Annotated in this window: 53 protein-coding genes and 1 pseudogene (1 of these 54 running past the window's edge); 46 read left to right on the top strand and 8 right to left on the bottom strand. The window is 70.7% G+C overall.

The genetic code is table 11. From position 1 onward, the window contains the following. Window positions 1-649, bottom strand: the start of a protein-coding gene (locus AB0C62_RS19715) for an elongation factor G-like protein EF-G2 (protein ID WP_362974789.1). 1,547 nt of this gene lie to the left of the window's left edge; 649 of the gene's 2,196 nt are visible here — the first part of the coding sequence; it begins with the start codon at window positions 647-649; the stop codon falls past the left edge of the window. Window positions 650-868: 219 nt separating this feature from the next. On the opposite strand from AB0C62_RS19715, the gene pgsA reads away from it, so the two are divergent. From pgsA to AB0C62_RS19640, 15 genes are all read left to right on the top strand, one after another. Continuing rightward, window positions 869-1,591 carry a phosphatidylinositol phosphate synthase gene (gene pgsA, locus AB0C62_RS19710; RefSeq protein ID WP_266619859.1) on the top strand — a complete coding sequence of 241 codons (723 nt, stop codon included), beginning with the start codon at window positions 869-871 and terminating at the stop codon, window positions 1,589-1,591. After that, on the top strand, window positions 1,588-2,607 hold the full coding sequence (locus AB0C62_RS19705) for a phosphatidylinositol mannoside acyltransferase (RefSeq protein WP_362974787.1): 1,020 nt from the start codon (window positions 1,588-1,590) through the stop codon (window positions 2,605-2,607). Before pgsA ends, AB0C62_RS19705 begins: the two co-directional genes overlap by 4 nt. Then, window positions 2,604-3,764 (top strand): glycosyltransferase family 4 protein, encoded by a 1,161-nt coding sequence (locus AB0C62_RS19700; RefSeq protein ID WP_362974785.1) that lies wholly within the window; start codon window positions 2,604-2,606, stop codon window positions 3,762-3,764. The genes AB0C62_RS19705 and AB0C62_RS19700 overlap by 4 nt, the downstream gene beginning before the upstream one ends. Window positions 3,765-4,536: 772 nt before the next feature. Beyond that, window positions 4,537-5,091 (top strand): hypothetical protein, encoded by a 555-nt coding sequence (locus AB0C62_RS19695; protein WP_266612137.1) that lies wholly within the window; start codon window positions 4,537-4,539, stop codon window positions 5,089-5,091. A 153-nt stretch (window positions 5,092-5,244) separates the two neighbouring features. Further along, complete coding sequence (gene pdxS / locus AB0C62_RS19690) at window positions 5,245-6,165, top strand: pyridoxal 5'-phosphate synthase lyase subunit PdxS (RefSeq protein ID WP_362974783.1); 921 nt, start codon at window positions 5,245-5,247, stop codon at window positions 6,163-6,165. Between the two features lie 6 nt (window positions 6,166-6,171). Continuing rightward, window positions 6,172-6,777 carry a pyridoxal 5'-phosphate synthase glutaminase subunit PdxT gene (gene pdxT, locus AB0C62_RS19685; RefSeq protein ID WP_362974781.1) on the top strand — a complete coding sequence of 202 codons (606 nt, stop codon included), beginning with the start codon at window positions 6,172-6,174 and terminating at the stop codon, window positions 6,775-6,777. 75 nt (window positions 6,778-6,852) lie between these two features. Then, a complete protein-coding gene (locus AB0C62_RS19680; protein ID WP_362974779.1) occupies window positions 6,853-7,605 on the top strand; it encodes a YebC/PmpR family DNA-binding transcriptional regulator in 753 nt (250 codons plus the stop codon). Window positions 7,606-7,712: 107 nt separating this feature from the next. Continuing rightward, a complete protein-coding gene (ruvC, locus tag AB0C62_RS19675) occupies window positions 7,713-8,309 on the top strand; it encodes a crossover junction endodeoxyribonuclease RuvC (RefSeq protein ID WP_081223370.1) in 597 nt (198 codons plus the stop codon). After that, on the top strand, window positions 8,306-8,917 hold the full coding sequence (gene ruvA / locus AB0C62_RS19670; protein ID WP_362974777.1) for a Holliday junction branch migration protein RuvA: 612 nt from the start codon (window positions 8,306-8,308) through the stop codon (window positions 8,915-8,917). Before ruvC ends, ruvA begins: the two co-directional genes overlap by 4 nt. Before the next feature lie 97 nt (window positions 8,918-9,014). After that, complete coding sequence (gene ruvB / locus AB0C62_RS19665; protein WP_266612132.1) at window positions 9,015-10,085, top strand: Holliday junction branch migration DNA helicase RuvB; 1,071 nt, start codon at window positions 9,015-9,017, stop codon at window positions 10,083-10,085. A gap of 164 nt (window positions 10,086-10,249) precedes the next feature. Then, a complete protein-coding gene (yajC, locus tag AB0C62_RS19660; protein ID WP_362974775.1) occupies window positions 10,250-10,771 on the top strand; it encodes a preprotein translocase subunit YajC in 522 nt (173 codons plus the stop codon). A gap of 141 nt (window positions 10,772-10,912) precedes the next feature. After that, on the top strand, window positions 10,913-12,673 hold the full coding sequence (secD, locus tag AB0C62_RS19655; RefSeq protein WP_362974773.1) for a protein translocase subunit SecD: 1,761 nt from the start codon (window positions 10,913-10,915) through the stop codon (window positions 12,671-12,673). 1 nt (window position 12,674) lies between these two features. After that, window positions 12,675-13,793 carry a protein translocase subunit SecF gene (secF, locus tag AB0C62_RS19650; protein WP_362974771.1) on the top strand — a complete coding sequence of 373 codons (1,119 nt, stop codon included), beginning with the start codon at window positions 12,675-12,677 and terminating at the stop codon, window positions 13,791-13,793. Next, window positions 13,790-14,329 carry an adenine phosphoribosyltransferase gene (locus AB0C62_RS19645; RefSeq protein WP_362974769.1) on the top strand — a complete coding sequence of 180 codons (540 nt, stop codon included), beginning with the start codon at window positions 13,790-13,792 and terminating at the stop codon, window positions 14,327-14,329. The genes secF and AB0C62_RS19645 overlap by 4 nt, the downstream gene beginning before the upstream one ends. Before the next feature lie 271 nt (window positions 14,330-14,600). Then, window positions 14,601-17,123 carry a RelA/SpoT family protein gene (locus tag AB0C62_RS19640; protein ID WP_362974934.1) on the top strand — a complete coding sequence of 841 codons (2,523 nt, stop codon included), beginning with the start codon at window positions 14,601-14,603 and terminating at the stop codon, window positions 17,121-17,123. A 99-nt stretch (window positions 17,124-17,222) separates the two neighbouring features. On the opposite strand, the gene AB0C62_RS19635 is transcribed toward AB0C62_RS19640, so the two are convergent. Continuing rightward, window positions 17,223-18,452, bottom strand: coding sequence for a DUF349 domain-containing protein (locus AB0C62_RS19635; RefSeq protein ID WP_362974767.1), 1,230 nt, complete (start codon window positions 18,450-18,452; stop codon window positions 17,223-17,225). Window positions 18,453-18,588: 136 nt separating this feature from the next. Further along, window positions 18,589-19,407, bottom strand: a complete 819-nt coding sequence (locus AB0C62_RS19630) for a peptidylprolyl isomerase (protein ID WP_362974765.1) — start codon at window positions 19,405-19,407, stop codon at window positions 18,589-18,591. Window positions 19,408-19,586: 179 nt separating this feature from the next. Between AB0C62_RS19630 and AB0C62_RS19625 the strand changes: the two genes are divergently transcribed. Together AB0C62_RS19625 and hisS are read left to right on the top strand one after the other, a co-directional pair. Further along, window positions 19,587-20,309, top strand: coding sequence for an MBL fold metallo-hydrolase (locus AB0C62_RS19625; protein WP_362974763.1), 723 nt, complete (start codon window positions 19,587-19,589; stop codon window positions 20,307-20,309). A gap of 10 nt (window positions 20,310-20,319) precedes the next feature. Then, the gene (gene hisS, locus AB0C62_RS19620; protein WP_362974761.1) at window positions 20,320-21,582 is read left to right on the top strand and encodes a histidine--tRNA ligase; all 1,263 of its coding nucleotides are present in this window, start codon (window positions 20,320-20,322) and stop codon (window positions 21,580-21,582) included. Between the two features lie 47 nt (window positions 21,583-21,629). Here the strand turns inward: hisS and AB0C62_RS19615 are convergent. From AB0C62_RS19615 to AB0C62_RS19605, 3 genes and pseudogenes are all read right to left on the bottom strand, one after another. Continuing rightward, window positions 21,630-21,767 (bottom strand): annotated as a pseudogene (locus tag AB0C62_RS19615) (DNA-binding response regulator); the annotation flags it as partial. A gap of 233 nt (window positions 21,768-22,000) precedes the next feature. Beyond that, window positions 22,001-22,846: an ABC transporter permease gene (locus tag AB0C62_RS19610; RefSeq protein ID WP_362974759.1), complete on the bottom strand. Its 846-nt coding sequence runs from the start codon at window positions 22,844-22,846 to the stop codon at window positions 22,001-22,003. Next, the gene (locus AB0C62_RS19605; RefSeq protein WP_362974757.1) at window positions 22,843-23,709 is read right to left on the bottom strand and encodes an ABC transporter ATP-binding protein; all 867 of its coding nucleotides are present in this window, start codon (window positions 23,707-23,709) and stop codon (window positions 22,843-22,845) included. The genes AB0C62_RS19610 and AB0C62_RS19605 overlap by 4 nt, the downstream gene beginning before the upstream one ends. Window positions 23,710-23,849: 140 nt before the next feature. Between AB0C62_RS19605 and AB0C62_RS19600 the strand changes: the two genes are divergently transcribed. The 3 genes from AB0C62_RS19600 to rpsD all read left to right on the top strand — a co-directional run bounded on the left by AB0C62_RS19600 (window position 23,850) and on the right by rpsD (window position 26,840). Then, window positions 23,850-24,485 (top strand): vitamin K epoxide reductase family protein, encoded by a 636-nt coding sequence (locus AB0C62_RS19600; RefSeq protein WP_362974755.1) that lies wholly within the window; start codon window positions 23,850-23,852, stop codon window positions 24,483-24,485. Between the two features lie 44 nt (window positions 24,486-24,529). Beyond that, the gene (locus AB0C62_RS19595) at window positions 24,530-25,885 is read left to right on the top strand and encodes a replication-associated recombination protein A (protein ID WP_362974753.1); all 1,356 of its coding nucleotides are present in this window, start codon (window positions 24,530-24,532) and stop codon (window positions 25,883-25,885) included. Window positions 25,886-26,225: 340 nt separating this feature from the next. Next, window positions 26,226-26,840: a 30S ribosomal protein S4 gene (rpsD, locus tag AB0C62_RS19590; protein WP_164369968.1), complete on the top strand. Its 615-nt coding sequence runs from the start codon at window positions 26,226-26,228 to the stop codon at window positions 26,838-26,840. Window positions 26,841-26,879: 39 nt separating this feature from the next. Here the strand turns inward: rpsD and AB0C62_RS19585 are convergent, their stop codons facing one another. Beyond that, window positions 26,880-29,048 carry a regulator gene (locus tag AB0C62_RS19585; protein WP_362974751.1) on the bottom strand — a complete coding sequence of 723 codons (2,169 nt, stop codon included), beginning with the start codon at window positions 29,046-29,048 and terminating at the stop codon, window positions 26,880-26,882. 157 nt (window positions 29,049-29,205) lie between these two features. On the opposite strand from AB0C62_RS19585, the gene AB0C62_RS19580 reads away from it, so the two are divergent. From AB0C62_RS19580 to nusB, 13 genes are all read left to right on the top strand, one after another. Next, complete coding sequence (locus AB0C62_RS19580; protein WP_355866102.1) at window positions 29,206-29,640, top strand: DUF948 domain-containing protein; 435 nt, start codon at window positions 29,206-29,208, stop codon at window positions 29,638-29,640. A gap of 7 nt (window positions 29,641-29,647) precedes the next feature. Beyond that, on the top strand, window positions 29,648-30,004 hold the full coding sequence (locus AB0C62_RS19575; protein ID WP_362974749.1) for a DUF6167 family protein: 357 nt from the start codon (window positions 29,648-29,650) through the stop codon (window positions 30,002-30,004). Beyond that, window positions 30,004-32,676 (top strand): alanine--tRNA ligase, encoded by a 2,673-nt coding sequence (alaS, locus tag AB0C62_RS19570; protein WP_362974747.1) that lies wholly within the window; start codon window positions 30,004-30,006, stop codon window positions 32,674-32,676. Before AB0C62_RS19575 ends, alaS begins: the two co-directional genes overlap by 1 nt. A 12-nt stretch (window positions 32,677-32,688) precedes the next feature. Continuing rightward, a complete protein-coding gene (gene ruvX / locus AB0C62_RS19565; RefSeq protein WP_164369973.1) occupies window positions 32,689-33,153 on the top strand; it encodes a Holliday junction resolvase RuvX in 465 nt (154 codons plus the stop codon). Between the two features lie 124 nt (window positions 33,154-33,277). Further along, a complete protein-coding gene (mltG, locus tag AB0C62_RS19560; RefSeq protein ID WP_362974745.1) occupies window positions 33,278-35,065 on the top strand; it encodes an endolytic transglycosylase MltG in 1,788 nt (595 codons plus the stop codon). Continuing rightward, entirely contained in the window at window positions 35,046-35,885 is an 840-nt protein-coding gene (locus tag AB0C62_RS19555; RefSeq protein ID WP_362974743.1) for a shikimate dehydrogenase, read from the top strand. Before mltG ends, AB0C62_RS19555 begins: the two co-directional genes overlap by 20 nt. A gap of 233 nt (window positions 35,886-36,118) precedes the next feature. Then, entirely contained in the window at window positions 36,119-37,303 is a 1,185-nt protein-coding gene (gene aroC / locus AB0C62_RS19550; protein WP_164369976.1) for a chorismate synthase, read from the top strand. Window positions 37,304-37,332: 29 nt separating this feature from the next. Beyond that, complete coding sequence (locus AB0C62_RS19545) at window positions 37,333-37,815, top strand: shikimate kinase (protein WP_362974932.1); 483 nt, start codon at window positions 37,333-37,335, stop codon at window positions 37,813-37,815. Further along, on the top strand, window positions 37,812-38,903 hold the full coding sequence (gene aroB, locus AB0C62_RS19540) for a 3-dehydroquinate synthase (protein WP_362974741.1): 1,092 nt from the start codon (window positions 37,812-37,814) through the stop codon (window positions 38,901-38,903). Before AB0C62_RS19545 ends, aroB begins: the two co-directional genes overlap by 4 nt. 186 nt (window positions 38,904-39,089) lie before the next feature. After that, window positions 39,090-40,016 carry a Pro-rich N-terminal domain-containing protein gene (locus AB0C62_RS19535; RefSeq protein WP_362974739.1) on the top strand — a complete coding sequence of 309 codons (927 nt, stop codon included), beginning with the start codon at window positions 39,090-39,092 and terminating at the stop codon, window positions 40,014-40,016. Between the two features lie 123 nt (window positions 40,017-40,139). After that, entirely contained in the window at window positions 40,140-41,249 is a 1,110-nt protein-coding gene (locus AB0C62_RS19530) for an aminopeptidase P family protein (RefSeq protein ID WP_362974737.1), read from the top strand. Between the two features lie 60 nt (window positions 41,250-41,309). After that, window positions 41,310-41,876, top strand: coding sequence for an elongation factor P (gene efp / locus AB0C62_RS19525; protein ID WP_081223344.1), 567 nt, complete (start codon window positions 41,310-41,312; stop codon window positions 41,874-41,876). A 2-nt stretch (window positions 41,877-41,878) separates the two neighbouring features. Continuing rightward, the gene (gene nusB / locus AB0C62_RS19520; protein ID WP_362974735.1) at window positions 41,879-42,313 is read left to right on the top strand and encodes a transcription antitermination factor NusB; all 435 of its coding nucleotides are present in this window, start codon (window positions 41,879-41,881) and stop codon (window positions 42,311-42,313) included. A 236-nt stretch (window positions 42,314-42,549) separates the two neighbouring features. Here nusB and bldD read toward each other — a convergent pair whose 3' ends face one another. Next, complete coding sequence (bldD, locus tag AB0C62_RS19515) at window positions 42,550-43,050, bottom strand: transcriptional regulator BldD (RefSeq protein ID WP_037621142.1); 501 nt, start codon at window positions 43,048-43,050, stop codon at window positions 42,550-42,552. A gap of 255 nt (window positions 43,051-43,305) precedes the next feature. Here bldD and pyrR point away from each other — a divergent pair, with 255 nt between their 5' ends. The 13 genes from pyrR to metK all read left to right on the top strand — a co-directional run bounded on the left by pyrR (window position 43,306) and on the right by metK (window position 57,566). Then, window positions 43,306-43,896, top strand: a complete 591-nt coding sequence (gene pyrR, locus AB0C62_RS19510) for a bifunctional pyr operon transcriptional regulator/uracil phosphoribosyltransferase PyrR (RefSeq protein WP_362974733.1) — start codon at window positions 43,306-43,308, stop codon at window positions 43,894-43,896. A gap of 82 nt (window positions 43,897-43,978) precedes the next feature. After that, the gene (locus tag AB0C62_RS19505; protein WP_081223341.1) at window positions 43,979-44,956 is read left to right on the top strand and encodes an aspartate carbamoyltransferase catalytic subunit; all 978 of its coding nucleotides are present in this window, start codon (window positions 43,979-43,981) and stop codon (window positions 44,954-44,956) included. 5 nt (window positions 44,957-44,961) lie between these two features. Next, window positions 44,962-46,248 (top strand): dihydroorotase, encoded by a 1,287-nt coding sequence (locus tag AB0C62_RS19500; RefSeq protein WP_362974731.1) that lies wholly within the window; start codon window positions 44,962-44,964, stop codon window positions 46,246-46,248. After that, window positions 46,245-46,811 (top strand): hypothetical protein, encoded by a 567-nt coding sequence (locus tag AB0C62_RS19495; protein WP_362974729.1) that lies wholly within the window; start codon window positions 46,245-46,247, stop codon window positions 46,809-46,811. The genes AB0C62_RS19500 and AB0C62_RS19495 overlap by 4 nt, the downstream gene beginning before the upstream one ends. Continuing rightward, window positions 46,808-47,980 (top strand): glutamine-hydrolyzing carbamoyl-phosphate synthase small subunit, encoded by a 1,173-nt coding sequence (gene carA / locus AB0C62_RS19490; protein WP_362974727.1) that lies wholly within the window; start codon window positions 46,808-46,810, stop codon window positions 47,978-47,980. Before AB0C62_RS19495 ends, carA begins: the two co-directional genes overlap by 4 nt. Next, entirely contained in the window at window positions 47,973-51,281 is a 3,309-nt protein-coding gene (gene carB / locus AB0C62_RS19485) for a carbamoyl-phosphate synthase large subunit (RefSeq protein ID WP_362974725.1), read from the top strand. Before carA ends, carB begins: the two co-directional genes overlap by 8 nt. A gap of 94 nt (window positions 51,282-51,375) precedes the next feature. Continuing rightward, window positions 51,376-52,482 (top strand): quinone-dependent dihydroorotate dehydrogenase, encoded by a 1,107-nt coding sequence (locus AB0C62_RS19480; RefSeq protein ID WP_362974723.1) that lies wholly within the window; start codon window positions 51,376-51,378, stop codon window positions 52,480-52,482. Further along, on the top strand, window positions 52,479-53,321 hold the full coding sequence (gene pyrF, locus AB0C62_RS19475; RefSeq protein WP_362974721.1) for an orotidine-5'-phosphate decarboxylase: 843 nt from the start codon (window positions 52,479-52,481) through the stop codon (window positions 53,319-53,321). Before AB0C62_RS19480 ends, pyrF begins: the two co-directional genes overlap by 4 nt. A gap of 274 nt (window positions 53,322-53,595) precedes the next feature. Next, window positions 53,596-53,919, top strand: coding sequence for an integration host factor (locus tag AB0C62_RS19470; protein WP_081223334.1), 324 nt, complete (start codon window positions 53,596-53,598; stop codon window positions 53,917-53,919). Window positions 53,920-53,956: 37 nt separating this feature from the next. After that, a complete protein-coding gene (gene gmk, locus AB0C62_RS19465; RefSeq protein WP_362974719.1) occupies window positions 53,957-54,514 on the top strand; it encodes a guanylate kinase in 558 nt (185 codons plus the stop codon). A 37-nt stretch (window positions 54,515-54,551) separates the two neighbouring features. Continuing rightward, window positions 54,552-54,824, top strand: coding sequence for a DNA-directed RNA polymerase subunit omega (rpoZ, locus tag AB0C62_RS19460; RefSeq protein WP_003982715.1), 273 nt, complete (start codon window positions 54,552-54,554; stop codon window positions 54,822-54,824). A gap of 91 nt (window positions 54,825-54,915) precedes the next feature. Continuing rightward, window positions 54,916-56,118 carry a bifunctional phosphopantothenoylcysteine decarboxylase/phosphopantothenate--cysteine ligase CoaBC gene (gene coaBC, locus AB0C62_RS19455; RefSeq protein WP_362974717.1) on the top strand — a complete coding sequence of 401 codons (1,203 nt, stop codon included), beginning with the start codon at window positions 54,916-54,918 and terminating at the stop codon, window positions 56,116-56,118. Window positions 56,119-56,357: 239 nt separating this feature from the next. Then, window positions 56,358-57,566, top strand: a complete 1,209-nt coding sequence (gene metK, locus AB0C62_RS19450) for a methionine adenosyltransferase (RefSeq protein ID WP_164369988.1) — start codon at window positions 56,358-56,360, stop codon at window positions 57,564-57,566. Window positions 57,567-57,671 lie beyond the last annotated feature (105 nt).

The raw sequence follows: 57,671 nt of genomic DNA, 5'->3' as shown, positions 1-57,671 counted from the left end.
CCTTGCGCTCCCCGGAGGCGTAGTCGAACAGCCGCTGGGTCAGCAGGCCGATCAGACCGGTCACGGGCGCGTGCCCGTCCGGCGCCTCGGGCCCCCGCAGCGGCAGGTACAGCGGCAGGACGGCGTCGGGGTCGTCCCCGCCGAACGCCTCCGCGCAGATCCGGGTCATCTCCTCGAAGTCCGCCCTGGCCGATTCGAGGTGGGTGACCACGATGGCGCGCGGCATCCCGACCGCCGCGCACTCCTCCCACACCATCCGGGTCGAACCGTCCACGCCGTCCGAGGCCGAGACGACGAAGAGGGCCGCGTCCGCCGCGCGCAGACCGGCCCTCAGTTCCCCGACGAAATCCGCGTACCCCGGGGTGTCCAGAATGTTGATCTTGTATCCGTCCCAGTCGACGGGGACCAGCGAGAGCTGTACCGAGCGTTGCTGCCGGTGCTCGATCTCGTCGTAGTCCGAGACGGTGCCGCCGTCCTCCACACGGCCCGCCCGGTTCACCGCTCCCGCCGTCAGCGCGAGAGCCTCCACCAACGTCGTCTTGCCCGATCCGCTGTGGCCGACCAGCACCACATTCCGTACGGACGCGGGGTGGTCGGCCGCCGTAGCCCTGCCGGCGGCTCCGGGGTGTGCGTTCGCCTTGTCGCCCATGGCCTTGCCTCCCGTGCACGGTGAGGTCACTGTGGGCGCGGACATGCTCAGGCCGCGTGCGGTGGCGGCACCGGTGACGCCCGCGGTGTCTTCGAGCTTCGCACTCGCGTCACGGTGCGTCCATACAGTGGACGCGACGGCGCCGTGGCACCCATGGCATCGCCTCGTGACACGGGGGTGCGGGTGCCCGGCCGTCGCACAAGCGCACGCGTGACTACGATGGGGCGGCCGGTGGCCAGCAGGGGCCGCGCGGCGACACCGACCCTCGGGAAGGCCATGCTGAACAAGTACGCGCGTGCATTCTTCACGCGTGTCCTCACACCGTTCGCCGCGTTTCTCATCCGCCGGGGGGTAAGCCCCGACACGGTCACCTTCCTGGGCACGGCCGGAGTGATGGCGGGCGCACTGGTCTTCTTCCCGCGGGGAGAGTTCTTCTGGGGCACCATCGTCATCACGCTGTTCGTGTTCTCCGACCTCGTCGACGGGAACATGGCGCGCCAGCTCGGCCGCTCCAGCCGCTGGGGGGCCTTCCTGGACTCCACGCTCGACCGGGTGGCCGACGGCGCGATCTTCGGCGGCTTCGCCCTCTGGTACGCGGGTGGCGGCGACGACAACGTCCTGTGCGCCGTCTCGATCTTCTGTCTGGCCAGCGGCCAGGTGGTGTCGTACACCAAGGCGCGCGGCGAGGCGATCGGCCTGCCGGTCGCCGTCAACGGTCTCGTGGAGCGCGCCGAACGACTGGTGATCTCCCTGGTCGCGGCCGGTCTGGCGGGCCTGCACGCGTTCGGCGTACCCGGCATCCAGGTGCTGCTGCCCATCGCGCTGTGGATCGTCGCCGTCGGCAGCCTCGTCACGCTGGTCCAGCGCGTCGTCACCGTCCGGCGGGAGTCCGCCGAGGCGGACGCCGCCGCTGCCGCCGCGAACAGCGAGGCCACCTCGTGACCAGCCTCCAGGACCGGCTGGCGGACGGCGCCTACGCACTCGGCTGGAGCACCGTCAAGAAGCTCCCCGAGCCCGTCGCCGTGCGCCTCGGCCAAACGATCGCGGACCTCGCCTGGAAGAGGCGCGGCAAGGGCGTGCTGCGCCTGGAGAGCAACTACGCGCGCGTGCTGCCCGACGCGACACCGGAACGCCTGGCCGAGCTCTCCAAGGCGGGCATGCGCTCGTACCTGCGCTACTGGATGGAGTCGTTCCGGCTCCCCGCCTGGAGCGCGGACCGGGTGCGGGGCGGCTTCGAGCCGAAGGACCTGCACCACCTCACCGACGGGCTCGCCGCCGGCAAGGGCGTCATCCTCGCCCTGCCGCACATGGCGAACTGGGACCTCGCCGGAGCCTGGGTCACCTCCAAGCTGGAGACGCCCTTCACGACCGTCGCCGAGCGCCTCAAGCCCGAGTCGCTGTACGACCGGTTCGTCGCCTACCGCGAGGGCCTCGGCATGGAGGTCCTGCCGCACAGCGGCGGCACCGCCTTCGGCACGCTCGCCCGGCGGCTGCGCGACGGCGGACTGGTCTGCCTGGTCGCCGAACGCGACCTGTCCTCGTCGGGCGTCGAGGTGCGGTTCTTCGGCGAGGCGACCCGGATGCCCGCCGGACCGGCCCTGCTCGCCCAGCAGACCGGCGCCGCGCTGCTGCCCGTGACGCTCTGGTACGACGACTCGACCGTCATGCAGGGCCGGGTCCATCCGCCCGTCGAGATTCCCGTGTCAGGCACCCGTGCCGAGAAGACGTCTGTCATGACACAGGCGATGGCCGACGCCTTCGCCACGGGAATCGCCGAGCACCCGGAGGACTGGCACATGCTCCAGCGGCTGTGGCTCAAGGACCTCGACGCCGGGAAGGCTCCTCGGGAGTCCCTCGCGCAGGAATCGGCGAACCCCGGGCATCCGGTGGCTCCCGAGACCCCCCTGACCTCCGAAACGCCCCTGACTTCCGAGGCTCCCGAGAAGAGGACCCCGTGAGGATCGGCATCGTCTGCCCGTACTCCTGGGACGTCCCGGGCGGCGTCCAGTTCCACATCCGGGACCTGGCCGAGCACCTCATCGGCCTGGGCCACGACGTCTCCGTCCTCGCCCCCTCGGACGACGACACCCCGCTGCCGCCGTACGTCGTCTCGGCGGGCCGCGCGGTCCCGGTGCCGTACAACGGCTCGGTGGCCCGGCTGAACTTCGGTTTCCTGTCGGCCGCGCGGGTACGGCGCTGGCTGCACGACGGCACCTTCGACGTGGTCCACATCCACGAACCGTCCTCGCCGTCCCTCGGTCTGCTGACCTGCTGGGCCGCGCAGGGCCCGATCGTCGCGACCTTCCACACGTCCAACCCGCGCTCCCGGGCGATGGTCGCCGCGTACTCGATCCTCCAGGCCGCCCTGGAGAAGATCAGCGCGCGCATCGCGGTGAGCGAGTACGCGCGCCGCACCCTCGTCGAGCACCTCGGCGGCGACGCCGTCGTCATCCCGAACGGCGTCGACGTCGACTTCTTCGCCCGTGCCAAACCCAAGCCGGAGTGGCAGGGCGACACGATCGGCTTCATCGGCCGCATCGACGAGCCCCGCAAGGGCCTGCCGGTGCTCATGAAGGCGCTGCCGAAGATCCTCGCCGGGCGGCCGCAGACGCGGCTCCTGGTCGCCGGACGCGGCGACGAGAAGGAGGCTGTGGAGTCGCTGCCCGCCGAGATGCGTTCACGCGTCGAGTTCCTCGGGATGGTCAGCGACGAGGACAAGGCCCGCTTCCTGCGCAGCGTCGACCTGTACATCGCGCCCAACACCGGCGGTGAGAGTTTCGGGATCATCCTGGTCGAGGCGATGTCCGCCGGCGCGCCGGTGCTCGCCGCGGACCTCGACGCGTTCGCCCAGGTCCTCGACCACGGCGCGGCGGGCGAGCTGTTCGCCAACGAGGACGCGGACGCCCTCGCCGCCGCCGCGCTGCGCCTGCTCGCCGACCCGGCGCGCCGCGCCGAACTGCGGGAGCGGGGGAGCGCCCACGTGCGGCGCTTCGACTGGTCGACGGTCGGCGCGGACATCCTCTCCGTCTACGAGACGGTGACGGACGGCGCGGCGGCGGTCGCCACGGACGAACGCACGGGCCTGCGCGCCCGGTTCGGGATGGCCCGGGACTGAACACGGCAGCCGGGGTGCGGAGGCCCCCGGGCTCCGGGTGCGCGCCCGCGCGGAGCGCCGCAGCCACCGTCGACCCGCAACCCGTCGCGGTCCGCGGGACTTTGAGGCCCCTGAAGCCGACGGCCTCCGACGCCTGACCCACCCAGCTTCTCCGGCGCCCGGCCCACGGCATGTTCCGGCCCCCGGCCCTGGCTCCCGCTGCGCCCTGGCGTCCGGCCCACCCGGCACCATCGACGCCTGGGCCAACCCCGGGACCATCGACGCCTGGCCCAACCCGGGGGTCTCCGACGCCTCGCCCGCCCGGCCTCCACGACGCCCGGCTCACGGGCTATTGCGGGTACCGGCCCCCGGCTCCCGCTGCTCCGGCGTCCGGCGCACCCGGTGCGGGCGACGTCGACCCACCCCGCGGCCTCGGCGTCCGACCCACCCGGCTTCCCCGGCGCCCGGCTCAGCGGACGCCCGGGACCTCAAGGGTCCGGCCACCCGGCGCCCGCGACGCCCGCCCCCCATCGGCCTCCGACGCCTGGCCCGCCCGGCCTACCGGAGCCCGGCCCACGGGGTGTTCCGGGCACCCGGACCCCAGCCACCCTGGCTTCCGCTGCCCGGCGTCGGCCCACCCGGCGCCCGCCCTCTGCGGCCCCCTGCGTCGGGCCCACCGGGCCTCCGGTGCTTCGCCCAGTCGACGCCCGGCCCCCCAACGAGCAGGCCCGGCACCGATGTTGCCAGGGGGGAGCCCGGTGCCTGATGGGGCCGAGGGGCCGCACGGGTAGCCTTGCCGCCCGTGACCGCAACCCTCATCTGGATCCTCGTCGCGCTCGTCGCGATCGGCCTCTACCTGAGCTGGACCGCCGGACGGCTCGACCGCCTGCACGCCCGGATCGACGCCACCCGTGCCGGCCTCGACGCGCAGTTGCTGCGCCGGGCCTCCGTGGCGCAGGAGCTGGCCACCTCCGGAGTGCTCGACCCGGCCGCCTCGATCGTGCTCTACGAAGCGGCCCACGCGGCCCGGCAGGCCGAGGAGGAGCAGCGCGAGGTGGCCGAGAGCGAACTGAGCCAGGCGCTCCGGGCGGTGTTCGGGGAGGTCCAGCAGGTCGAGGCGGTCCGCGAGGTGCCCGGCGGCGAGGAGGCCGCAGGTGAGCTGGCCCAGGCCGTCCGGCGGGTGCCGATGGCCCGGCGCTTCCACAACGACGCCGTACGGGCCGCCCGTGCCCTGCGCCGCCACCGCAAGGTCCGCTGGTTCCGGCTCGCCGGCCACGCGCCCTTCCCGATGGCCTTCGAGATGGACGACGAGCCCCCGACCGCCCTGGCGGACCGCCCCACCAGCTGAAACCGCCTCCGGGACCGGCGGGAGGAGAGCCGGGAGAGGAGGCCGGGCGCGGGGAAAACGATCCACCGCCTCCTCATTGGCCCTTGCAGTGGACTGGTCACGTCGCGTTTCCTCGAAAGCGCACAAACCCTCTTTCACCCAGCGAGGTCACCCGTGTCCAGCACGCTTCCCAGCACCGCCCAGTCCGAGAACACCGCGATCGGCACCGCCCGCGTCAAGCGCGGCATGGCCGAACAGCTCAAGGGCGGCGTGATCATGGACGTGGTCAACGCCGAGCAGGCGAAGATCGCCGAGGACGCCGGCGCCGTGGCCGTCATGGCCCTGGAGCGGGTCCCCGCCGACATCCGCAAGGACGGCGGCGTGGCCCGTATGTCGGACCCGAACATGATCGAGGAGATCATCGAAGCGGTCTCGATCCCGGTGATGGCCAAGTCCCGCATCGGCCACTTCGTCGAGGCCCAGGTCCTGCAGTCCCTCGGCGTCGACTACATCGACGAGTCCGAGGTCCTCACCCCGGCCGACGAGGTCAACCACTCCGACAAGTGGGCCTTCACGACCCCCTTCGTCTGCGGTGCCACCAACCTGGGCGAGGCCCTGCGCCGCATCGCCGAGGGCGCGGCCATGATCCGCTCCAAGGGCGAGGCCGGCACCGGCAACGTCGTCGAGGCCGTCCGCCACCTGCGCCAGATCAAGAACGAGATCGCCAGGCTGCGCGGCTTCGACAACAACGAGCTGTACGCCGCCGCCAAGGAGCTGCGCGCCCCGTACGAGATCGTCAAGGAGGTCGCCGAGCTCGGCAAGCTCCCGGTCGTCCTGTTCTCCGCCGGTGGTGTCGCCACCCCCGCCGACGCCGCGCTCATGCGCCAGCTGGGCGCCGAGGGCGTCTTCGTCGGGTCCGGCATCTTCAAGTCCGGCGACCCGGCCAAGCGCGCCGCCGCCATCGTGAAGGCCACCACCTTCTTCGACGACCCGAAGATCATCGCGGACGCGTCCCGCAACCTCGGCGAGGCCATGGTCGGCATCAACTGCGACACCCTCCCCGAGACCGAGCGCTACGCCAACCGCGGCTGGTAGTCACCCATGAACACACCTGTTGTCGGCGTCCTGGCGCTCCAGGGCGACGTACGGGAGCACCTCATCGCCCTGGCCGCGGCGGACGCCGTGGCCAGGCCGGTGCGGCGCCCCGAGGAGCTCGCGGAGATCGACGGCCTGGTCATTCCCGGCGGCGAGTCCACCACCATCTCCAAGCTGGCCGTCCTCTTCGGAGTGATGGACCCGCTGCGCGCGCGCGTGCGGGACGGCATGCCCGTCTACGGCACCTGCGCCGGCATGATCATGCTCGCCGACAAGATCCTCGACCCGCGCTCGGGCCAGGAGACCATCGGCGGGATCGACATGATCGTGCGCCGCAACGCCTTCGGACGCCAGAACGAGTCCTTCGAGGCAGCGGTCGACGTCCGGGGCGTCGAGGGCGATCCTGTGGAGGGCGTCTTCATCCGTGCCCCCTGGGTCGAGTCCGTGGGCGCCGAGGCGGAGGTGCTGGCCGAGCACGAGGGCCACATCGTCGCCGTCCGCCAGGGCAACGCGCTCGCCACGTCGTTCCACCCGGAGCTGACCGGCGACCACCGCGTGCACGGTCTGTTCGTCGACATGGTGCGCGCGAACCGGACAGCGACGTCCTTGTAGGATCTGGGGGTCCCCTCAGGCTCCGCAAGCCCGGGGGAGTTCGTCCAGGTTGGGTTACGCGAGGGAGACAGGCAGATGTCCGGCCACTCTAAATGGGCTACGACGAAGCACAAGAAGGCCGTGATCGACGCCAAGCGCGGCAAGCTCTTCGCGAAGATGATCAAGAACATCGAAGTCGCGGCCCGTACCGGTGGCGCGGACGTGTCCGGCAACCCGACGCTGTTCGACGCCATCCAGAAGGCCAAGAAGAGCTCGGTCCCGAACAAGAACATCGACTCCGCCGTCAAGCGCGGAGCCGGCCTCGAAGCCGGTGGCGCCGACTACGAGACGATCATGTACGAGGGTTACGGCCCGAACGGTGTCGCGGTGCTGATCGAGTGCCTCACCGACAACCGCAACCGCGCCGCCTCGGACGTCCGCGTCGCCATGACCCGCAACGGCGGGAACATGGCCGACCCGGGCTCCGTCTCGTACCTCTTCAACCGCAAGGGCGTCGTCATCGTCCCCAAGGGCGAGCTGGGCGAGGACGACGTCCTCGGCGCCGTCCTCGACGCGGGTGCCGAAGAGGTCAACGACCTCGGCGAGACCTTCGAGGTCCTCTCCGAGGCCACCGACCTGGTCGCGGTGCGCACCGCGCTCCAGGAGGCCGGCATCGACTACGACTCCGCCGACGCCAACTTCGTCCCGACCATGCAGGTCGAGCTCGACGAGGACGGCGCCCGGAAGATCTTCAAGCTGATCGACGCCCTGGAGGACAGCGACGACGTGCAGAACGTCTTCGCCAACTTCGACGTCAGCGACGAGGTCATGGAGAAGGTCGACGTCTGAGTGCTCGTACCGAGCGACGGGCCGACGGGACACACACCCGTCGGCCCGTCGCTTTGTCGGTGCCACCCGATAGCCTGCACGAACAGGCGAACCGAGGAGGGGCCGGCGTGCGGGTGCTGGGGGTTGACCCGGGGTTGACCCGGTGCGGTGTCGGGGTGGTCGAGGGGGTCGCCGGCCGGCCCCTGACGATGTGCGGCGTCGGCGTCGTCCGCACCCCGGCGGACGCCGAGTTGGGCCTGCGCCTGGTCGCCGTCGAGCAGGGCATCGAGCAGTGGCTCGACGAGTACCGGCCCGAATTCGTCGCCGTGGAGCGGGTGTTCAGCCAGCACAACGTCCGTACGGTGATGGGCACCGCCCAGGCCAGTGCCGTGGCGATGCTCTGCGCGGCCCGGCGCGGCATCCCGGTCGCCCTGCACACCCCGAGCGAGGTCAAGGCGGCCGTCACCGGCAGCGGACGCGCGGACAAGGCGCAGGTCGGCGCGATGGTCACCCGGCTGCTCCGGCTCGACGCGCCCCCCAAGCCCGCCGACGCCGCCGACGCCCTCGCGCTCGCCATCTGCCACATCTGGCGCGGCCCCGCCAAGAACCGCCTCCAGCAGGCCGCCGCCACGAACGGACAGCACCAGGCCGTCGCGCAGAACCGCCTGCAACAGGCGGTCGCCGCGCACGCCTCACGTCAAGCCTCGAAAGGCCGTACCGCATGATCGCCTTCGTCAGCGGCCCGGTGGCCGCCCTCGCCCCCGACTCCGCCGTGGTCGAGGTCGGCGGTATCGGCATCGCCGTCCAGTGCTCGCCCAACACGCTGTCCGGGCTCCGCATGGGCCGGGAGACCAAGCTCGCCACCTCGCTCGTCGTCCGCGAGGACTCCCTCACGCTCTACGGCTTCGTCGACGACGACGAGCGCCAGGTCTTCGAGCTGCTCCAGACCGCGAGCGGTGTCGGTCCGCGCCTGGCCCAGGCGATGCTCGCCGTGCACAGCCCGGACGCCTTGCGCCGTGCCGTCTCCACCGGCGACGAGAAGGCGCTCGTCGCCGTCCCGGGCATCGGAAAGAAGGGCGCGCAGAAGCTGCTGCTGGAGCTGAAGGACCGGCTCGGCGAACCCCTCGGCCCCGGCGGCCCCGCCATCGGCACCGCGGTCACCGCCGGCTGGCGCGAGCAGCTGCACGCCGCGCTCATCGGTCTCGGGTACGCGACCCGCGAGGCCGACGAGGCGGTCTCCGCCGTCGCCCCGCAGGCCGAGGCCGCCGAAGGCGTCCCGCAGGTCGGCCAGCTCCTCCGGGCCGCCCTGCAGACACTGAACCGGGCGCGCTGAGGGCCCGGGCCGCCCTGCCCGGCCGCCGAGGCGGGGCTGACCAGCGTCCGCCGAACCGCCGACCGCCCCACCACCACGAGACCGCGAGGCACCACCGATGAACTGGGACGACACGACCGACGAAACCGCCGCGGAGCGGTTGGTGGGATCTGTCGCCGACCGCGAGGACCAGGCCGTCGAGGCCGCCCTGCGCCCCAAGGACCTGGACGAGTTCATCGGACAGGAGAAGGTCCGCGAACAGCTCGACCTGGTCCTGCGGGCCGCCCGCGCGCGGGGAGCCACCGCGGACCACGTGCTCCTCTCCGGCGCCCCCGGGCTGGGCAAGACCACCCTCTCCATGATCATCGCGGCCGAGATGGGCGCCCCCATCCGCATCACCAGCGGCCCCGCCATCCAGCACGCGGGAGACCTCGCCGCGATCCTCTCCTCCCTCCAGGAGGGCGAGGTCCTGTTCCTGGACGAGATCCACCGCATGTCCCGGCCCGCCGAGGAGATGCTCTACATGGCGATGGAGGACTTCCGCGTCGACGTCATCGTCGGCAAGGGCCCCGGCGCCACCGCCATCCCCCTGGAGCTGCCTCCCTTCACCCTGGTCGGCGCCACCACGCGCGCGGGACTGCTCCCGCCGCCGCTGCGCGACCGCTTCGGTTTCACCGCGCACATGGAGTTCTACGGCCCCGGCGAGCTGGAGCGCGTCATCCACCGCTCCGCGGGCCTCCTCGACCTGGAGATCGGCACGGAGGGCGCCGCGGAGATCGCCGGCCGTTCCCGCGGCACGCCCCGTATCGCCAACCGCCTGCTGCGCCGCGTGCGCGACTACGCGCAGGTCAAGGCCGACGGGGTCATCACCCGGGAGATCGCCGCGGCCGCCCTCAAGGTGTACGAGGTCGACGCCCGCGGCCTGGACCGGCTCGACCGCGGTGTCCTCGAGGCGCTCCTCAAGCTGTTCGGCGGCGGTCCGGTCGGCCTGTCCACACTCGCCGTCGCCGTGGGGGAGGAGCGTGAGACCGTGGAGGAGGTCGCCGAGCCCTTCCTCGTACGGGAGGGACTCCTCGCCCGTACTCCCCGTGGCCGGGTGGCCACACCCGCGGCATGGGCGCATCTCGGCCTCACCCCACCGCGCCAGTCCGCGGGCGGAAAGGGACAACAGGACCTGTTCGGGGCGTGACGGCGCGCACAGGGGCCGGGCCAGGAACCCCGGTGCCATGCTGAGCGTTGTTCCCTGAGCGCGGACTCGCTTAGACTCCGCCGATGCCGCCCTTGCCGACGGCATACATACCCCCATCCAGCAGGCCGCTCACCATGTGCGGTCGAAGAAGGAAGTTCCGACCCGTGAGTCTCGTGACCCTCCTCCCGTTCATCGTGCTCATCGGGGCCATGTTCCTGATGACCCGGTCGGCCAAGAAGAAGCAGCAGCAGGCGGCTTCCATGCGCAACGAGCTGCAGCCCGGCTCCGGCGTGCGCACGATCGGTGGTATGTACGCCACCGTCAAGGAGGTCAACGAGGAGACCGTCCTCCTCGACGCGGCCCCGGGCGTGGACCTGCTCTTCGCGAAGAACTCGATCGGCGCCGTCCTCACGGACGACGAGTACAACCGCATCGTGCACGGCATCGAGCACGACCTGAAGGCCGACGGCAGCTACGTGCCCGACGACGCCTCCTCCCTCACCGAGACCGACGAGCCCGCCGCCGACGCCTCTTCCGACGCCTCCGACGACAAGCCCCTCGACCTCGGCAAGAAGGACGCGCCCGCCGCGCCCGCCGACAAGGTCAACGAGGCGAAGGCCGACCAGGCCGCCGACGTCGACGCGAGCGAGCCGAAGAAGACCGACGGCGAGGCCGACGCGAAGTAGTCACGACCCGGGAGCGCGGCGCGACCCGATCGCCCTCCGCACCTCCCGGGACGTGCTGTTCTCGCACGGAGTCCCGACACCATGGCATGGCCGTCCACGCGCTCACCCGGCGCAGGGCGGCCCGAGAGGGAGTACGAGAAGGTGGCAGCACCGAAGAAGGGCCGGAGCGCCAGCGCCCAGAGCAGGCCGGGGCGCGCGCTGGTCCTGATCCTGATCGCCATCGCGGCGCTCACCGGGGGGATGTTCGCCTCCGGACACACCACTCCGCGTCTCGGCATCGACCTCGCAGGCGGCACGAGCATCACGCTCACGGCGAAGAACGAGCCGGGCCAGCCCAACGCGATCAACAAGACCAACATGGACACCGCGGTCGACATCATGAACCGCCGTGTCAACGGTCTCGGTGTGTCCGAGGCCGAGGTGCAGACCCAGGGCCGCGACAACATCATTGTCAACATCCCCAAGGGCACGAACTCCAAGCAGGCCCGTGAGCAGGTCGGCACCACGGCCAAGCTCTACTTCCGTCCCGTGCTGACCACCGAGGTCTCCGGCGCCGACAAGTCGGCCACCCCCTCGCCGAGCACGTCGAGCAGCTCCAAGGCCACCGACAAGGCCACGGACAAGGCGACCGCGTCCCCGTCGTCGTCCTCGTCGTCCTCCGTGACGCCTTCGGCGACCGCCACCTCCCAGGGCCGCGCGGTCACCGACGCCCTGAAGGCGGACTCCAGCCCGTCGGCCGGCTCCTCCGCCTCGTCGAGCCCCACGCCGACGCCGAGCGGCAGCGTGGACCCCGCGACCGCGAAGCTCCAGGCCGAGTACACCGCGCTCGACTGCTCGAACAAGGCCGACCGCGCCACGGCCGGTGACGGCGCCAAGCCCGCCGACCCGACCGTGGCCTGTGGCCAGAACGGCTCGGGCCAGTGGCAGAAGTACGTGCTCGGCCCGGCCGAGGTGGCCGGTACGGACATCAAGAAGGCCGGCGCGGTCTTCGACACGCAGAGCGCCGCGGGCTGGAAGGTCACCATGGACTTCACGTCCGGTGGCTCCAAGAAGTTCGCCGCCATCACCGGCAAGCTCGCCCAGCAGCAGCCCCCGCAGAACCAGTTCGCCATCGTCCTCGACGGTGAGGTCGTCTCCGACCCGTCCGTCAGCCAGTCGCTCAGCGGCAGCGCGGAGATCTCCGGCAGCTTCACGCAGACCGAGGCGCAGGACCTGGCCAACATGCTGAAGTACGGCGCCCTGCCGCTCAGCTTCAAGGAGTCCAGCGTCACCACGGTGACCGCCGCGCTCGGCGGCGAGCAGCTGCACGCCGGTCTGATCGCCGGCGCCATCGGCCTCGCCCTGGTCATCCTCTACCTGGTGATCTACTACCGGGGTCTGTCGGCCATCGCCATCGCCTCGCTGCTCGTCTCCGCCGTCCTCACGTACGTGCTGATGGCGCTGCTCGGCCCGGCGATCGGCTTCGCGCTGAACCTTCCGGCCGTCTGTGGAGCGATCGTCGCGATCGGTATCACAGCGGACTCGTTCATCGTGTTCTTCGAACGCATCCGGGACGAGATCCGCGAGGGACGCACCCTGCGGCCCGCCGTCGAGCGTGCCTGGCCGCGCGCCCGGCGCACCATCCTGGTCTCCGACTTCGTGTCGTTCCTCGCCGCCGCGGTGCTCTTCATCGTCACCGTCGGCAAGGTCCAGGGCTTCGCGTTCACCCTCGGTCTGACCACCGTGCTGGACGTCGTCGTCGTGTTCTTCTTCACGAAGCCGCTGATGACGCTCCTCGCCCGCAAGAAGTTCTTCGCGAGCGGCCACCCCTGGTCCGGTCTCGACCCGAAGCGACTGGGCGCCAAGCCGCCGCTGCGCCGCACCCGTCGCGCGTCCGCCCCCGTCGACACGAAGGAGGCGTGAGATGTCGAAACTCGGCACCCTCGGCGCCCGGCTCCACCGCGGCGAGATCGGCTACGACTTCGTCGGTAAGCGCAAGATCTGGTACGGCATCTCGATCCTGATCACCATCACGGCCATCCTCGGCCTGACGGTGCGGGGCCTGAACATGGGCATCGAGTTCCAGGGCGGCGCCGTCTTCACCACCGAGAAGAGCAGCATCTCGGTCAGCCAGGCGGAGACCTTCGCGGAAGACGCCTCGGGTCACGACGCGGTCGTCCAGAAGCTGGGCAACGGCGGACTGCGCGTCCAGATCGCCGGCATCGACACCGACAAGTCGGACACGATCAAGGACCAGCTCGCCAAGGACCTCGGCGTCGACTCGGAGAAGATCAACGCCGACCTGGTCGGCCCCAGCTGGGGTGACCAGATCGCCAACAAGGCCTGGGAGGGCCTGGCGATCTTCATGGTCCTCGTGGTGATCTACCTGGCCATCGCGTTCGAGTGGCGCATGGCCATCGCCGCCCTGGTCGCCCTGATCCACGACATCACCATCACGGTCGGCATCTACGCCCTGGTGGGCTTCGAGGTCACCCCGGGCACGGTGATCGGTCTGCTCACGATCCTCGGTTACTCGCTCTACGACACGGTCGTCGTGTTCGACAGCCTCAAGGAGCAGACGAAGGACATCACCAAGCAGACCCGCTGGACCTACAGCGACGTCGCCGACCGCTCGATCAACAGCACCCTGGTGCGCTCCATCAACACCACGGTGGTCGCGCTGCTGCCGGTCGCCGGCCTGCTGTTCATCGGCGGCGGCGTGCTCGGCGCGGGCATGCTCAACGACATCTCGCTGTCGCTGTTCGTCGGCCTCGCGGCCGGCGCGTACTCCTCGATCTTCATCGCCACGCCGCTCGTCGCCGACCTCAAGGAGCGCGAGCCGCAGATGAAGGCGCTGCGCAAGCGCGTCCTCGCCAAGCGGGCGCAGGCAGCGGCCAAGGGCGAGTCCCTGGAGCCGCAGGCCGCCGAGTCGTCCTACGACGACGAGGAGCCCGAGGACGTGACACCCGCGGTCGTCGGTCCCCGCAACCAGCCCGCGTCCCGCACCCGCGGCCGTGGGCGTCCCTCGGGGAAGCGCCGATGACCGGTATCGAGGAGCTGCTCTCCAGCCGTATCCGTGACGTGGCGGACTACCCGGAGCCGGGCGTGATGTTCAAGGACATCACCCCGCTCCTGGCCGACCCGGCCGCGTTCGGCGCGCTGACCGACGCCCTGGCGGACGTCGCCACCCGCACCGGTGCCACCAAGATCGTCGGGCTGGAGGCGCGGGGGTTCATCCTCGGCGCCCCGGTCGCGGTGCGCGCCGGGCTCGGCTTCATCCCCGTGCGCAAGGCGGGCAAGCTCCCCGGAGCGACCCTGTCCCAGACGTACGACCTGGAGTACGGCTCCGCCGAGATCGAGGTGCACGCCGAGGACCTGAGCGCGGGCGACCGCGTGCTGGTCGTCGACGACGTCCTCGCCACCGGCGGCACCGCCGAGGCCTCGCTGCAACTCATCCGCAGGGCGGGCGCCGAGGTCGCGGGCGTCGCCGTGCTCATGGAGCTGGGCTTCCTGGGCGGCCGCGGCCGCCTGGAGCCGGCGCTGGCGGGAGCTCCGCTGGAGGCGCTGCTCACGATCTGAGCGCCCTTCGCGGGTCCCGGGAGGAAAGTCCCGGGCAAGCCCGCCGAAAGACCTGAGACACCCGCAGGACACCATGGAGGCGGGCCCCGGAGGAATCCGGAGCCCGCCTTCGGCGTTCCTGCTGTACGAGGCGGTCCCGGCGGCCGGCAGAGAGTCCGACGCCCGGGATCGCTACCATGGGGTTTCCGGAGCCTGACCGGGGGACCCGGAACGCGCACGAGGAGCCCTCTTGCCAGACGAGGCCCAGCCACTCGCCCCCAGTGCGGAACGCCTGGGAGGAACCGCCTCCACCAAGCCCGAGCCCGTCTCGGGTCCTGTGGAGAAGCCCGCCGAGAACGCCGCGAGCGGGCCGGTCGAGCACGCCCAGTCCGCACCGGACGACACGGCGGCCGAGCAGCCACGTCCCAAGCCCGCTCCTCCCGAGCGCACCGAGAACACCCCGGCGGTCCGCCCGGCGGCCGGCCAGAGCGCCCGCACCGGCGGCTCCTCCAACCGCGTCCGCGCCCGCCTGGCCCGGCTCGGCGTCCAGCGCTCGAACCCGTACAACCCGGTTCTGGAGCCGCTGCTGCGGACGGTGCGCAGCAACGACCCCAAGATCGAGACGGCCACGCTGCGCCAGATCGAGAACGCCTACCAGGTCGCCGAGCGTTGGCACCGCGGCCAGAAGCGCAAGAGCGGCGACCCGTACATCACGCACCCGCTCGCCGTCACCACCATCCTCGCCGAGCTGGGCATGGACCCGGCCACCCTGATGGCGGGTCTCCTGCACGACACCGTCGAGGACACCGAGTACGGCCTGGACACCCTCAAGCGGGACTTCGGCGACCAGGTCGCCCTGCTCGTCGACGGCGTCACCAAGCTCGACAAGGTGAAGTTCGGTGAGGCCGCGCAGGCCGAGACCGTGCGCAAGATGGTCGTCGCCATGGCCAAGGACCCCCGCGTCCTGGTCATCAAGCTCGCCGACCGCCTGCACAACATGCGCACCATGCGCTATCTCAAGCGGGAGAAGCAGGAGAAGAAGGCGCGCGAGACCCTGGAGATCTACGCGCCGCTCGCCCACCGCCTGGGCATGAACACCATCAAGTGGGAGCTGGAGGACCTCGCCTTCGCGATCCTCTACCCCAAGATGTACGACGAGATCGTCCGGCTGGTCGCCGAGCGGGCCCCCAAGCGCGACGAATACCTCGCCATAGTGACCGACGAGGTCCAGTCCGACCTGCGCGCGGCCCGCATCAAGGCGACCGTCACCGGCCGCCCGAAGCACTACTACAGCGTCTACCAGAAGATGATCGTCCGCGGCCGTGACTTCGCGGAGATCTACGACCTGGTGGGCATCCGCGTCCTCGTGGACACCGTCCGCGACTGCTACGCGGCACTCGGCACCGTGCACGCGCGATGGAACCCGGTCCCCGGCCGGTTCAAGGACTACATCGCGATGCCCAAGTTCAACATGTACCAGTCGCTGCACACGACGGTCATCGGTCCGAACGGCAAGCCCGTCGAGCTGCAGATCCGCACGTTCGACATGCACCGCCGCGCCGAGTACGGCATCGCGGCGCACTGGAAGTACAAGCAGGAGACCGTCGCCGGATCCTCCAAGATCCGTACCGACGTGCCCCGTGCCGCCAAGGGCAGCGCGGGCCAGGACACCGTCAACGACATGGCGTGGCTGCGCCAGTTGCTCGACTGGCAGAAGGAGACCGAGGACCCCAGCGAGTTCCTGGAGTCCCTGCGCTTCGACCTGTCGCGCAACGAGGTCTTCGTCTTCACGCCCAAGGGCGACGTGATAGCGCTCCCGGCCGGTGCCACACCGGTGGACTTCGCGTACGCGGTCCACACGGAGGTCGGCCACCGGACCATAGGAGCGCGGGTCAACGGCCGGCTCGTACCCCTCGAGTCGACCCTGGACAACGGCGACCTGGTCGAGGTCTTCACCTCCAAGGCGGCCGGAGCGGGTCCCTCCCGCGACTGGCTCGGCTTCGTCAAGTCGCCGCGCGCCCGGAACAAGATCCGCGCGTGGTTCTCCAAGGAGCGCCGCGACGAGGCGATCGAGCACGGCAAGGACGCCATCGCGCGCGCCATGCGCAAGCAGAACCTGCCGATCCAGCGCATCTTCACCGGCGACTCCCTCGTCACCCTCGCGCACGAGATGCGCTACCCCGACATCTCGTCGCTGTACGCCGCGATCGGCGAGGGCCACGTCACCGCGCAGAGCGTCGTCCAGAAGCTCGTGCAGGCACTCGGCGGCGACGAGGCCGCCACCGAGGAGATCGACGAGTCCGTACCTCCGGCCCGGGGCCGCGGCCGCAAGCGGCGCAGCAACAACGACCCCGGTGTGGTCGTCAAGGGCGTCGACGACGTCTGGGTCAAGCTCGCCCGGTGCTGCACCCCGGTGCCCGGCGACCCGATCATCGGCTTCGTCACCCGCGGCAGCGGCGTATCGGTTCACCGCAGCGACTGCGTCAACGTCGACTCGCTGTCCCGTGAGCCGGAGCGCATTCTCGAGGTCGAGTGGGCGCCCACCCAGTCCTCGGTCTTCCTCGTCGCCATACAGGTGGAGGCGCTGGACCGCTCCCGTCTCCTCTCGGACGTCACACGCGTCCTGTCCGACCAGCACGTCAACATCCTGTCGGCGGCCGTCCAGACCTCCCGCGACCGGGTGGCCACCTCCCGCTTCACCTTCGAGATGGGCGACCCCAAGCACCTGGGGCACGTCCTGAAGGCGGTCAGGGGCGTGGAGGGCGTGTACGACGTGTACCGCGTGACCTCGGCCCGCAGGCCCTCGGACGCCTGACCTGCGCGCCGCCCGGCCGGGCGGCGCGGGCAGCACGCGAAGGGGCTCCCGTACGCACCGTACGGGAGCCCCTTCGCGTGAGCCGTCGCGGCCGAAGCCTCAGCCTCCGAACTCCTGAAGGCCCTTCAGCGCCTGGTCCAGCAGCGCCTGACGGCCGTCGAGCTCCTTCTGGAGCTTGTCGGCCCTCGCGGAGTTGCCCGCGGTGCGCGCCGCCTCGATCTGGCCCTGGAGCTTGTCCACGGCGGACTGCAGCTGGCCGGTCAGACCCTCGGCACGCGCGCGTGCCTCCGGGTTCGTCCGGCGCCACTCGGTCTCCTCGGAGTCCTGGAGAGCCCGCTCCACCGCGTGCATCCGCCCCTCGACCTTCGGGCGGGCGTCACGCGGCACGTGGCCGATGGCCTCCCAGCGCTCGTTGATCGAGCGGAAGGCCGCACGGGCCGCCTTCAGGTCCTGCACCGGGACGAGCTTCTCGGCCTCCTCGGCCAGCTCCTCCTTGAGCTTGAGGTTCTCCGTCTGCTCCGCGTCCCGCTCGGCGAAGACCGAACCGCGTGCCGCGAAGAACACGTCCTGGGCGCCGCGGAAGCGGTTCCACAGGTCGTCCTCGTGCTCGCGCTGAGCGCGGCCCGCGGCCTTCCAGTCCGCCATCAGCTCGCGGTAACGGGCGGCCGTCGGACCCCAGTCCGTCGAACCGGACAGCGACTCGGCCTCCGCGACCAGCTTCTCCTTGGTCTTGCGGGCCTCCTCGCGCTGCGCGTCCAGCGAGGCGAAGTGCGCCTTGCGCCGCTTGGAGAACGCCGAGCGGGCGTGCGAGAAGCGGTGCCACAGCTCGTCGTCCGACTTGCGGTCGAGCCGGGGCAGCCCCTTCCACGTGTCCACCAGGGCACGCAGCCGCTCGCCCGCCGAGCGCCACTGGTCGCTCTGCGCCAGCTCCTCGGCCTCGACGACCAGCGCCTCCTTGGAGTGCCGCGCCTCGTCGGACTGCTTGGCCCGCTGGACCTTGCGCTCCTCACGACGCGCGTCGACCGTCTCGACGAGCTTGTCGAGACGGACCTTCAGGGCGTCCAGGTCACCCACCGCGTGGTGGGCCACCACCTGCTCACGGATGTGATCGATGGCGGCCTGGGCGTCCTTCGCCGACAGGTCGGTGGTCTTCACTCGCTTCTCGAGGAGGCCGATCTCGACAACCAGGCCCTCGTACTTGCGCTCGAAGTAGGCCAGCGCCTCATCGGGGGAGCCGGCCTGCCAGGAACCGACGACCTGCTCGCCGTCGGCCGTACGCACGTACACGGTCCCCGTCTCGTCGACGCGTCCCCACGGGTCGCTGCTCACAGCGCCTCCTCCACATGATGCCTGCGAGGGGCGTCAGCGCCCCCGGGCATCGTCCACAGTTTCGTCACGGCCAACATAGGCGACCGGCGGGGCGGCTGTCCGCATCCCGCGCGACCGAAAATTAAGCAGGCGGCGGTCAGGATTTCGTCACGGTCATCTTGTTGATCACGACGGTCGCGTTGGGGGCGCCGTCGCCCTGGCCCGTGCTCTCACCGGCGCCCGCGATCTTCTTGAGGACCGTCATGCCGGACTTGGAAATAGTTCCGAACGGTGTGTAGCTGGGCGGCAACTTGCTGTCCTGGTAGACGAGGAAGTACTGGCTGCCGCCGGTGTGCTTCTGACCGGTGTTGGCCATGGCGATCGTGCCCGCCGGGTACACCCCGTCCTTGAGCGCCTTGTCCTTCAGGTTCTCGTCCGGGATCGTGTAGCCGGGACCGCCGGAGCCCTGGGCGGTCGGGTCGCCGCACTGCAGGACGTAGATGCCGTTGGTGGTGAGCCGGTGGCACTTGGTGTGGTCGAAGAAGCCCTTGCCGGCGAGGTACGAGAACGAGTTCACCGTGTGCGGGGCCGCGGACGCCTTGAGGGCGATGTCTATGTCGCCACAGGTCGTCGCCATCTTCATCGTGTAGGCAGCGGACTTGTCGATGGTGACCGCCGGCTCCTTCTTCCAGCTGAGCGACTTCACCTTGCCCGCCGCCGGCTTCTCGCACGGGTCGGACGCCTTGCTCGGGGTGGCGCTCGGCGACACCTCGGAACCGGCACTGGTCTTCTTGTCGTCGTTCTTGAAGACCCCGGTCGCGAACGACAGCGCACCGCCCGCGACGAGGACGCCGAGGACCGACGCGATCACCGCGTTGCGTGTATGGGTCTTGCGTCGCGCGGCCGTGCGGCGCTGCTGCTGTCGCAAGAACTTCTCCCGGGCGAGCTGACGCCGCCGCTGTTCCTGGCTGACCACCGGGTTTCTCCTCGTGCGTCTCGTACGTCGATGGGACGCGTGCGTCTTGTGAGCCGACCGCCTGCGTGTGCCCCGTACCGTATATGGGTTCGCTGAGGAATCGGCAGCGCCGGTAGGCTCTGATCCACAGCCACCCGCCCCGTACGACACCAGCGCGTACGCCACCACGAAGGACGATCGTGCTCATTGCCGGGTTCCCCGCCGGGGCCTGGGGGACCAACTGTTACCTGGTCGCCCCCGCCGCGGGTGAGGAGTGCGTGATCATCGACCCGGGCCATCAGGCCGCCCAGGGAGTCGAGGAAGCACTCGCCAAGCATCGGCTCAAGCCCGTCGCGGTCATCCTCACCCATGGCCACATCGACCACGTCGCCTCGGTCGTTCCCGTGTGCGGGGCGCACGACGTGCCCGCCTGGATCCACCCCGAGGACCGGTACATGATGAGCGACCCCGAGCGGGCGCTCGGCCGTTCCATCGGGATGCCGCTGATGGGCGAACTGACCGTGGGAGAGCCGGACGACGTGCGGACGCTGACCGACGGCGCGGAGCTGAAGCTGGCGGGCCTCGACCTGTCCGTCGCGCACGCGCCGGGCCATACGAAGGGGTCGGTGACGTTCCGGATGCCCGAGAACGCGGACATCCCGTCCGTGTTCTTCTCCGGGGATCTGCTCTTCGCCGGCTCCGTCGGACGCACCGACCTGCCCGGCGGCGACATGGACGAGATGCTCGACTCGCTGGGCCGTGTGTGCCTGCCGCTCGACGACTCGACCGTGGTGCTGTCCGGCCACGGCCCCCAGACGACCATCGGCCAGGAGCGCGCCGCCAACCCGTATCTGCGGCAGGTGGCGGCGAACCGCCAGGAACGCGGAGCGGACCCCGCCTCCGCTCCTCGACGAGGAATGTGACGAGACTTCCGTGAGCACCTTCAAGGCCCCCAAGGGCACGTACGACCTGATCCCGCCGGAGAGCGCCAAGTACCTCGCGGTCCGCGAGGCCATCTCCGCGCCGCTGCGCAACTCCGGTTACGGCTACATCGAGACGCCCGGCTTCGAGAACGTCGAACTCTTCGCCCGCGGTGTCGGTGAGTCCACCGACATCGTCACCAAGGAGATGTACGCCTTCGAGACCAAGGGCGGCGACAGACTGGCTCTGCGCCCCGAGGGAACCGCCTCCGTGCTGCGCGCGGCCCTCGAGGCCAACCTGCACAAGGCGGGCAACCTCCCCGTCAAGCTCTGGTACTCCGGCTCGTACTACCGCTACGAGCGTCCCCAGAAGGGCCGTTACCGCCACTTCTCCCAGGTGGGCGCCGAGGCGATCGGTGCCGAGGACCCGGCGCTCGACGCCGAGCTGATCATCCTGGCGGACCAGGCGTACCGCTCGCTGGGCCTGCGGAACTTCCGCATCCTGCTGAACAGCCTGGGCGACAAGGAGTGCCGTCCCGTCTACCGGGCCGCGCTGCAGGAGTTCCTGCGGGGCCTGGACCTGGACGAGGAGACGCTGCGCCGCGCGGAGATCAACCCGCTGCGCGTGCTCGACGACAAGCGTGACGACGTCCAGAAGCAGCTGACCGGCGCGCCGTTGCTGCGGGACTACCTGTGCGACGCGTGCAAGGCGTACCACGAGGAGGTGCGCGACCTGATCACGGCCGCGGGCGTCTCCTTCGAGGACGACCCGAAGCTGGTGCGCGGCCTGGACTACTACACGCGCACCACGTTCGAGTTCGTGCACGACGGTCTCGGCTCGCAGTCCGCGGTGGGCGGCGGTGGCCGTTACGACGGGCTGTCCGAGATGATCGGCGGCCCCGCGCTGCCGTCCGTCGGCTGGGCCCTCGGCGTCGACCGCACGGTGCTGGCGCTGGAGGCGGAGGGCGTCGAGCTCGAAATCCCCGCGTCCACCAGCGTGTTCGCGGTGCCGCTCGGGGAGGAGGCGCGCCGGGTGCTGTTCGGCGTGGTCACCGAACTGCGCAAGCTCGGTGTCCCGGCCGACTTCTCGTACGGCGCCAAGGGCCTCAAGGGCGCGATGAAGAACGCCAACCGGTCGGGCGCGCGGTACACCGTCGTGGCCGGCGAGCGTGACCTCGCGGAGGGCGTCGTGCAGCTCAAGGACATGGAGTCCGGTGAGCAGGCGGCGGTCGGCGTGGGCGAGATCGTGGGCGAACTGCGGTCGCGCCTGGGCTGACCGGCCCGTTCCCGCCCCCTCCTCGAACGGAGGGGGCGGGAGCCTCGGTCCAGCAGTGCGCAACGCATCGCGCTCGGCACGGCCGCCGTGCGGTCGTCCACCCCCAACGTGCCGAAGGCCCACGGCAGATGGGTCTTCACGGTGGACTCGCCAACGAAGAGCCGGCATCCGCTCGTCGCGGACGTCGGCCGTCAGGGCGGGGCGTCCGACCGCCCGGTACCCGGGGACGAGCAGCAGGAGCGGCCCGCCGGCCGCGAGCCGGACGTGCCACCCCGGGTGGGCCGTGCCGAGCACGAACACCAGGGCGGCCACCCACACGACGGCGCAGTACGCGTCCCACAGCCGGAACGAGCGCCCTCCCGTGGTCGACTCCCGGGCGCTGTCCCGAGCGGACGGGGCCGGGGCGTGAGCCCGAAGGTCATCCGTCGCGCTGGTTCTTCCAGCGGAAGGTCAGCAGGCACAGCAGCAGTCCTCCGACGCACCACGCCCCCAGCACCAAAGCGATCCGCCCGAACTCCCAGCCGCCGGTCTGCTCCAGGACCTGGGCGGACTCGGGCAGGAACACCCCGCGCAGGCCCTGGCACATCCACTTGAGGGGGAACAGGGCGCCGATGTTCAGCATCCAGTCCGGGATGGTGTCGATGGCGATGTAGACGCCGGAGATGAACTGGAGGACCAGGAACGGCAGGACGACCACCGAGGTGGCGCTCTTGCCCGTCTTCGGGACCGAGCTGACCGCGATGCCGAGGAGCGCGCAGGCCGTCAGGCCGAGGACGAAGATCCAGGCGAAGTCGGCCCACTTGCCGGCGTTCGCGGGCAGGTCGACGTCGTACAGCGTGGTGCCGACGAGGAGCAGGATCGCCGTCTCCAGCGCGCCGGTGACGAGAACCAGCCAGATCTTGCCGAGGAAGTACGCGGCCGGCGGCATCGGTGTGCCGCGCAGCCGGCGCAGCACCTTCTCGTCCCGTTCGATCGCGATCGATATGCCGAGGGACTGGAAGCTGGTGGACATGATGCCCGCGGCCATCATCGCCGGGACGTACAACTGCGAGGCGGTGATCCCCGCGCCCTTCACGTCGTCGCTGAAGATCGACGCGAACAGGAAGAGGAAGACGACCGGGAAGGCGAAGGTGAACATCACCTGGTCGCGCTGCCGGAAGAACTGCTTGATCTCCAGGGCACCGCGCCGCAGCCCCAGTCCCCAGGCGCCGGGCAGCCTTCCGGCCGCCGTCCCGGTGCGTTCGCGTACGTCGGTCGTGGTCATCGCGCGTCCTCCTGGCCGGTCAGTCGCAGATAGACGTCCTCCAGGGTCGGCCGGCTGATCCGGAGCCCGGGGATCTCCCCGTCGAAGCGGTGGACGAGTTCGGCGACGGTCTTGGTGGGCGTGTCCGTGCGCTCGCTGCGCGCGGTGCCGTCGGTCTCGGTCCACGCGACCGTCGCCTCCGTGCCGAAGCGCTCGCGCAGCGCGGCCGGTTCGCCCTCGGCGACGACCCTGCCCCGCGCGACCACCGCCAGCCGGTCGGCGAGGGCCTCCGCCTCCTCCAGGTAGTGCGTGGTCAGCAGGATCGTCGTGCCCTCGTCGGCGAGCCTGCGGATCAGCTCCCAGAACTGCCGCCGCGCCGCCGGGTCGAAGCCCGTGGTCGGCTCGTCCAGGAGCAGCAGCTCGGGACCGCCGATGACACCGAGGGCGACATCGAGCCGCCTGCGCTGGCCGCCCGACAGCGACTTGATCCTGCTGCCGGCCTTCTGCTCCAGTCCGACGAGTCCGATGACCTCCTCGGGATCACGCGGATTCGGGTAATAGCGGGCGAAATGCCGCACCGTCTCGTTCACCGTCAACTCGGCGGGCGCGGATTCGTCCTGCCAGACGATGCCGACGCGCGAGCGCCACGCGCGCGTGCCCGTGGCCGGGTCCGAGCCCAGCACCGACACCTCGCCCGCGTCCCGGCGCCGGTTGCCCTGAAGGATCTCCACCGTGGTGCTCTTGCCCGCTCCGTTCGGCCCGAGCAGGCCGAACACCTCCCCCCGCCGGATGCCGAGATCGATGCCGTCGACGGCGGTCACGTCCCCGTACTGCTTGCGCAGCCCCCGTACGTCCACCGCGAGTTGTTCCCCGTGTGTCGTCATGGCGACGAGCATCCCCCCGGAACCGAACGCTCCGGGACGACCGTGCGTACTTTCTTATGTCCACCGAACGGTGGACAAGGGGGCTGGTGCGGCACAATGAGCCTGCCCGCAGGCCCCTTCGAAGCAACGGAAACGGCGTGATGAGCAAGACGACAGTCAAGGACGTCCCGACCGAGCAGGAACGCCCCGCGGCTCCCCGGACGGCCGGCGGCAGTCGCGCCCTCGCCCTGCTGCTGGTGATCACGGGTGCGGCCGGTCTCCTTGCCGCGTGGGTCATCACGATCGACAAGTTCAAGCTGCTGGAGAACCCGAACTTCGTGCCCGGGTGCAGCCTGAACCCGGTGGTCTCCTGCGGCAACATCATGAAGAGCGACCAGGCATCCGCCTTCGGCTTCCCGAACCCGATGCTCGGTCTCGTCGCCTACGGCATCGTGATCTGCGTCGGCATGAGCCTGCTCGCCCGTGCCACCTTCCCCCGCTGGTACTGGCTCACCTTCAACTTCGGCACGCTCTTCGGTGTCGCGTTCTGCACCTGGCTCCAGTTCCAGTCGCTGTACCGGATCAACTCGCTGTGCCTGTGGTGCAGCCTCGCCTGGGTCGCCACGATCACCATGTTCTGGTACGTGACGTCCTTCAACGTGCGTAACGGCTTCCTGCCCGCCCCGCGCTGGGCGAAGAGCTTCCTCGGCGAGTTCACCTGGGTCCTGCCCGTGCTGCACATCGGCATCATCGGCATGCTGATCCTGACCCGCTGGTGGGACTTCTGGACCAGCTGACGGCCCTGCGGGGATTGTCAGTGGCGTGACATAGGGTTTTGGACGTGGAGCCCGACCTGTTCACCGCCGCAGCAGAAGAACGCCAGGAGAAGGACCCGTCCAGCAGTCCCCTGGCGGTGCGGATGCGCCCGCGCACCCTCGACGACGTCGTGGGCCAGCAGCATCTGCTGAAGCCGGGCTCACCCCTGCGCAGACTCGTCGCCGAGGGCGGCGGCGGTCCGGCCGGGCCGTCCTCGGTCATCCTCTGGGGCCCGCCCGGCACCGGAAAGACGACCCTCGCGTACGTCGTCTCCAAAGCCACCGAGAAGCGATTCGTCGAGCTCTCCGCGATCACCGCCGGCGTCAAGGAGGTGCGCGCCGTCATCGACGGCGCCCGCCGGGCCACCGGCGGCTTCGGCAAGGAGACCGTCCTCTTCCTCGACGAGATCCACCGCTTCAGCAAGGCCCAGCAGGACTCCCTGCTGCCGGCCGTCGAGAACCGCTGGGTCACGTTGATCGCCGCGACCACCGAGAACCCGTACTTCTCGGTGATCTCCCCCCTGCTCTCCCGCTCCCTGCTCCTCACCCTGGAACCGCTCACCGACGACGACCTGCGCGCCCTGCTGCGCCGGGCGCTCGGCGACGAGCGCGGCCTCAAGGAGGCCGTCGGCCTTCCCGAGGACACCGAGGGCCACCTGCTGCGGATCGCCGGCGGGGACGCCCGCCGGGCCCTGACCGCGCTGGAGGCCGCCGCCGGCGCGGCCCTCGACAAGGGCGAGCCGGAGATCACCCTCCAGACCCTGGAGGAGACCGTCGACCGCGCCGCCGTGACGTACGACCGCGACGGCGACCAGCACTACGACGTCGCGAGCGCGCTCATCAAGTCCATCCGCGGCTCCGACGTGGACGCCGCCCTGCACTACCTCGCCCGGATGATCGACGCCGGCGAGGACCCCCGCTTCATCGCCCGCCGCCTGATGATCTCCGCCAGCGAGGACATCGGCCTCGCCGACCCGAACGCGCTGCCGACCGCCGTCGCCGCCGCCCAGGCGGTCGCGATGATCGGCTTCCCCGAGGCCGCGCTCACCCTCAGCCACGCGACGATCGCCCTCGCCCTCGCCCCGAAGTCCAACGCCGCGACGACCGCCATCGGCGCCGCGATGGAGGACGTCCGCAAGGGCCACGCCGGACCCGTGCCGACCCATCTGCGCGACGGGCACTACAAGGGCGCGGCCAAGCTCGGCCACGCCCAGGGCTACGTGTATCCGCACGACCTGCCCGAGGGAATCGCCGCCCAGCAGTACGCGCCGGAGGAGCTCAAGGACCGGGAGTACTACACCCCGACCCGACACGGAGCCGAGGCGCGCTACGCGGACGCCGTGGAGTGGACCAGGAAGCACCTCGGTCGAGGGCGCTCCTGAGCACCCTGTACGATGTCTCGAAGCGCTGCGTCCCGTGTCCGGCTCCGGTCGGCACCACCAGAACGGGACATTCAGCCGGAGCCCCTGCCGTCATGGAGGGATTCCAGGAGCGTCGCGCACCGTCGAAGGTGTCGCGGGCAACCCACCACCACCCGGATCTCCGGGACCGGTCGGTGGGTCACTCGCGTGCTGCACGTATGTGCCCAGACCCAGGAGCGGCTGCCCGCCCCGCCCACGTGGATCCTCACGTCGACGGAAAGGGTTTCCCGGGCTGCGGATTGCGACCTCCCCTAACCCTGGTGAAGCCGTATTCGCATCCGAAACATGAGGTGTTTGGTTCATGCCGAACCAGTCCCGCCCCAAGGTCAAGAAGTCGCGTGCCCTCGGCATCGCGCTGACCCCGAAGGCCGTCAAGTACTTCGAGGCCCGCCCCTACCCGCCGGGCGAGCACGGCCGCGGCCGCAAGCAGAACTCGGACTACAAGGTCCGTCTGCTGGAGAAGCAGCGTCTGCGCGCGCAGTACGACGTGTCCGAGCGTCAGCTCGTCCGCGCCTACGAGCGTGCCGCCAAGACGCAGGGCAAGACCGGTGAGGCCCTGGTCATCGAGCTCGAGCGCCGTCTCGACGCGCTGGTGCTGCGTTCGGGCATCGCCCGCACGATCTACCAGGCCCGCCAGATGGTCGTCCACGGCCACATCGAGGTCAACGGTGGCAAGGTCGACAAGCCGTCGTTCCGTGTCCGTCCCGACGACGTCGTGATGGTCCGCGAGCGCAGCCGCAGCAAGACCCTGTTCGAGGTCTCCCGTGCCGGTGGGTTCGCCCCCGACGGTGAGACCCCGCGCTACCTCCAGGTGAACCTCCCGGCCCTGGCGTTCCGCCTGGACCGCGAGCCGAACCGCAAGGAGATCCCGGTGATCTGCGACGAGCAGCTCGTCGTCGAGTACTACGCCCGCTGATCTTCTTCCGGCGGACGTAGCACCACCTGCGCGTCAGCGTCAGCCCGTCGTCTCCCCGCCCTTCACGGTGGGGGAGACGGCGGGCTTTCGCCTGTCCGGGGGCAGTCTGCGCGGCGACGGCACCATCCCGAGCGGCGGTGCGCCCGCCTCGCCGAGCGCCCGGGCGACAGCGGCCTCCTGCCCGAGCGACTCCCCCTCCCGTACGCACTCCTCGTACCGCTCGTCGCCCAGCGACTGCCGGGCCAGCGCCGCGCAGCGCTCGTGCGGGGCGTTGTAGTACGCCGAGCCGAACAGCGGCAGGCCCACCGACGGCCACATCCGCGACGCGGCCCCCTGGAGCAACGCGGCCTCGGCCGGATCGCCCTCCACCGCCGTGATCAGGGCGAGCAGCTCGACCGCGAGGACGGCGCCGAGCAGGTCGTGGAAGGCGTGCGCGATACCGAGCCCCCGTCGCAGGAGGTCCCGGGCGCGCGCGGGGTCGCCGCCCACCTGGGCCTCGTACGCCAGGACGTACAGCGCGTACCCGAGCGCCCAGCGCTCCCCGTGGTCCTCGCAGACCCGGCGGACGTCCTCGCACAGTTTCACCGCGCCCGGCAGATCGCCCTGGAAGGCGAGCGCCATCGCCAGCTCGACCTGCCCCATCAGCACGTTGCTGTTCAGCTCGCCGATCTCGTGATAGCGGTCGAGGGCCGAGCGCAGCAGGGTCTCGGCGCGCGTCATGTCGTCCGTGACCAGGGCCAGACAGCCGGTGCGGTGCTCGGCGTACGCGATCGCCACGGCGTTCTTGGAGCGCTCGGCCTCCTCACGGCACTCGTGGAGTGCTGACAGCGCGGGCACCGAGTCACCCTGGAGGACCGCCACGTAACCGAGCACCCACAGGGCCTTCAGCCGCGACTGGTCGCGGTCGCCGTCCAGCTCGACACTGCGCTCCAGCCAGTGCCGACCCTCGGAGAGCCGGCCGCAGCCCACCCAGTAGAACCAGAGGGCGCCCGCCAGGTACTGGCCGAGATGGGCGTCGTCCGGCTCGGTCAGCGAGAACTCCAGCGCGCAGCGCAGATTCGGCAGTTCCGTCTCGACCCGCGCCGCGACCTCGCCCTGGCGCGGGGAAAACCAGTCGAGCTCGCACCAGGTGGCGAGCCCCATGTACCAGTCGCGGTGCCGGCGGCACAGCCGCTCCGCGTCCCCCGTCGCCTCCAGCCACTCGGCGCCGTACGCCCGGACCGTGTCGAGCATCCGGTAGCGCACCCCGGCCGCCGTCTCCTCGCGGGACAGCACGGACTGCGCGAGCAGCGCGTCCAGTACGTCGAGGACGTCGTCGGCGTGCAGCCCGTCCCCGCTGCACACGTATTCGGCGGCCTCCAGGTCGAACCGGCCGGCGAACACCGACAGCCGCGACCACAGCAGGCGCTCCTCCGGGGTGCACAGCTCATGGCTCCAGCCGATCGCGGTCCGCAGCGTCTGATGCCGGGGCAGCGCGTCCCGCCCGCCCCCGGTCAGCAGCCGGAACCGGTCCTCCAGCCGCGCGAGCAACTGACCGGGGGAGAGGGCGCTGAGGCGTCCGGCCGCCAGCTCCACCGCCAGGGGGATCCCGTCCAGGCGACGGCACAGCTCCAGGACGTCGGCCCGGTTCCCCTCGTCCAGCGTGAACCCGGGGACCCGCGCCGCCGCCCGGTCCACGAACAGCTCCGCCGCCTCCGCCTCGGCCAGCGGGGCCAGCGGGAACACCCGCTCGCCGCCGAGATCCAGCGGCCGGCGCCCCACGGCCAGCACCCGCAGCTCCGGCGCCTTGCGCAGCAGCTCGGCCACCAGCGAGGCGGTCACCTCCACCAGGTGCTCGAAGCCGTCCAGCACGAGCAGGAGGCGCCGGTCGGCGAGGTGGCCGAGCAGCACCTGACGCGGTGGCTTCGCGGTGTGGTCCGTCAGGCCGAGGGCCTCGAGCACCGCGTACTCGACGAGTCCCGGATCGTGCACCGCGGACAGGTCCACGCGGTACACCCCGTCGAGCCCCTCCGCGCACGCCGCCGCGTGCACCGCGAAACGGGACTTTCCCACGCCACCGACCCCGGTCACCGTGACCAGCCTGACCGTCTCCAGCAGCTCGGCCAGCCGCGCCAGTTCGGCCGAGCGACCCACGAACGCGTCGAGTTCCAGGGGCAGATTGCCGGATGTCGCGGGAGCGGAGCGCCGGGCGGGCTGAGAACGCTGCATGGGATACGGAGCGTACTGACCTGTGAGCACTCCGTACAATCGCTTCGCGCAACTCCAGGTGCGGCAGCCGGTAATGCGGTACGGAGCCGCGGTGTCGGCGCGATAGGCTCGGGTGACGACTTTTCGATGATCAGGCAGTCAGGGAGCGGGTGCGACAGTGACCGGTGGTGAGGTGGCCGGGATCCTGGTGGCCGTGTTCTGGGCGATCCTGGTGTCCTTCCTCGCCGTCGCGCTGGCGAGGCTGGCCCAGACGCTCCGGGCGACCACCAAGCTCGTGGCGGACGTGACCGAACAGGCCGTCCCGCTCCTGGCGGACGCGTCGGCGGCCGTGCGCTCCGCGCAGACCCAGATCGACCGCGTCGACGCCATCGCCTCGGACGTCCAGGAGGTCACGTCGAACGCGTCGGCACTGTCGACGACCGTCGCCTCCACCTTCGGCGGCCCCCTGGTCAAGGTCGCGGCGTTCGGTTACGGCGTGCGCCGGGCCATCGGAGGCCGTCGAGAGAACGAGCCCGACAAGGCGTCCCGGCGAACCGTGATCGTGGGCCGCACCGTCCCGTCGTCGCGACGGGGAAAGCGGAAGAAGGACTGACGCAGCGATGTTCCGCCGTACGTTCTGGTTCACCGCAGGCGCAGCCGCGGGTGTATGGGCCACCACCAAGGTCAACCGCAAGATCCGGGCGCTGACCCCCGAGAGCCTCGCGGCGCAGGCCGCCAACAAGGCGATCGACGCGGGTCACCGGCTCAAGGAATTCGCCCTCGACGTCCGTGACGGGATGGCCCAGCGGGAGGCCGAACTCGGCGAGGTGCTCGGCCTCAACGGCCGCACCGACCCCGAACTCCCCACGCAGCGCCGGATCGCCGCGATCGGCGACGCCGGGCAGCCCGGCAACGACAAGCAGATCAAGTACATCGAGAACACGACGTACACGTACAACCGGAATGAGGACCACTGATGGAGTCGGCTGAAATCCGCCGCCGCTGGTTGAGCTTCTACGAGGAGCGCGGTCACACCGTCGTCCCTTCGGCGTCGCTCATCGCGGACGACCCGACTCTGCTCCTGGTCCCCGCCGGCATGGTCCCCTTCAAGCCGTACTTCCTCGGTGAGGTCAAGCCGCCGTGGTCGCGCGCCACCAGCGTGCAGAAGTGCGTGCGCACGCCCGACATCGAAGAGGTCGGCAAGACCACCCGGCACGGCACCTTCTTCCAGATGTGCGGCAACTTCTCCTTCGGCGACTACTTCAAGGAAGGCGCCATCACCTACGCCTGGGAGCTGCTCACGCTGCCCCGGGACAAGGGTGGTTACGGGCTCGACCCGGAGCGCCTGTGGATCACGGTCTACCTGGAGGACGACGAGGCCGAGGCCATCTGGCGCGACAAGATCGGTGTCCCGGCCGAGCGCATCCAGCGCCTCGGCAAGAAGGACAACTACTGGTCCATGGGCGTCCCCGGCCCCTGCGGCCCGTGCTCCGAGATCAACTACGACCGCGGCCCCGAGTTCGGCGTCGAGGGCGGCCCGGCCGTCAACGACGAGCGCTACGTGGAGATCTGGAACCTGGTCTTCATGCAGTACGAGCGTGGCGAGGGCATCTCGAAGGACGACTTCGAGATCCTCGGCGAACTGCCCAGCAAGAACATCGACACCGGCCTCGGCCTGGAACGTCTGGCGATGATCCTGCAGGACGTGCAGAACCTGTACGAGATCGACACCTCCATGGCCGTCATCAGGAAGGCCACCGAGCTGACCGGTGTCGAGTACGGCGCCGCCCCCGACTCCGACGTCTCGCTGCGCGTGGTCACCGACCACATGCGCACCTCCGTCATGCTCATCGGCGACGGCGTGAGCCCCGGCAACGAGGGCCGCGGCTACGTGCTGCGCCGCATCATGCGCCGCGCCATCCGCAACATGCGCCTGCTCGGTGCCACCGGTCTCGTCGTCAAGGACCTCGTCGACGTCGTGATCGAGATGATGGGCCAGCAGTACCCCGAACTGGTCAGCGACCGGCAGCGGATCGAGACCGTGGCCCTCGCCGAGGAGGCCGCCTTCGTCAAGACGCTGAAGGCCGGCACGAACATCCTCGACACCGCCATCTCCGACACCAAGGAGTCCGGGGGCACGGTCCTCGCCGGCGACAAGGCGTTCCTGCTCCACGACACCTGGGGCTTCCCGATCGACCTCACCCTCGAGATGGCCGCCGAACAGGGCCTCTCGGTGGACGAGGACGGGTTCCGCCGCCTGATGAAGGAGCAGCGGGACAAGGCCAAGGCCGACGCCCGCGCCAAGAAGACCGGTCACGCCGACCTCGGCGCCTACCGTCAGATCGCCGACGCCGCCGGCGAGACGGACTTCATCGGCTACGACCGCACCGAGGGCGAGTCGACCATCGTCGGCATCCTCGTCGACGGCGTCTCCTCCCCGGCCGCCACCGAGGGCGACGAGGTCGAGATCGTCCTCGACCGCACCCCCTTCTACGCCGAGGGCGGCGGCCAGATCGGCGACACCGGCCGCATCCGGGTCGAGTCCGGCGCGATCATCGAGATCCGCGACTGCCAGAAGCCCGTTCCCGGGGTGTACGTCCACAAGGGCGTCGTGCAGGTCGGCGAGGCCACCGTCGGTGCCAAGGCCCAGGCCGTCATCGACGTGCGGCGCCGCACGGCCATCGCCCGCGCCCACTCGGCCACCCACCTCACGCACCAGGCGCTGCGTGACGCGCTGGGCCCGACGGCCGCCCAGGCCGGTTCCGAGAACCAGCCCGGCCGCTTCCGCTTCGACTTCGGTTCCCCGTCGGCCGTCCCCACGGCCGTCATGACCGACGTCGAGCAGCAGATCAACGAGGTGCTCGCCCGCGACCTGGACGTCGAGGCCGAGGTCATGAGTATCGACGAGGCCAAGAAGCAGGGCGCCATCGCCGAGTTCGGCGAGAAGTACGGCGAGCGCGTCCGCGTCGTGACCATCGGCGACTTCTCCAAGGAGCTGTGCGGCGGCACGCACGTGCACAACACCGCCCAGCTCGGCCTGGTCAAGCTGCTCGGCGAGTCGTCCATCGGCTCCGGCGTGCGCCGCATCGAGGCCCTCGTCGGCGTCGACGCGTACAACTTCCTCGCCCGTGAGCACACGGTCGTCGCCCAGCTCCAGGAGCTGGTCAAGGGCCGCGCCGAGGAGCTTCCGGAGAAGGTCTCCGCCATGCTCGGCAAGCTGAAGGACGCCGAGAAGGAGATCGAGAAGTTCCGCGCGGAGAAGGTCCTCCAGGCCGCCGCCGGTCTCGTCGAGTCCGCCCAGGACGTCAACGGCGTCGCCCTCGTCACCGGTCAGGTACCGGACGGCACGGGCGCCGACGACCTGCGCAAGCTCGTCCTCGACGTGCGCGGCCGTATCCAGGGCGGACGGGCCGCCGTCGTGGCCCTGTTCACCGTGTCCGGCGGCAAGCCGCTGACGGTCATCGCCACCAACGAGGCCGCCCGTGAGCGCGGGCTCAAGGCCGGCGAGCTGGTCCGGGCCGCGGCCAAGACCCTCGGCGGCGGCGGTGGCGGCAAGCCGGACGTCGCCCAGGGCGGCGGCCAGAACCCGGCCGCCATCGGTGACGCCGTCGACGCGGTCCAGCGCCTCGTCGCCGAGACGGCCAAGTAGGGGTTCGCGGACATGCGCAGAGGACGCCGACTCGCGATCGACGTCGGGGACGCCCGGATCGGGGTCGCCTCGTGCGACCCCGACGGGATCCTCGCGACACCGGTGGAGACGGTCCCGGGACGTGACGTCCCGGCCGCCCACCGCCGGCTGAAGCAGCTCGTCGAGGAGTACGAGCCGATCGAGGTCGTCGTCGGTCTCCCTCGCTCCCTCAAGGGGGGCGAGGGGCCCGCCGCCGTCAAGGTCCGTGCCTTCACCCAGGAGCTCGCGCGGGGGATCGCTCCCGTACCGGTGCGGCTCGTGGACGAGCGGATGACCACGGTGACGGCCAGTCAGGGGCTGCGCGCCTCGGGCGTGAAGTCGAAGAAGGGCCGGTCGGTCATCGACCAGGCTGCCGCCGTCGTCATTCTGCAGCAGGCCCTGGAATCCGAACGGGTGTCAGGTAAATCTCCCGGCGAGGGCGTCGAAGTGGTCATGTGATCGCGATACGGTAACGTTCCGCGCGATGCGGTGGTGTTCGAACAGCCCCCGCACAGCAAAAGAGGCGGACGGGAGCCGAGCCACTTGAGCCGGCAGCTGCCGGCTCGCGGCTCGTAGGGGATCGATGACTGAGTATGGCCGGGGCCCAGGCTCCGAACCGTGGCATCCGGAGGACCCGTTGTACGGGGACAGCGGATGGGGCGGACAGGCCGCCGACGGCCGGTCCGCCTACGACGGCGGCCAGCCGCAGCACTATCCGCAGGCTCAGGCGCAGCAGGGCGACTGGGGCAACGGCGGGCAGCCGTACGACCAGGGGCAGCAGCAGTACCAGCAGCCCCAGGGCGGTCCCGTGCAGTACCAGGGCCAAGGCCAGGGCCAGCAGCAGTTCCACGGGCAGCAGCAGTACCAGGGTCAGCAGCAGTACCCCGGCCAGGGGCACCCCCCGTACGCGGATCAGGCGCAGCAGCACTACGACGGCCAGGGACAGCAGCAGTACGGCGGTCAGGGCGGGCAGCAGTACGAGGACGGCGAATGGCAGACCGGGGGTAATCCCCAGGTGTCCTACGGCGCCGACCCGACCGACCCCTACGCGGGCCAGTACACCGGCGAGCAGCCCGACTTCTACAACACTCCCGAGGCCTATCCGCCGCCCGAGCCCCCCGCGCGGCGACGTGCCGAGCCCGAGCCGAAGACGGACTGGGACCCGGGCCCCGACCAGGGCGAGCACGCCTTCTTCGCGGGCGGCGACGATGACGACGACCTCGAGGACGATGACGACCCCAAGGGTCGCCGGGGCCGCGGTGACCGCAAGGGCCGGGGCGGCGGCAAGGGCAAGAAGCGCCGCAGCGGCTGCGCGTGCCTGGTGGTCGTCGCGGTCTTCGGCGGCGGCCTCGCCGGTGTCGGCTATTTCGGCTACCACTACTACCAGAACCGTTTCGGCTCGGCGCCCGACTACGCGGGCGACGGCTCGGGCCAGGTGACGGTCGAGATCAACAAGGGCGCGGGCGGCTACGAGATCGGCCAGAAGCTCAAGGAGCTCGGGGTCGTCAAGAGCGTGGACGCTTTTGTCTCCGCCCAGCAGGAGAATCCGCAGGGTCAGAAGATCCAGGCGGGCGCCTATCTGCTGCGCAAGGGGATGTCCGCGGCGAGTGCCGTCGATTTGATGCTCGATCCCAAGAGTCAGAACAATGTCGTCGTTGCTCCCGGAAACCGGAATGCCACGGTCTATGCGGCGATCGACAAGCAGCTCGGCCTCTCCAAGGGCGCCACGAGTGGTGTCGCCAAGAAGGACTACAAGAGTCTCGGACTTCCGAGCTGGGCGAACAGCAACAACGACATAAAGGATCCGCTGGAGGGATTCCTCTGGCCCGCCACCTATCCGGCGGCCAAGGGGATGAAGCCCGAGAACGTGCTCAAGAGCATGGTCAAGCAGGCCGCGAGCAACTACGCGTCGATGGGGCTCGCCGAGAAGGCGAAGGCGATGAAGCTCGCGGACCCGTTGCAGGTCGTCACGGTCGCGAGTCTGGTGCAGGCCGAGGGCAAGACGCACGACGACTACCGGAAGATGGCCGAGGTCGTCTACAACCGTCTCAAGGCCGGAAACACCGAGACGAATCAGTTGCTCCAGTTCGACTCGACCTTCAATTATCTGAAGGGTCAGAGCAACATCCACATCAGCGAGTCCGAGATCAACAGCAACAAGGACCCGTACAACACGTACACGCAGCGGGGTCTGCCGCCCGGACCGATCGGCAATCCGGGCGTCGAAGCCCTGAATGCGACGTTCAGTCCGACGAAGGACGGCTGGATGTACTTCGTGGCGACCGACGGTCACAGCAAGACCGAATTCGCCAAGACGAACGCCGAATTCGAGAAGCTCAAGGAAAAGTTCAATGACAGCTCGGGCAACTGATGCCCGCCGGGCCGCTGTGCTCGGGTCGCCGATCGCCCACTCCCTCTCGCCGGTGCTGCACCGCGCCGCGTACCGGGAGCTGGGCCTCGCCGACTGGTCGTACGACCGCTTCGAGGTCGACGAGGAGTCGCTGACCGGGTTCTTCGACGGGCTCGGCCCCGAGTGGGCCGGGCTGTCGTTGACCATGCCGCTCAAGCGGGCCGTGATTCCGCTGCTCGACGACGTCACCGAGACGGCCGCCTCCGTCGAGGCCGTCAACACCGTCGTGTTCACCGAGGACGGGCGGCGCACCGGTGACAACACCGACATCCCGGGGATGGTCGCCGCGCTGCGCGAGCGCGGGATCGAGCAGGTCGACTCGGCCGCGATCCTCGGCGCCGGCGCCACCGCCTCCTCCGCTCTCGCCGCCCTGGCGCGGATCTGCACCGGCGAGGTCGTCGCCTACGTCCGCAGCGCGGAACGGGCCGCCGAGATGCGGCAGTGGGGCGAGCGACTCGGCGTCGGGGTGCGGACCGCCGACTGGGCGGACGCCGCCGAGGCGCTGCGGGCACCGCTGGTGATCGCCACGACCCCGGCGGGCACCACGGACGCCCTGGCCGGAGCCGTCCCGGAACGCCCGGCCACCCTCTTCGACGTGCTCTACGACCCCTGGCCCACGGACCTCGCGGCCCGCTGGTCGGCGTACGGCGGTGCCGTCGTCGGCGGGCTGGACCTGCTCGTCCACCAGGCGGTGCTGCAGGTGGAACAGATGACCGGGCGCGGCCCCGCCCCGCTCGACGCGATGCGCAAGGCCGGCGAACACGCCCTCGCCGCCCGCTAGGGCCCGGCGACAGGACGCCCCGTACGCCCTCCGGCCCGCCCTGGCACGGGGCTCGGGGTCCGCCGTGCCCCGGACGGCCGCGTCCGCCTGATGGACCTGCGGCCGGTTCCCGCCGTCGGACGTGGGAGGATCGGGGATGGCGGGCCAGGGCCGCGCACCCGGTCGCGCCGTCGCCGTACGCGAGGACGCGCGTACGCAGCAGCAGCACCAGGGCGCGAGCATGAGGAGCACCGTTGAGCAGGTTGCGCTGGCTGACCGCGGGGGAGTCCCACGGTCCCGCACTTGTGGCCACGCTGGAGGGACTTCCCGCCGGCGTGCCGATCACCACGGACATGGTGGCGGACCACCTGGCCCGGCGGCGCCTCGGCTATGGACGCGGTGCCCGGATGAAGTTCGAGCGTGACGAGGTCACCTTCCTCGGCGGTGTCCGGCACGGACTCACCCTCGGCTCCCCGATCGCCGTCATGGTCGGCAACACCGAGTGGCCCAAGTGGGAGCAGGTCATGGCGGCCGACCCGGTCGCCCCGGAGATCCTCGCCGACCTCGCCCGCAACGCCCCGCTGACCCGTCCCCGGCCCGGCCACGCCGACCTCGCCGGCATGCAGAAGTACGGCTTCGACGAGGCCCGGCCGATCCTGGAGCGTGCCTCCGCCCGCGAGACCGCGGCCCGTGTGGCACTCGGCGCGATCGCCCGCTCGTACCTCAAGGAGACGGCCGGGATCGAGATCGTGTCCCACGTCGTCGAGCTGGCCGCCGCCAAGGCGCCCTACGGCGTCCTCCCCAAGCCCTCCGACGTCGAGAAGCTCGACGCGGACCCGGTGCGCTGCCTCGACGCCGACGCGTCGAAGGCGATGGTCGCGGAGATCGACCAGGCCCACAAGGACGGCGACACCCTCGGCGGCGTCGTCGAGGTGCTCGCGTACGGCGTGCCGGTGGGCCTCGGCTCGCACGTGCACTGGGACCGGCGCCTCGACGCCCGGCTCGCGGCCGCGCTCATGGGCATCCAGGCGATCAAGGGCGTCGAGGTCGGCGACGGCTTCGACCTGGCCCGCGTGCCCGGTTCCCAGGCGCACGACGAGATCGTCCACACCGCTGACGGCATCCGGCGCTCCACCGGCCGCTCCGGCGGCACCGAGGGCGGCCTCACCACCGGCGAACTGCTGCGCGTCCGCGCCGCGATGAAGCCCATCGCCACCGTGCCGCGCGCACTGGCCACCATCGACGTCGCCACCGGCGAGGCCGCCAAGGCCCACCACCAGCGCTCCGACGTCTGTGCCGTCCCGGCCGCCGGCATCGTCGCCGAGGCCATGGTCGCGCTCGTCCTGGCCGACGCCGTCGCGGAGAAGTTCGGCGGCGACAGCGTCCCCGAGACCCGCCGCAACGTGACCGGCTACCTCGAGAACCTGGCCATCCGGTGACCGCGCCACGTCTGGTCCTCGTCGGCCCGATGGGGGTCGGCAAGTCCACGGTGGGCGCGCTCGTCGCGGAGCGGCTCGGCTGCGCCTACCGGGACACGGACGACGACATCGTCACCGCACAGGGCCGCACCATCGCGGACATCTTCGTGGACGAGGGCGAGGACGCCTTCCGCGCGATCGAGAAGCGGGCCGTGCACGAGGCGCTCGCCGGACACGACGGCGTCCTCGCGCTCGGCGGCGGCTCGATCCTCGACGAGGACACCCGCGCGCTGCTCGCCGGCCACCAGGTCGTCTACCTCTCCATGGACGTGGAGGAGGCGGTCCAGCGCACCGGCCTGAACGCGGCTCGGCCGCTGCTCGCCGTCAACCCGCGCCGGCAGTGGCGCGAGCTCATGGAAGCCCGCGGCCCCCTGTACACCGAAGTCGCCCGCGCGGTCGTGGCGACCGACGGCCGCACCCCCGATGAGGTCGCCCGAGCGGTCCTCGACGCACTGGAGTTGAAGGAAGCATGAGCGAGGCAGTGACCCGCATCCAGGTCGGTGGCACCGCGGGCACCGATCCCTACGAGGTCCTGGTCGGCCGTCAACTCCTGGGTGAACTGGGCGGGTTGATCGGCGAGAAGGCCAAGCGGGTCGCCGTGGTCCACCCCGAGGCGCTCGCCGAGACGGGAGAGGCGCTCCGCGCCGACCTCGCGGACGAGGGCTACGAGGCCGTCGCGATCCAGGTGCCGAACGCCGAGGAGGCCAAGACCGTCGAGGTCGCCGCCTACTGCTGGAAGGCGCTCGGCCAGTCCGGCTTCACCCGCACCGACGTGATCGTCGGAGTGGGTGGTGGCGCCACCACCGACCTGGCCGGCTTCGTCGCCGCCAGCTGGCTGCGAGGGGTGCGCTGGATCGCCGTCCCCACCACGGTGCTCGGCATGGTCGACGCGGCGGTCGGCGGCAAGACCGGCATCAACACCGCCGAGGGCAAGAACCTCGTCGGCGCCTTCCACCCGCCCGCCGGCGTACTGTGCGACCTGGCCGCGCTCGACTCGTTGCCGGTCAACGACTTCGTCTCCGGGCTCGCCGAGGTCATCAAGGCCGGCTTCATCGCCGACCCGGCGATCCTCGAACTCATCGAGTCGGACCCGCAGGCGGCCCGGACGCCCGCCGGCCCGCACACCGCCGAGCTGATCGAGCGCTCCATCAAGGTCAAGGCGGAGGTCGTCTCCGGCGACCTCAAGGAGTCGGGGCTGCGCGAGATCCTCAACTACGGCCACACGCTCGCGCACGCCATCGAGAAGAACGAGCGCTACAAGTGGCGGCACGGCGCGGCCGTCTCCGTCGGCATGCATTTCGCCGCCGAACTGGGCCGCCTCGCGGGCCGGTTGGACGACGCGACCGCCGACCGCCACCGCACGGTCCTGGAGTCCGTGGGTCTCCCGCTGAGCTACCGCTACGACCAGTGGCCGAAGCTCCTGGAGAACATGAAGGTCGACAAGAAGTCCCGCGGCGACCTGCTGCGCTTCATCGTCCTCGACGGACTGGCCAAGCCCACCGTCCTGGAGGGCCCCGACCCGGCCGTCCTCCTCGCGGCGTACGGCGAGGTCGCGGAGTAGGACGCGACGGCCCCGGCGCGCGTACGCACCGGGAACACCCTGCTCAACCCGTTCTGTCCCCTGGGCACTTCGCGCGTTCCCCGGCCGTTCACACAACGACGGCCGGGGAAGGTACCGTTCGGTAGCGGCGGGACCGGTGTCCCGTTCGCCAGCGCCCATTGCCTGTACGAGACGGAGTGGCACCGGATGCAGCACGCAGTGGGGGCTCCGCTGCCGCCGCCCCATCAGCCGGGGCACGGACCGGCCGCCGGCTGGTCACCGGCCGGACACCACCCGGGGCAGCCGGGTCCGGCACCTGCTCCGGGATTCGCGGGAGGACCGGTCCCTCCGGGCGCCCCTCCCGCTCAGCCCCCGCAGCACCCCATGGCGCCGCACCACGCGCCCGGGCAGCCCCCGCAGCACCCCTCCGCGCAGCCCCCGCAGCACCCCTCCGCGCAGCCCCCGCAGCACCTCCCCGGGCCGCCGCCGGAGACCACCGGTCATGTCCAGCTGCCTCCGGGCGGCCCGGTCGCCATGCCGAGCCCGCCGCCGGCCCCCGGCACCCCCGACCCGGCCGCCACCACCCTCGCGGTCCTGCTCATCGGCCCCGCGGGCGCCGGGAAGACCAGCGTCGCCAAGTATTGGGCCGACCACCGCCGTGTGCCCACCGCCCACATCAGCCTGGACGACGTACGCGAGTGGGTGCGCTCGGGCTTCGCCGACCCGCAGACAGGGTGGAACGACCACTCCGAGGCGCAGTACCGCCTGGCCCGCCGCACCTGCGGCTTCGCCGCGCGGAACTTCCTGGCCAACGGCATCTCCTGCATCCTCGACGACGCGGTCTTCCCGGACCGCCCGGTCGTCGGCCTCGGCGGCTGGAAGCGGCACGTCGGACCCGGTCTGCTGCCGGTCGTGCTGCTGCCGGGCCTGGAGATCGTCCTGGAGCGCAACGCGGAGCGCTCGGGGAACCGCCGCCTCAGTGACGAGGAGGTCGCCCGTATCCACGGCCGGATGGCCGGGTGGTACGGCTCGGGCCTGCCCATCATCGACAACTCCCAGCTCGACGTGGCCGCCACGGCCCGCGTCCTGGACGACGTCCTCGCCCGGTCGATCGCCAGCCCGCCCCAGTGGTGACGCACCGCTGAAGCCGTACGGCACCGATCGTCCCGCCCGTCACGGACCCGTCCGGCCTCCCCGGCGGACCCGTCCGGCCCTCTGGACCGGCGCCATCCGCCCGCCGCTCGTACGCTCGGTCTCATGTCAGAGGTGTACGCGACCCGCAGAGAGCGGCTCCGGGAGCGCTGTACGGCGAGCGGCAGCGCGACCGCGCTGGTGACTCGTCCCGCCAACGTGAGGTATCTCGCCGGAGCGGCCCCGCACGGCTCCGTCCTGCTGCTGCTCGGCCGCGGCGAGGACGTGCTGCTGTGCGGCGGACCGCCGACCGGTGACGCCGTCGAAGGACGCCCGGACGAGGCGGTGGACGTCAGGGTGCTGCCACGGGCCGGCGGCGATCCGGCCGTCGCCGCCGCGGGCATGGCCACAGGGCAGGGCGCCGAGTCCCTCGCCGTCGAGGAGCACCACCTGACCGTGACCCGCCACCGCGCCCTTGGCTCGGTGGCGCCCCGGCTGCGCCTCGCGGACCTGGGCGGCGCGGTCGAGCAGCTGCGCGTCATCAAGGACGAGGAGGAGATCTCCGCCCTGCGGATCGGTGCGGAGATCGCCGACCAGGCGCTCGGCGAACTCCTCGAATCCATCCTCGTCGGCCGGACGGAACGCCATCTCGCGCTGGAACTGGAGCGCAGGCTCGTCGACCACGGAGCGGACGGCCCGGCCTTCGCGACCTCGGTGGGCACCGGCCCGAACTCGGGCAGGCGGGGTCACCGGCCCACCGACCGGAGAGTGGAGGAAGGCGACTTCCTCTCCGTCTGTCTCGGCGCGACCTACCGAGGCTACCGCTGTGAGATCGGTCGTACGTTCGTGATCGGCACCTCGCCCGCCGACTGGCAGATCGAGCTGTACGACCTCGTCTTCGCCGCTCAGCGCGCCGGACGGGAGGCGCTCCTGCCGGGCGCCGCCTACCGCGACGTGGACCGTGCGGCCCGTCAGGTGCTGGACTCCGCGGGGCACACGGAAGGCGTCTCGTCCCTCACCGGGCACGGTGTCGGGCTCGAAATCGACGAGGACCCGCAGCTTGCCCCCGCGGCCATGGGTAAACTGGACGCTTGCGTGCCGGTCACCGTCGAACCGGGGGTCCACCTCCCGGGACGGGGCGGTGTCCGGATCGATGACACGCTCGTCGTACGCCCTGAGGCGGACGGCGGACCCGAGCTACTCACCATCACGACCAAGGAGCTGCTCGCGCTCTAGCTCACCGAGCTGTGCGCCTGCGCCGGGGTCGTCCACGTCAGTCCAGGAGATTCCGCAACCGTGGCTTCCACGAACGACCTCAAGAACGGCCTGGTGCTCAAGCTCGACGGAGGCCAGCTCTGGTCCGTCGTCGAGTTCCAGCACGTCAAGCCCGGCAAGGGCCCGGCCTTCGTGCGCACCAAGCTGAAGAACGTGCTCTCCGGCAAGGTCGTCGACAAGACGTTCAACGCCGGCGTCAAGGTCGAGACGGCCACGATCGACAAGCGCGACATGCAGTTCTCGTACATGGACGGCGAGTACTTCGTCTTCATGGACATGGACACGTACGACCAGCTCATGGTCGACCGCAAGTCCGTCGGTGACGCCGCCAACTTCCTGATCGAGGGCTTCACCGCCACCGTCGCCCAGCACGAGGGCGAGGTGCTCTTCGTCGAGCTGCCCGCCGCCGTCGAGCTGGTCATCCAGGAGACCGAGCCGGGCGTCCAGGGCGACCGCTCCACGGGTGGCACCAAGCCCGCCACCCTGGAGACCGGTCACCAGATCCAGGTCCCGCTCTTCATCACCACCGGTGAGAAGATCAAGGTCGACACCCGCTCGAGCGACTACCTCGGCCGGGTGAACAGCTAACCGTGGCTGCCCGCAACACGGCCCGCAAGCGCGCCTTCCAGATCCTCTTCGAGGGCGACCAGCGCGGCGTGGACGTCCTGACAGTCCTCGCGGACTGGATCCGGCACTCCCGGTCCGACACCCGGCAGCCGCCGGTCAGCGAGTACACGATGCAGCTGGTCGAGGGGTACGCCACCAAGGTGCGCCGGATCGACGACCTCATCGCGCAGTACGCCGTCGGCTGGACGCTGGACCGGATGCCGGTCGTCGACCGCAACATCCTGCGTCTCGGCGCCTACGAGCTGATCTGGGTCGACGAGACCCCTGACGCCGTGGTGCTCGACGAGTCGGTGCAGCTGGCCAAGGAGTTCTCCACGGACGAGTCGCCCTCGTTCGTGAACGGCCTGCTCGGCCGTTTCAAGGAGCTGAAGCCGTCGCTGCGCCGCGACGAGGACTAGACGACGGACGCGTACGGCCCGCAGGGGACGTAGGCATCGCCGGAGGGCCCGCAGCCGACCGCTGCGGGCCCTCCGGCGTTCCTCCCGGGGTCCGGGCGCCCGGGGCGCTCTCCGGCCCCTCATGGTGCCTCTGGTGCTCCTGAGGCCCCTGAGAGCGCAGAAAGCCGCCGGGGTGGCCGGAACCTGATGGTTCCGGCCACCCCGGCGGCACGTTTCTGCTGGGCTGTACTGCGGGATCAGCCCTCGTCGTGAGCGACCGCGCGGCGCGCGTCGGCGTCCAGGACGCCCCAGCTGATCAGCTGCTCGGTCAGGACCGAGGGGGACTGGTCGTAGATGACGGCGAGCGTGCGCAGGTCGTCCTGGCGGATCGACAGCACCTTGCCGTTGTAGTCACCGCGCTGCGACTGGATCGTCGCCGCGTAGCGCTGGAGGGGGCCCGCCTTCTCGGCCGGCACGTGGGCCAGCCGCTCCAGGTCGAGGACCAGCTTCGGCGGCGGCTCGGCGGCACCGCCGGGCGTGGTGCCGGGCAGCAGCTCCTGCACCGGGACCCCGTAGAAATCGGCCAGCTCGGCGAGGCGCTGGACGGTCACGGCGCGGTCGCCGCGCTCGTACGAACCGACCACGACGGCCTTCCAGCGTCCCTGGGACTTCTCCTCGACGCCGTGGAGGGAAAGGCCCTGCTGGGTGCGGATGGCACGGAGCTTGGCCCCGAGCTGTTTGGCGTATTCGCTGGACATATAGCTCCCCGGACGCTGTATCAACGTGCGGCTCCGCCGCGCGGCTGGTGACTCTGGTGACTCACTGTGAGGTTACGCAGCGTTACTCTCCCCCGTCAAGCGGAAGGGGTCGGACCCGGTCCCCGCACGGGGGTCGGCGGGGGGTGGCTCAAAGGGGGGTGATCAGGCGCGTTGCCGGGCTGGTACCGTGGATGGCGCAATTCCGACGTCCTTTAATGATCCGTCCCGTGAGGCGGAGAAGGAGGTCCGTTTCCTATGGACTCAGAGCAGGACAAGCAGCAGTACGAAGCCGATGCGCGGCCCGTTCTGGAGGCGCCCGACATCGCCCGGGTGCTGACCCGCATCGCCCACGAGATCGTCGAGCGCGCCAAGGGCGCCGACGACGTCGTGCTCCTCGGCATCCCGACCCGGGGCGTGTATCTCGCCCGTCGGCTGGCCGACAAGCTCGAAGAGATCACCGACCGCAAGATCCCTGTCGGCTCCCTCGACATCACGATGTACCGCGACGACCTGCGCATGCACCCGCCGCGTGCGCTGGCCCGCACCGAGATCCCCGGTGACGGCATCGACGGTCGCCTCGTCGTCCTCGTCGACGACGTGCTCTTCTCCGGCCGCACCATCCGCGCCGCGCTCGACGCGCTGAACGACATCGGCCGCCCGCGCGCCGTGCAGCTCGCGGTCCTGGTCGACCGGGGCCACCGCGAACTGCCCATCCGCGCCGACTACGTCGGCAAGAACCTCCCCACGTCGTTGCGGGAGACGGTCAAGGTCCAGCTCGCCGAGGAGGACGGTCGCGACACCGTGCTGCTCGGTGCCAAGCGGACCGCCCCGGACGCGCAGCGGTAGCACTCCGGCCCACGCCGCCGAGTGCGCTCCCGCGCGCCCGCATGCCCGAATCCTCCCTGAACTTCCCTACGGAGCCTGACAGATGCAGCGTCATCTCATCTCGGCCGCCGACCTCACCCGCGACGACGCCGTCCTGATCCTCGACACCGCCGAGGAGATGGCCCGGGTCGCCGACCGGCCGATCAAGAAACTGCCGACCCTGCGCGGCCGGACCGTCGTCAACCTCTTCTTCGAGGACTCGACCCGGACCCGGATCTCCTTCGAGGCCGCCGAGAAGCGCCTCTCCGCCGACGTCATCAACTTCACCGCCAAGGGGTCGAGCGTCTCCAAGGGCGAGTCCCTCAAGGACACCGCCCAGACCCTGGAGGCCATGGGGGTCGACGCCGTCGTCATCCGGCACGGCGCCTCCGGAGCCCCGTACCGGCTCGCCACCTCCGGCTGGATCGACGCCGCCGTGATCAACGCGGGCGACGGCACCCACCAGCACCCCACGCAGGCCCTGCTCGACGCCTTCACCATGCGCCGCCGGCTGGTCGGCCGGGACGCCGGGATCGGCCAGGACCTGGCCGGCCGGCGCATCACGATCGTCGGCGACGTCCTGCACAGCCGGGTCGCCCGCTCGAACGTCGACCTGCTGCACACCCTCGGCGCCGAGGTCACCCTCGTCGCGCCGCCCACGCTGGTCCCGGTCGGCGTCGAGTCCTGGCCCTGCGAGATCTCCTACGACCTCGACAGCACGCTCTCCAAGTCCGACGCGGTGATGATGCTCCGCGTCCAGCGCGAGCGGATGAACGCCGCGTTCTTCCCGACCGAGCGCGAGTACTCGCGGCGCTACGGCCTCGACGGCGAGCGCATGGCGAAGATGCCCGAGCACGCCATCGTGATGCACCCCGGGCCGATGGTCCGCGGCATGGAGATCACCGCCGAGGTCGCCGACTCCGACCGCTGCACCGTCGTCGAGCAGGTCGCCAACGGCGTCTCCATCCGCATGGCCGTGCTCTACCTGCTGCTGGGCGGCAACGAGCCCGCCGTCACCCACACCCGTACCGAGGAGAAGTAAGAACCATGAGCAAGATCCTTATCCGTGGTGCGAAGGTGCTCGGCGGCGAGCCGCAGGACGTCCTCATCGACGGCGACACGATCGCCGCGGTCGGCACCGGACTGTCGGCGGAGGGCGCCGAGGTCGTCGAGGCCGACGGCAAGGTGCTCCTGCCGGGCCTGGTCGACCTGCACACCCACCTGCGCGAGCCCGGCCGCGAGGACTCCGAGACCGTGCTCACCGGCACGCGCGCGGCGGCCAGTGGCGGCTTCACGGCCGTGTTCGCCATGGCCAACACCTTCCCCGTCGCCGACACCGCCGGCGTCGTCGAGCAGGTCTACCGGCTCGGCCAGCAGCACGGCTACTGCGACGTGCAGCCGATCGGCGCCGTCACCGTCGGCCTGGAGGGCAAGAAACTCGCCGAGCTGGGCGCCATGCACGAGTCCGCCGCCGGCGTCACGGTCTTCTCCGACGACGGCAAGTGCGTGGACGACGCGGTGATCATGCGCCGCGCCCTGGAGTACGTGAAGGCCTTCGGCGGCGTCGTCGCCCAGCACGCCCAGGAGCCCCGCCTCACCGAGGGCGCCCAGATGAACGAGGGCGTCGTCTCCGCCGAGCTGGGTCTCGGCGGCTGGCCCGCGGTGGCCGAGGAGTCGATCATCGCCCGCGACGTCCTGCTCGCCGAGCACGTCGGATCCCGCGTCCACATCTGCCACCTGTCGACCGCCGGCTCCGTCGAGATCATCCGCTGGGCCAAGTCCCGCGGCATCGACGTCACCGCCGAGGTCACCCCGCACCACCTGCTGCTCACCGACGAGCTGGCGCGCACCTACAACCCGGTCTACAAGGTCAACCCGCCGCTGCGCACCGAGAAGGACGTCATGGCGCTCCGCGAGGCGCTCGCCGACGGCACCATCGACATCGTCGCCACCGACCACGCGCCGCACCCGCACGAGGACAAGGACTGCGAGTGGGCCGCCGCCGCCATGGGCATGGTCGGCCTGGAGACCGCGCTGTCCGTCGTCCAGCAGACGATGGTCGAGACCGGCCTGCTCGACTGGGCCGGCGTCGCCGACCGCATGTCCGCCAAGCCCGCGCTGATCGGCGGGGCCACCGGCCACGGACGCCCCGTCTCGGAGGGTGAGCCCGCCAACCTCACGCTGGTCGACACCGCATACCGTGGGGACGTGGACCCCGCGGGCTTCGCCTCGCGCAGCCGCAACACCCCCTACGAGGGCCGCGAGCTGCCGGGCAGGGTCACCCACACCTGGCTGCGGGGCAAGGCCACCCTCGTCGACGGGAAGCTCGCGTGACACCTCTCCTCCCCCTGGCCGCCGAACAGAAGTCGGCGGAAGTGACCGACTGGGCCGCCCGCATCGGCTGGCTCGTCGGCATCGTCCTCTTCATCGCGCTCGTCTACTGGCTGATGCGCGAGGGCTGGAAGTGGCGCGGCACCCTCCAGGGCGACCTGCCCGAGCTCCCCACCGCGCCGGAAGACACCGGCCCGGTGAGACTGAACATGAGCGGCCGCTATCACGGCTCCACCACCGCCGGGCAGTGGCTCGACCGGATCGTGGCGCACGGCCTCGGCACCCGCAGCCGGGCCGAGCTCACGCTGACGGACGCGGGACTGGACGTCGTACGCCCCGGTGCGAGCGACTTCTTCGTCCCGGCCTCGCAACTGCGCGAGGCCCGGCTCGACAAGGGCATCGCGGGCAAGGTCCTCACCGAGGGCGGACTGCTCGTCGTCACCTGGCAGCACGGCGACCGGCTGCTCGACTCCGGCTTCCGCTCGGACCGGGCGGACGAGCACGCGGCCTGGGTCGAGACCCTGAACACCATGATCGACACGACGGAAACGGAAGGCGCACGATGACGACCTCCACCCAGGGGAACGCCTCGCAGAGGAAAAAGGCGCTTCCCGCCGTACTCGTCCTGGAGGACGGCCGGGTCTTCCGCGGCCGCGCCTACGGGGCCGTGGGGGAGACCTTCGGCGAAGCGGTGTTCTCCACCGGCATGACCGGCTACCAGGAGACCCTCACCGACCCGTCCTACCACCGGCAGGTCGTCGTGATGACGGCCCCGCACGTCGGCAACACCGGCGTGAACGACGAGGACCCCGAGTCGAAGCGGATCTGGGTCGCCGGCTACGTCGTCCGCGACCCCGCCCGCGTCCCCTCCAACTGGCGCTCCCGCCGCTCCCTCGACGAGGAACTGCGCACGCAGGGCGTCGTCGGCATCAGCGGTGTCGACACCCGCGCCCTGACCCGCCACCTCCGCGAGCGCGGGGCCATGCGCGTCGGCATCTTCTCCGGCAACGCGCTGCCCGACGAGGGCACCATGCTGGCCGAGGTCCGCCAGGCGCCCGAGATGAAGGGCGCGAACCTCGCCGCCGAGGTCGCGACCAAGGAGGCGTACGTCGTCCCCGCGATCGGTGAGAAGAAGTTCACCGTCGCCGCCGTCGACCTCGGCATCAAGGGCATGACCCCGCACCGGATGGCCGAGCGCGGCATCGAGGTGCACGTGCTGCCCGCGACGGCCACCGCCGAGGACGTCTACGCCGTGAACCCGGACGGCGTCTTCTTCTCCAACGGTCCCGGCGACCCGGCCACGGCCGACGGCCCGGTCGCGGTGATGCAGGAAGTGCTCGCCCGCAAGACCCCGCTCTTCGGCATCTGCTTCGGCAACCAGATCCTCGGCCGCGCCCTCGGCTTCGGCACCTACAAGCTGAAGTACGGCCACCGCGGCATCAACCAGCCGGTGCAGGACCGTACGACCAACAAGGTCGAGGTCACCGCTCACAACCACGGCTTCGCCGTCGACGCCCCGCTCGACAAGGTCTCCGAGACCCCCTACGGCCGCGCCGAGGTCTCCCACGTCTGCCTCAACGACAACGTGGTGGAGGGCCTCCAGCTGCTCGACCAGCCGGCCTTCAGCGTGCAGTACCACCCCGAAGCGGCGGCAGGACCGCACGACGCCGCCTACCTGTTCGACCGCTTCACGTCTTTGATGGAAACAGTCCTGATGGAGGGCCAGCGTGCCTAAGCGCACCGATATCCAGTCCGTCCTGGTCATCGGCTCCGGCCCGATCGTCATCGGCCAGGCCGCCGAGTTCGACTACTCCGGCACCCAGGCGTGCCGCGTCCTGCGGGCGGAGGGCCTGCGGGTCATCCTCGTCAACTCCAACCCCGCGACGATCATGACCGACCCGGAGATCGCCGACGCCACGTACGTCGAGCCGATCACCCCCGAGTTCGTCGAGAAGATCATCGCCAAGGAGCGCCCCGACGTCCTGCTGCCGACCCTCGGCGGCCAGACGGCCCTCAACACCGCGATCTCCATGCACGAGCAGGGTGTGCTGGAGAAGTACGGCGTCGAGCTGATCGGCGCCAACGTCGAGGCCATCAACAAGGGCGAGGACCGCGACCTCTTCAAGGGAGTCGTCGAGGCCGTCCGCGAGAAGATCGGCCACGGCGAGTCCGCCCAGTCCGTGATCTGCCACACCATGGACGACGTGATCGCGGGCGTGGACACGCTCGGCGGCTACCCCGTCGTCGTCCGCCCCTCCTTCACCATGGGCGGCGCCGGCTCCGGCTTCGCCCACGACGAGGAGGAGCTGCGCCGCATCGCCGGCCAGGGCCTGACGCTCTCCCCGACCACCGAGGTGCTCCTGGAGGAGTCCATCCTCGGCTGGAAGGAGTACGAGCTGGAGCTGATGCGCGACAAGAACGACAACGTCGTGGTCGTCTGCTCCATCGAGAACTTCGACCCCATGGGCGTCCACACCGGTGACTCGATCACCGTCGCCCCGGCGATGACGCTCACGGACCGCGAGTACCAGCGGCTGCGTGACATCGGCATCGCGATCATCCGCGAGGTCGGTGTCGACACCGGCGGCTGCAACATCCAGTTCGCGGTCAACCCCGAGGACGGCCGCATCATCGTCATCGAGATGAACCCGCGCGTCTCGCGGTCCTCGGCGCTCGCCTCCAAGGCCACCGGCTTCCCGATCGCCAAGATCGCCGCCAAGCTGGCCGTCGGCTACACGCTCGACGAGATCCCGAACGACATCACCGAGAAGACCCCGGCGTCCTTCGAGCCGACCCTCGACTACGTCGTCGTGAAGGCCCCGCGCTTCGCCTTCGAGAAGTTCCCGTCCGCCGACTCCACCCTCACGACCACCATGAAGTCGGTCGGCGAGGCCATGGCGATCGGCCGCAACTTCACCGAGGCGCTCCAGAAGGCGCTGCGCTCGCTGGAGAAGAAGGGCAGCCAGTTCACCTTCGTCGGCGAGCCCGGCGACAAGGCCGAGCTGCTGCGGGAGGCCGTCCGGCCCACCGACGGCCGCATCAACTCCGTCATGCAGGCCATCCGTGCCGGTGCCACGCCCGAGGAGGTCTTCGAGTCCACGAAGATCGACCCCTGGTTCGTCGACCAGATGTTCCTGATCAAGGAGATCGCGGACGAGCTGGCCGCCGCCGACAAGCTCGACCCCGAGCTGCTCGCCGAGGCCAAGCGGCACGGCTTCTCCGACACCCAGATCGCCGAGATCCGAGGACTGCGCGAGGACGTCGTGCGCGAGGTCCGGCACGCCCTCGGTGTGCGCCCGGTCTTCAAGACGGTCGACACCTGCGCCGCCGAGTTCGCCGCGAAGACGCCGTACTTCTACTCCTCCTACGACGAGGAGAGCGAGGTCGCGCCGCGCGAGAAGCCCGCCGTGATCATCCTGGGCTCCGGGCCCAACCGCATCGGCCAGGGCATCGAGTTCGACTACTCCTGCGTCCACGCCTCCTTCGCGCTCAGCGAGGCGGGCTACGAGACCGTGATGGTCAACTGCAACCCCGAGACCGTCTCCACGGACTACGACACCTCCGACCGCCTGTACTTCGAGCCGCTGACGCTCGAGGACGTGCTGGAGATCGTGCACGCCGAGACGCTGGCCGGGCCCGTCGCCGGTGTGATCGTGCAGCTCGGCGGCCAGACCCCGCTCGGCCTCGCGCAGGCACTCAAGGACAACGGCGTGCCGGTCGTGGGCACCTCGCCCGAGGCGATCCACGCCGCCGAGGACCGCGGCGCCTTCGGCCAGGTCCTCGCGGAGGCGGGCCTGCCCGCCCCCAAGCACGGCACCGCCACCACCTTCACCCAGGCCAAGGCCATCGCCGACGAGATCGGCTACCCCGTCCTCGTCCGCCCCTCGTACGTCCTCGGCGGCCGGGGCATGGAGATCGTGTACGACGAGACGCGGCTCTCCTCGTACATCGCCGAGTCGACCGAGATCAGCCCCTCCCGGCCGGTCCTCGTCGACCGGTTCCTCGACGACGCGATCGAGATCGACGTCGACGCGCTGTACGACGGCGAGGAGCTCTACCTCGGCGGCGTCATGGAGCACATCGAGGAGGCCGGCATCCACTCCGGCGACTCGGCGTGCGCGCTCCCTCCGATCACCCTCGGCGGGTTCGACATCAAGCGGCTGCGCGCCTCGACGGAGGCCATCGCCAAGGGTGTCGGCGTCCGCGGCCTGATCAACATCCAGTTCGCGATGGCCGGTGACATCCTCTACGTCCTGGAGGCCAACCCGCGCGCCTCGCGCACCGTCCCCTTCACCTCGAAGGCGACCGCGGTGCCGCTCGCGAAGGCCGCCGCCCGTATCTCGCTGGGCGCGACCGTCGCCGAACTGCGCGCCGAGGGCCTGCTCCCGGCCGAGGGCGACGGCGGCACCCTGCCGCTCGACGCGCCGATCTCCGTCAAGGAGGCCGTCATGCCGTGGTCGCGCTTCCGCGACATCCACGGCCGCGGCGTGGACACGGTGCTCGGCCCGGAGATGCGCTCCACCGGTGAAGTCATGGGCATCGACTCGGTGTTCGGCACCGCGTACGCCAAGTCCCAGGCGGGTGCCTACGGTCCGCTGCCGACCAAGGGCCGCGCGTTCATCTCGGTCGCCAACCGCGACAAGCGCTCGATGATCTTCCCGGCACGTGAACTCGTCGCCCACGGCTTCGAGTTGCTCGCGACCTCCGGCACGGCCGAGGTGCTCAAGCGCAACGGCATCAACGCCGTCGTCGTGCGCAAGCAGAGCGAGGGCACCGGCCCGAACGGCGAGAAGACCATCGTCCAGCTCATCCACGACGGCGAGGTCGACCTCATCGTCAACACGCCGTACGGCACCGGCGGCCGCCTCGACGGCTACGAGATCCGGACCGCGGCCGTGGCCCGGGCCGTCCCGTGCCTGACGACGGTGCAGGCGCTCGCCGCCGCCGTCCAGGGCATCGACGCGCTCAACCACGGAGACGTGGGCGTGCGCTCACTCCAGGAACACGCCGAGCATCTGACCGCCGCGCGCGACTAGCAGCCCAGAGGGGGACACCGGAGACGGTGTCCCCCTCTTCATGAGGCCCCTATCCCGCCTGAGGCCCGTACCGGGCTCTTCCGAGGACACGATCATGTACAAGCTCTTCTTCAACCTCGTCTTCAAGCGGATGGACCCGGAGCAGGCACACCACCTCGCCTTCCGCTGGATCCGGCTCACCGCCCGCGTCCCCGTCCTGCGCACCTTCGTCGCCGCCGCGCTCGCCCCCCGCCACAAAGAACTGCGCACCGAGGCGTTCGGACTGCGCATGCACGGCCCCTTCGGACTCGCCGCCGGGTTCGACAAGAACGCCGTGGCCATCGACGGCATGGCGATGCTCGGCTTCGACCACATCGAGATCGGCACGGTCACCGGGGAGCCGCAGCCCGGCAACCCCAAGAAGAGGCTGTTCCGCCTCGTCCCGGACCGCGCGCTGATCAACCGCATGGGCTTCAACAACGAGGGCTCCGCGGCCGTCTCCGAGCGCCTGGCGGCCCGCACGCCCGTCTTCAGGACCGTCGTCGGCGTCAACATCGGCAAGACCAAGGTGGTTCCCGAGGCGGAGGCCGTCGGCGACTACGTGAAGTCGACCGAGCGGCTCGCCCGGCACGCCGACTACCTCGTCGTGAACGTCTCCTCCCCGAACACGCCCGGCCTGCGCAACCTCCAGGCCACCGAGGCGCTCCGCCCGCTGCTGAGCGCGGTCCGCGAGGCCGCGGACCGCGCGGTCACCGGCCGGCGCGTCCCGCTCCTCGTCAAGATCGCGCCCGACCTCGCCGACGAGGACGTCGACGCGGTCGCCGACCTCGCCGTGGAACTCGGCCTCGACGGGATCATCGCGACGAACACCACCATCGCGCGCGAGGGACTCGGCCTGTCGTCCGACCCGGCCCTGGTGGGGGAGACCGGCGGGCTGTCGGGCGCACCGCTCAAGGCGCGCTCGCTGGAGGTGCTGCGCCGCCTCTACGCGCGCGTGGGCGACCGCATCACCCTGGTGGGCGTCGGCGGCGTCGAGAACGCCGAGGACGCCTGGCAGCGCATCCTGGCCGGCGCCACGCTCGTCCAGGGTTACAGCGCCTTCATCTACGAGGGGCCCTTCTGGGGCCGCGCCCTCCACAAGGGGCTCGCCGCCCGTCTGCGGACGAGCCCGTACGCCACCCTCGCCGACGCGGTCGGCGCCGACGTGAGGAAGTCCGTATGAGCCTGGAACCCTTCGGCGCCCGCCTGCGCCGCGCCATGGACGAGCGGGGCCCGCTGTGCGTGGGCATCGACCCGCACGCCTCCCTGCTCGCCGACTGGGGCCTGGCCGACGACATCGCCGGCCTGGAGCGCTTCAGCCGCACGGTCGTCGAGGCGCTGGCCGACCGGGTCGCCGTCCTGAAGCCGCAGAGCGCCTTCTTCGAGCGGTTCGGCTCGCGCGGGATCGCCGTCCTGGAGAAGTCGGTCGAGGAGGCCCGCGCGGCAGGGGCACTGGTCGTGATGGACGCCAAGCGCGGCGACATCGGCTCGACCATGGCCGCGTACGCCGAGACCTTCCTGCGCAAGGACGCGCCCCTCTTCTCGGACGCGCTGACCGTGTCGCCGTTCCTCGGGTACGGCTCGCTGCTGCCCGCGGTCGAGCTGGCGCGCGAGAGCGGGGCCGGGCTCTTCGTCCTCGCGCTCACCTCCAACCCGGAGGGCGGCGAGGTCCAGCACGCCCTGCGCGAGGACGGCCGGAACGTCGGGGCGACGATGCTGGCGCACCTGGCCGTCGAGAACGCGGGCGAGGCGCCGCTCGGCTCCTTCGGCGCGGTCGTCGGCGCCACGCTGGGCGATCTGTCCTCCTACGACCTCGACATCAACGGCCCGCTCCTCGCGCCCGGCATCGGCGCCCAGGGAGCGACGGCGGCCGATCTGGCGGGCGTCTTCGGGCCCGCGGTGCGCAACGTCGTCCCGAACGTGAGCCGGGGCGTCCTGCGGTTCGGTCCCGACGTGGTCGCGCTGCGCTCCTCCGCGGACCGCTTCGCGGAGGAGATCAGGGCCGCCGTGACGGCCGTCTGAGCCCTTCGCGGCGCTCCGGAACAGCCCCGGCGACGGTCTTCCGGGCGCCCCGAGTCTGAATACATTCTCAAATCCGGGGCGTTATGTCGGAAATGTCGGGCTCCAGGGAGGCTGACCAGGACTTTTCCGCTGTTCTCGCTGACTCTGGCGCACTTGCCCGCTAGTCTCCGTCGAGAGAACGGGCAAGCGTGTTGCTCGTACCTCCCCAGGTGTGGGGCGAACAGGTTCCTCACCGGTCCGTATCCGACAGTTCGACATCCGAGGTGACGTAGGCGTGGCTCTTCCGCCCCTTACCCCTGAACAGCGCGCAGCCGCGCTCGAAAAGGCCGCCGCGGCTCGCCGGGAGCGGGCCGAGGTCAAGAATCGACTCAAGCACTCCGGTGCTTCTCTCCACGAGGTCATCAAGCAGGGCCAGGAGAACGACGTCGTCGGCAAGATGAAGGTCTCCGCCCTTCTGGAGTCCCTGCCGGGCGTGGGCAAGGTCCGCGCCAAGCAGATCATGGAGCGACTCGGGATCTCCGAGAGCCGCCGGGTTCGCGGTCTCGGCTCGAACCAGATCGCCTCTTTGGAGCGCGAGTTCGGCGGTTCCGGCGCCTGAGTCCTGGGCACCCCGGGATTGCTGGAATAATCGCTGCATGAGTGAACGTCCGCGGCTGACCGTGCTCTCCGGCCCCTCAGGGGTCGGCAAGAGCACGGTCGTCGCTCATATGCGCAAGGAACACCCCGAGGTCTGGCTCTCGGTGTCGGCGACGACCCGCAGGCCCCGCCCCGGTGAGAAGCACGGGGTGCACTACTTCTTCGTCTCCGACGAGGAGATGGACAAGCTGATCGCCAACGGCGAGCTGCTGGAGTGGGCCGAGTTCGCGGGCAACCGCTACGGAACCCCGCGTGCCGCCGTCCTGGAGCACCTGGAGTCGGGTGTGCCCGTCCTCCTGGAGATCGACCTCCAGGGCGCGCGCCAGGTCCGTGAGTCGATGCCGGAGGCGCTGCTCGTCTTCCTGGCCCCGCCCTCCTGGGAGGAGCTGGTGCGCAGGCTCACCGGTCGTGGCACCGAATCCCCCGAGGTGATCGAGCGTCGCCTCGCGGCGGCGAAGATCGAACTGGCGGCCGAGCCGGAGTTCGATGTCACCCTGGTCAACACCTCCGTCGAGGACGTGGCGCGTGAGCTGCTAGCCTTGGTGGAAGTTGTTTGATCTTTCAGGTCTTTTTCCACCTTTCGGAAGGCAGAGCGTGTCCTCTTCCATCACCGCTCCCGAGGGCATCATCAACCCTCCGATCGACGAGCTTCTCGAGGCCACCGACTCGAAGTACAGCCTGGTGATCTACGCGGCCAAGCGTGCCCGCCAGATCAACGCGTACTACTCGCAGCTCGGCGAGGGCCTCCTCGAGTACGTCGGTCCGCTCGTCGACACCCACGTCCACGAGAAGCCGCTGTCGATCGCCCTGCGCGAGATCAACGCGGGACTGCTGACGTCCGAGGCCGTCGAGGGCCCCGCCCAGTAGTCGTTCACATCCTCATCCCAGGCCCGGCGGCGCGACCGCCGGGCCTGTGGTGTGTCATGGAGTCGTACGTTTCCTAGTGCGGGGAGAGACGGTGGACAAGCCGAGGGTCGTCCTGGGGGTCAGCGGTGGCATCGCCGCGTACAAGGCCTGTGAGCTGCTGCGACGGCTGACCGAGTCGGGTCACGACGTACGGGTCGTGCCCACCGCGTCCGCCCTGCACTTCGTCGGCGCCGCCACCTGGTCCGCCCTCTCGGGCCACCCCGTCTCCACCGAGGTCTGGTCGGACGTCCACGAGGTCCCGCACGTACGCATCGGGCAGCACGCCGACCTGGTGGTGGTGGCCCCCGCGACGGCGGACATGCTGGCCAAGGCCGCCCACGGCCTCGCCGACGACCTGCTCACCAACACCCTGCTCACCGCCCGCTGCCCGGTCGTCTTCGCGCCCGCCATGCACACCGAGATGTGGGAGCACCCGGCCACTCAGGAGAACGTGGCGACCCTGCGGCGCCGTGGAGCCGTCGTCGTCGAGCCCGCCGTCGGCCGCCTGACCGGCGTCGACACCGGCAAGGGACGGCTCCCCGACCCGGGGGAGATCTTCGAGGTCTGCCGCCGCGTCCTCGCCCGCGGTGTCACCGAGCCGGATCTCGCCGGACGGCACGTCGTCGTCAGCGCCGGCGGCACCCGCGAGCCCCTCGACCCCGTCCGCTTCCTGGGCAACCGCTCCTCCGGCAAGCAGGGGTACGCCCTGGCCCGCACCGCCGCCGCGCGGGGCGCCCGCGTCACCCTGATCGCCGCGAACACCGGCCTCCCGGATCCGGCCGGCGTCGACGTGATCCGGGTCGGGACCGCCGTGCAGCTGCGGGAGGCCGTGCTCAAGGCGGCCCCCGACGCCGACGCCGTGGTGATGGCCGCCGCGGTGGCGGACTTCCGCCCCCAGACGTACGCGGCCGGAAAGATCAAGAAGAAGGACGGCCGGGAGCCGGAGCCGATCGTGCTCGTCCGTAATCCGGACATCCTCGCGGAGATCTCCGCCGAACGGGCGCGCCCCGGCCAGGTGGTCGTCGGCTTCGCGGCGGAGACGGACGACGTCCTCGCCAACGGACGGACGAAGCTGGCACGCAAGGGCTGCGATCTGCTGGTGGTGAACGAGGTCGGCGAGAGTCGCACGTTCGGCTCCGAGGAGAACGAGGCCGTGGTGCTCGGGGCCGACGGAAGCGAGACGCCGGTGGCCCACGGACCCAAGGAAGCGCTGGCCGACACGGTCTGGGACCTCGTGACACGCCGACTGGGGTGAATGTCTCATCCACCCCTCCGGAAGCCGCGAAGCCCGCGAAATCGGGCGTGGCGACCCTGGCGGACCCCCCTGGCCATGGCGCAGAATGCCCGTGCCGCAGGTCACAGGCTTCCCGAGAGGCGAGACAGGCGTCCGGCGGCTGAGCGCGACCGATAAACTGTTCTCGGACGACGCCGGGCGCAGCCCCCAGCCCGTCCACCCATGATCAGCCAGCAGCCGCTGCAACCACAGGGAGCGTTGTGTCCCGTCGCCTGTTCACCTCGGAGTCCGTGACCGAGGGTCACCCCGACAAGATCGCTGACCAGATCAGCGACACCATTCTCGACGCGCTTCTGCGAGAGGACCCGACGTCCCGGGTCGCCGTGGAGACGCTCATCACGACCGGCCTGGTGCATGTGGCCGGAGAGGTCACGACCAAGGCCTACGCGCCGATCGCGCAGCTCGTCCGGGACAAGATCCTGGAGATCGGCTACGACTCGTCGAAGAAGGGCTTCGACGGAGCGTCCTGTGGCGTGTCGGTGTCGATCGGCTCGCAGTCCCCGGACATCGCGCAGGGTGTCGACACGGCGTACGAGTCCCGTGTCGAAGGTGATGAGGATGAGCTGGACAAGCAGGGTGCGGGCGACCAGGGCCTGATGTTCGGGTACGCGACGGACGAGACCCCGAACCTGATGCCGCTCCCGATCCACCTCGCGCACAAGCTCTCGCGCCGGCTGTCCGAGGTCCGCAAGAACGGGACCATCCCGTACCTGCGCCCCGACGGCAAGACCCAGGTCACCATCGAGTACGACGGCGACAAGGCGGTCCGTCTGGACACCGTCGTCGTCTCCTCGCAGCACGCGTCGGACATCGACCTGGAGTCGCTGCTCGCCCCCGACATCCGCGAGTTCGTGGTGGAGCCGGAGCTGAAGGCCCTCCTCGACGACGGCATCAAGCTGGAGACCGAGGGCTACCGCCTCCTGGTGAACCCGACCGGCCGCTTCGAGATCGGCGGCCCGATGGGCGACGCCGGCCTCACCGGCCGCAAGATCATCATCGACACGTACGGCGGCATGGCCCGCCACGGCGGCGGCGCGTTCTCCGGCAAGGACCCGTCCAAGGTCGACCGCTCCGCCGCGTACGCGATGCGCTGGGTCGCGAAGAACGTCGTCGCCGCGGGTCTCGCGTCGCGCTGCGAGGTCCAGGTGGCGTACGCCATCGGCAAGGCCGAGCCGGTCGGTCTGTTCGTCGAGACCTTCGGCACCGCCAAGGTCGACGCGGAGAAGATCGAGACCGCCATCTCCGAGGTCTTCGACCTCCGCCCGGCGGCCATCATCCGTGACCTCGACCTGCTCCGCCCGATCTACTCCCAGACCGCCGCCTACGGCCACTTCGGCCGTGAGCTGCCGGACTTCACCTGGGAGCGGACGGACCGGGTGGACGCGCTCCGCAAGGCCGCGGGCCTGTAGTCCCGCCGCAACCGACTGAGCCGTGAGGCCCGGCACCCCGGTGCTTCTTCGTGCCGACGAACATGACCGTGCCGCCGTGGGCGACGGTCTCCTTGACGAACTCGT

The organism is Streptomyces sp. NPDC048643 (assembly GCF_040650615.1).
GTDB lineage: Bacteria > Actinomycetota > Actinomycetes > Streptomycetales > Streptomycetaceae > Streptomyces.
The sequence above is the reverse complement of the archived record's forward strand: the minus strand, read 5'-3'. Positions and strand labels throughout refer to the sequence as shown.

Bases quoted from the DNA above. Each gene is read 5' to 3' on its own strand.
- pgsA (WP_266619859.1), top strand. From the start codon at position 869: ATGGGGCGGCCGGTGGCCAGCAGGGGCCGCGCGGCGACACCGACCCTC.
- pdxT (WP_362974781.1), top strand. From the start codon at position 6,172: ATGAACACACCTGTTGTCGGCGTCCTGGCGCTCCAGGGCGACGTACGG.
- AB0C62_RS19680 (WP_362974779.1), top strand. From the start codon at position 6,853: ATGTCCGGCCACTCTAAATGGGCTACGACGAAGCACAAGAAGGCCGTG.
- ruvA (WP_362974777.1), top strand. From the start codon at position 8,306: ATGATCGCCTTCGTCAGCGGCCCGGTGGCCGCCCTCGCCCCCGACTCC.
- ruvB (WP_266612132.1), top strand. From the start codon at position 9,015: ATGAACTGGGACGACACGACCGACGAAACCGCCGCGGAGCGGTTGGTG.
- secF (WP_362974771.1), top strand. From the start codon at position 12,675: ATGTCGAAACTCGGCACCCTCGGCGCCCGGCTCCACCGCGGCGAGATC.
- AB0C62_RS19645 (WP_362974769.1), top strand. From the start codon at position 13,790: ATGACCGGTATCGAGGAGCTGCTCTCCAGCCGTATCCGTGACGTGGCG.
- AB0C62_RS19610 (WP_362974759.1), bottom strand. From the start codon at position 22,846: ATGACCACGACCGACGTACGCGAACGCACCGGGACGGCGGCCGGAAGG.
- AB0C62_RS19605 (WP_362974757.1), bottom strand. From the start codon at position 23,709: ATGACGACACACGGGGAACAACTCGCGGTGGACGTACGGGGGCTGCGC.
- AB0C62_RS19600 (WP_362974755.1), top strand. From the start codon at position 23,850: ATGAGCAAGACGACAGTCAAGGACGTCCCGACCGAGCAGGAACGCCCC.
- rpsD (WP_164369968.1), top strand. From the start codon at position 26,226: ATGCCGAACCAGTCCCGCCCCAAGGTCAAGAAGTCGCGTGCCCTCGGC.
- AB0C62_RS19585 (WP_362974751.1), bottom strand. From the start codon at position 29,048: ATGCAGCGTTCTCAGCCCGCCCGGCGCTCCGCTCCCGCGACATCCGGC.
- AB0C62_RS19575 (WP_362974749.1), top strand. From the start codon at position 29,648: ATGTTCCGCCGTACGTTCTGGTTCACCGCAGGCGCAGCCGCGGGTGTA.
- alaS (WP_362974747.1), top strand. From the start codon at position 30,004: ATGGAGTCGGCTGAAATCCGCCGCCGCTGGTTGAGCTTCTACGAGGAG.
- ruvX (WP_164369973.1), top strand. From the start codon at position 32,689: ATGCGCAGAGGACGCCGACTCGCGATCGACGTCGGGGACGCCCGGATC.
- mltG (WP_362974745.1), top strand. From the start codon at position 33,278: ATGACTGAGTATGGCCGGGGCCCAGGCTCCGAACCGTGGCATCCGGAG.
- AB0C62_RS19555 (WP_362974743.1), top strand. From the start codon at position 35,046: ATGACAGCTCGGGCAACTGATGCCCGCCGGGCCGCTGTGCTCGGGTCG.
- AB0C62_RS19545 (WP_362974932.1), top strand. From the start codon at position 37,333: ATGGGGGTCGGCAAGTCCACGGTGGGCGCGCTCGTCGCGGAGCGGCTC.
- aroB (WP_362974741.1), top strand. From the start codon at position 37,812: ATGAGCGAGGCAGTGACCCGCATCCAGGTCGGTGGCACCGCGGGCACC.
- AB0C62_RS19535 (WP_362974739.1), top strand. From the start codon at position 39,090: ATGCAGCACGCAGTGGGGGCTCCGCTGCCGCCGCCCCATCAGCCGGGG.
- AB0C62_RS19530 (WP_362974737.1), top strand. From the start codon at position 40,140: ATGTCAGAGGTGTACGCGACCCGCAGAGAGCGGCTCCGGGAGCGCTGT.
- bldD (WP_037621142.1), bottom strand. From the start codon at position 43,050: ATGTCCAGCGAATACGCCAAACAGCTCGGGGCCAAGCTCCGTGCCATC.
- pyrR (WP_362974733.1), top strand. From the start codon at position 43,306: ATGGACTCAGAGCAGGACAAGCAGCAGTACGAAGCCGATGCGCGGCCC.
- AB0C62_RS19505 (WP_081223341.1), top strand. From the start codon at position 43,979: ATGCAGCGTCATCTCATCTCGGCCGCCGACCTCACCCGCGACGACGCC.
- AB0C62_RS19500 (WP_362974731.1), top strand. From the start codon at position 44,962: ATGAGCAAGATCCTTATCCGTGGTGCGAAGGTGCTCGGCGGCGAGCCG.
- carA (WP_362974727.1), top strand. From the start codon at position 46,808: ATGACGACCTCCACCCAGGGGAACGCCTCGCAGAGGAAAAAGGCGCTT.
- AB0C62_RS19480 (WP_362974723.1), top strand. From the start codon at position 51,376: ATGTACAAGCTCTTCTTCAACCTCGTCTTCAAGCGGATGGACCCGGAG.
- pyrF (WP_362974721.1), top strand. From the start codon at position 52,479: ATGAGCCTGGAACCCTTCGGCGCCCGCCTGCGCCGCGCCATGGACGAG.
- gmk (WP_362974719.1), top strand. From the start codon at position 53,957: ATGAGTGAACGTCCGCGGCTGACCGTGCTCTCCGGCCCCTCAGGGGTC.